Source organism: Ruania albidiflava DSM 18029 (assembly GCF_000421225.1).
In the GTDB taxonomy this organism is placed as follows: domain Bacteria; phylum Actinomycetota; class Actinomycetes; order Actinomycetales; family Beutenbergiaceae; genus Ruania; species Ruania albidiflava.
The window spans coordinates 1-57,005 of the sequence record NZ_ATWL01000019.1; the positions used below are offsets into that span (position 1 = coordinate 1).

48 protein-coding genes, 1 tRNA gene, 2 pseudogenes and 1 riboswitch (1 of these 52 running past the window's edge) are annotated in these 57,005 nt (G+C 70.7%); of the genes and pseudogenes, 29 read left to right on the forward strand and 22 right to left on the reverse strand.

The features are described from left to right. Positions 1 to 331, forward strand: a 331-nt coding sequence (locus K338_RS0116360; protein ID WP_022919241.1) for an ISL3 family transposase, incomplete at its 5' end; no start/stop codon positions are given. 14 nt (positions 332 to 345) lie between these two features. Here the strand turns inward: K338_RS0116360 and K338_RS0116365 are convergent. After that, a complete protein-coding gene (locus K338_RS0116365) occupies positions 346 to 1,329 on the reverse strand; it encodes a hypothetical protein (RefSeq protein ID WP_157612569.1) in 984 nt (327 codons plus the stop codon). Positions 1,330 to 1,941: 612 nt separating this feature from the next. Here K338_RS0116365 and K338_RS25290 point away from each other — a divergent pair. Beyond that, positions 1,942 to 2,085: pseudogene (locus K338_RS25290) on the forward strand (zinc finger domain-containing protein); the annotation flags it as partial. 52 nt (positions 2,086 to 2,137) lie between these two features. On the opposite strand, the gene K338_RS23430 reads toward K338_RS25290, so the two are convergent. Continuing rightward, the gene (locus K338_RS23430; RefSeq protein ID WP_022919245.1) at positions 2,138 to 3,262 is read right to left on the reverse strand and encodes a diaminopropionate ammonia-lyase; all 1,125 of its coding nucleotides are present in this window, start codon (positions 3,260 to 3,262) and stop codon (positions 2,138 to 2,140) included. Then, a complete protein-coding gene (locus tag K338_RS0116380) occupies positions 3,259 to 4,581 on the reverse strand; it encodes a M20 family metallo-hydrolase (RefSeq protein WP_022919246.1) in 1,323 nt (440 codons plus the stop codon). The genes K338_RS23430 and K338_RS0116380 overlap by 4 nt, the downstream gene beginning before the upstream one ends. A gap of 90 nt (positions 4,582 to 4,671) precedes the next feature. Between K338_RS0116380 and K338_RS0116385 the strand changes: the two genes are divergently transcribed. Beyond that, positions 4,672 to 5,574, forward strand: coding sequence for a LysR family transcriptional regulator (locus K338_RS0116385; RefSeq protein ID WP_022919247.1), 903 nt, complete (start codon positions 4,672 to 4,674; stop codon positions 5,572 to 5,574). Between the two features lie 119 nt (positions 5,575 to 5,693). Here the strand turns inward: K338_RS0116385 and K338_RS0116390 are convergent, their stop codons facing one another. Next, positions 5,694 to 6,794, reverse strand: coding sequence for a sugar kinase (locus tag K338_RS0116390; protein ID WP_022919248.1), 1,101 nt, complete (start codon positions 6,792 to 6,794; stop codon positions 5,694 to 5,696). A 17-nt stretch (positions 6,795 to 6,811) separates the two neighbouring features. Beyond that, on the reverse strand, positions 6,812 to 7,441 hold the full coding sequence (eda, locus tag K338_RS0116395) for a bifunctional 4-hydroxy-2-oxoglutarate aldolase/2-dehydro-3-deoxy-phosphogluconate aldolase (protein WP_022919249.1): 630 nt from the start codon (positions 7,439 to 7,441) through the stop codon (positions 6,812 to 6,814). 280 nt (positions 7,442 to 7,721) lie between these two features. Between eda and K338_RS0116400 the strand changes: the two genes are divergently transcribed. The 6 genes from K338_RS0116400 (at position 7,722) to K338_RS23440 (ending at position 15,982) form a co-directional block, all read left to right on the forward strand. After that, positions 7,722 to 8,702 (forward strand): LacI family DNA-binding transcriptional regulator, encoded by a 981-nt coding sequence (locus K338_RS0116400; RefSeq protein WP_022919250.1) that lies wholly within the window; start codon positions 7,722 to 7,724, stop codon positions 8,700 to 8,702. A gap of 56 nt (positions 8,703 to 8,758) precedes the next feature. Continuing rightward, positions 8,759 to 9,382: a response regulator gene (locus K338_RS0116405; RefSeq protein ID WP_051154939.1), complete on the forward strand. Its 624-nt coding sequence runs from the start codon at positions 8,759 to 8,761 to the stop codon at positions 9,380 to 9,382. Between the two features lie 51 nt (positions 9,383 to 9,433). Next, a complete protein-coding gene (locus K338_RS0116410; protein WP_022919252.1) occupies positions 9,434 to 10,795 on the forward strand; it encodes a M20/M25/M40 family metallo-hydrolase in 1,362 nt (453 codons plus the stop codon). A gap of 120 nt (positions 10,796 to 10,915) precedes the next feature. Beyond that, positions 10,916 to 13,780, forward strand: coding sequence for an AfsR/SARP family transcriptional regulator (locus tag K338_RS0116415; protein WP_022919253.1), 2,865 nt, complete (start codon positions 10,916 to 10,918; stop codon positions 13,778 to 13,780). Positions 13,781 to 13,871: 91 nt separating this feature from the next. Next, the gene (locus tag K338_RS23435; protein ID WP_022919254.1) at positions 13,872 to 15,383 is read left to right on the forward strand and encodes an APC family permease; all 1,512 of its coding nucleotides are present in this window, start codon (positions 13,872 to 13,874) and stop codon (positions 15,381 to 15,383) included. Beyond that, the gene (locus tag K338_RS23440) at positions 15,380 to 15,982 is read left to right on the forward strand and encodes a GNAT family N-acetyltransferase (RefSeq protein WP_022919255.1); all 603 of its coding nucleotides are present in this window, start codon (positions 15,380 to 15,382) and stop codon (positions 15,980 to 15,982) included. Before K338_RS23435 ends, K338_RS23440 begins: the two co-directional genes overlap by 4 nt. On the opposite strand, the gene K338_RS23445 is transcribed toward K338_RS23440, so the two are convergent. The 3 genes from K338_RS23445 to K338_RS0116445 form a co-directional block, all read right to left on the reverse strand. Then, positions 15,979 to 17,067 carry a LacI family DNA-binding transcriptional regulator gene (locus tag K338_RS23445; RefSeq protein WP_022919256.1) on the reverse strand — a complete coding sequence of 363 codons (1,089 nt, stop codon included), beginning with the start codon at positions 17,065 to 17,067 and terminating at the stop codon, positions 15,979 to 15,981. The genes K338_RS23440 and K338_RS23445 overlap by 4 nt on opposite strands. A 229-nt stretch (positions 17,068 to 17,296) precedes the next feature. Then, positions 17,297 to 18,781, reverse strand: a complete 1,485-nt coding sequence (locus K338_RS0116440; protein WP_022919258.1) for a sensor histidine kinase — start codon at positions 18,779 to 18,781, stop codon at positions 17,297 to 17,299. 10 nt (positions 18,782 to 18,791) lie between these two features. After that, positions 18,792 to 19,202 (reverse strand): hypothetical protein, encoded by a 411-nt coding sequence (locus K338_RS0116445; protein WP_022919259.1) that lies wholly within the window; start codon positions 19,200 to 19,202, stop codon positions 18,792 to 18,794. A gap of 551 nt (positions 19,203 to 19,753) precedes the next feature. Here K338_RS0116445 and K338_RS23450 point away from each other — a divergent pair. After that, on the forward strand, positions 19,754 to 22,708 hold the full coding sequence (locus tag K338_RS23450; protein ID WP_051154931.1) for an Rne/Rng family ribonuclease: 2,955 nt from the start codon (positions 19,754 to 19,756) through the stop codon (positions 22,706 to 22,708). A gap of 61 nt (positions 22,709 to 22,769) precedes the next feature. On the opposite strand, the gene K338_RS0116455 is transcribed toward K338_RS23450, so the two are convergent. Then, complete coding sequence (locus K338_RS0116455) at positions 22,770 to 24,770, reverse strand: hypothetical protein (RefSeq protein WP_027286951.1); 2,001 nt, start codon at positions 24,768 to 24,770, stop codon at positions 22,770 to 22,772. Between the two features lie 294 nt (positions 24,771 to 25,064). Between K338_RS0116455 and fdhA the strand changes: the two genes are divergently transcribed. From fdhA to K338_RS0116495, 8 genes are all read left to right on the forward strand, one after another. Further along, complete coding sequence (gene fdhA, locus K338_RS0116460) at positions 25,065 to 26,276, forward strand: formaldehyde dehydrogenase, glutathione-independent (RefSeq protein ID WP_022919260.1); 1,212 nt, start codon at positions 25,065 to 25,067, stop codon at positions 26,274 to 26,276. A gap of 272 nt (positions 26,277 to 26,548) precedes the next feature. Beyond that, positions 26,549 to 26,869 (forward strand): 50S ribosomal protein L21, encoded by a 321-nt coding sequence (rplU, locus tag K338_RS0116465; protein WP_022919261.1) that lies wholly within the window; start codon positions 26,549 to 26,551, stop codon positions 26,867 to 26,869. Between the two features lie 50 nt (positions 26,870 to 26,919). Then, positions 26,920 to 27,177, forward strand: coding sequence for a 50S ribosomal protein L27 (gene rpmA, locus K338_RS0116470; protein WP_022919262.1), 258 nt, complete (start codon positions 26,920 to 26,922; stop codon positions 27,175 to 27,177). A 136-nt stretch (positions 27,178 to 27,313) separates the two neighbouring features. Continuing rightward, positions 27,314 to 28,822: a GTPase ObgE gene (gene obgE, locus K338_RS0116475; protein ID WP_022919263.1), complete on the forward strand. Its 1,509-nt coding sequence runs from the start codon at positions 27,314 to 27,316 to the stop codon at positions 28,820 to 28,822. Then, the gene (proB, locus tag K338_RS0116480; RefSeq protein ID WP_022919264.1) at positions 28,819 to 29,991 is read left to right on the forward strand and encodes a glutamate 5-kinase; all 1,173 of its coding nucleotides are present in this window, start codon (positions 28,819 to 28,821) and stop codon (positions 29,989 to 29,991) included. Before obgE ends, proB begins: the two co-directional genes overlap by 4 nt. Positions 29,992 to 30,109: 118 nt before the next feature. Then, on the forward strand, positions 30,110 to 30,607 hold the full coding sequence (locus K338_RS0116485; protein WP_022919265.1) for a beta/alpha barrel domain-containing protein: 498 nt from the start codon (positions 30,110 to 30,112) through the stop codon (positions 30,605 to 30,607). Between the two features lie 12 nt (positions 30,608 to 30,619). After that, entirely contained in the window at positions 30,620 to 32,464 is a 1,845-nt protein-coding gene (locus K338_RS0116490) for a hypothetical protein (RefSeq protein ID WP_157612571.1), read from the forward strand. 24 nt (positions 32,465 to 32,488) lie between these two features. After that, entirely contained in the window at positions 32,489 to 34,009 is a 1,521-nt protein-coding gene (locus K338_RS0116495) for an asparagine synthase-related protein (protein WP_022919267.1), read from the forward strand. Positions 34,010 to 34,060: 51 nt separating this feature from the next. Here the strand turns inward: K338_RS0116495 and K338_RS0116500 are convergent, their stop codons facing one another. From K338_RS0116500 to K338_RS0116525, 6 genes are all read right to left on the reverse strand, one after another. After that, a complete protein-coding gene (locus tag K338_RS0116500; RefSeq protein WP_022919268.1) occupies positions 34,061 to 34,993 on the reverse strand; it encodes a glycine betaine ABC transporter substrate-binding protein in 933 nt (310 codons plus the stop codon). Positions 34,994 to 35,047: 54 nt separating this feature from the next. Next, complete coding sequence (locus tag K338_RS0116505) at positions 35,048 to 35,830, reverse strand: ABC transporter permease (RefSeq protein WP_022919269.1); 783 nt, start codon at positions 35,828 to 35,830, stop codon at positions 35,048 to 35,050. After that, positions 35,827 to 37,008: an ABC transporter ATP-binding protein gene (locus K338_RS23455; RefSeq protein WP_022919270.1), complete on the reverse strand. Its 1,182-nt coding sequence runs from the start codon at positions 37,006 to 37,008 to the stop codon at positions 35,827 to 35,829. The genes K338_RS0116505 and K338_RS23455 overlap by 4 nt, the downstream gene beginning before the upstream one ends. Continuing rightward, positions 37,008 to 37,652 carry an ABC transporter permease gene (locus K338_RS0116515; RefSeq protein ID WP_027286954.1) on the reverse strand — a complete coding sequence of 215 codons (645 nt, stop codon included), beginning with the start codon at positions 37,650 to 37,652 and terminating at the stop codon, positions 37,008 to 37,010. The genes K338_RS23455 and K338_RS0116515 overlap by 1 nt, the downstream gene beginning before the upstream one ends. A 108-nt stretch (positions 37,653 to 37,760) precedes the next feature. Then, complete coding sequence (glsA, locus tag K338_RS0116520) at positions 37,761 to 39,566, reverse strand: glutaminase A (protein ID WP_022919272.1); 1,806 nt, start codon at positions 39,564 to 39,566, stop codon at positions 37,761 to 37,763. An 85-nt stretch (positions 39,567 to 39,651) separates the two neighbouring features. After that, positions 39,652 to 40,194 (reverse strand): flavin reductase family protein, encoded by a 543-nt coding sequence (locus tag K338_RS0116525; protein ID WP_022919273.1) that lies wholly within the window; start codon positions 40,192 to 40,194, stop codon positions 39,652 to 39,654. A gap of 157 nt (positions 40,195 to 40,351) precedes the next feature. Continuing rightward, positions 40,352 to 40,467, forward strand: a riboswitch (SAM riboswitch). Between the two features lie 258 nt (positions 40,468 to 40,725). On the opposite strand from K338_RS0116525, the gene K338_RS0116530 reads away from it, so the two are divergent. The 3 genes from K338_RS0116530 to K338_RS25880 all read left to right on the forward strand — a co-directional run bounded on the left by K338_RS0116530 (position 40,726) and on the right by K338_RS25880 (position 43,424). Further along, positions 40,726 to 41,760 (forward strand): LLM class oxidoreductase, encoded by a 1,035-nt coding sequence (locus K338_RS0116530; RefSeq protein WP_022919274.1) that lies wholly within the window; start codon positions 40,726 to 40,728, stop codon positions 41,758 to 41,760. Positions 41,761 to 41,803: 43 nt separating this feature from the next. Next, a complete protein-coding gene (locus tag K338_RS0116535) occupies positions 41,804 to 43,117 on the forward strand; it encodes a glutamate-5-semialdehyde dehydrogenase (protein WP_022919275.1) in 1,314 nt (437 codons plus the stop codon). A 130-nt stretch (positions 43,118 to 43,247) separates the two neighbouring features. After that, positions 43,248 to 43,424, forward strand: a complete 177-nt coding sequence (locus tag K338_RS25880; protein WP_022919276.1) for a hypothetical protein — start codon at positions 43,248 to 43,250, stop codon at positions 43,422 to 43,424. 42 nt (positions 43,425 to 43,466) lie between these two features. Here K338_RS25880 and K338_RS0116545 read toward each other — a convergent pair whose 3' ends face one another. Beyond that, positions 43,467 to 44,696: a cytochrome P450 gene (locus K338_RS0116545; protein WP_022919277.1), complete on the reverse strand. Its 1,230-nt coding sequence runs from the start codon at positions 44,694 to 44,696 to the stop codon at positions 43,467 to 43,469. A gap of 127 nt (positions 44,697 to 44,823) precedes the next feature. On the opposite strand from K338_RS0116545, the gene K338_RS0116550 reads away from it, so the two are divergent. The 7 genes from K338_RS0116550 (at position 44,824) to K338_RS0116580 (ending at position 49,117) form a co-directional block, all read left to right on the forward strand. Further along, positions 44,824 to 45,549: an SGNH/GDSL hydrolase family protein gene (locus tag K338_RS0116550; RefSeq protein ID WP_022919278.1), complete on the forward strand. Its 726-nt coding sequence runs from the start codon at positions 44,824 to 44,826 to the stop codon at positions 45,547 to 45,549. 138 nt (positions 45,550 to 45,687) lie between these two features. After that, a complete protein-coding gene (locus tag K338_RS25885; protein WP_022919279.1) occupies positions 45,688 to 45,849 on the forward strand; it encodes a hypothetical protein in 162 nt (53 codons plus the stop codon). 64 nt (positions 45,850 to 45,913) lie between these two features. Next, positions 45,914 to 46,555, forward strand: coding sequence for a nicotinate-nucleotide adenylyltransferase (nadD, locus tag K338_RS23460; protein WP_051154947.1), 642 nt, complete (start codon positions 45,914 to 45,916; stop codon positions 46,553 to 46,555). Then, positions 46,552 to 47,931: a hypothetical protein gene (locus K338_RS0116565; RefSeq protein WP_157612575.1), complete on the forward strand. Its 1,380-nt coding sequence runs from the start codon at positions 46,552 to 46,554 to the stop codon at positions 47,929 to 47,931. The genes nadD and K338_RS0116565 overlap by 4 nt, the downstream gene beginning before the upstream one ends. A 29-nt stretch (positions 47,932 to 47,960) precedes the next feature. After that, entirely contained in the window at positions 47,961 to 48,368 is a 408-nt protein-coding gene (gene rsfS, locus K338_RS23465; protein ID WP_022919282.1) for a ribosome silencing factor, read from the forward strand. Continuing rightward, positions 48,365 to 49,012: a histidine phosphatase family protein gene (locus tag K338_RS0116575; RefSeq protein ID WP_022919283.1), complete on the forward strand. Its 648-nt coding sequence runs from the start codon at positions 48,365 to 48,367 to the stop codon at positions 49,010 to 49,012. The genes rsfS and K338_RS0116575 overlap by 4 nt, the downstream gene beginning before the upstream one ends. A 32-nt stretch (positions 49,013 to 49,044) precedes the next feature. Next, positions 49,045 to 49,117, forward strand: a tRNA-Ala gene (locus K338_RS0116580). A gap of 604 nt (positions 49,118 to 49,721) precedes the next feature. On the opposite strand, the pseudogene K338_RS26655 reads toward K338_RS0116580, so the two are convergent. From K338_RS26655 to K338_RS0116600, 4 genes and pseudogenes are all read right to left on the reverse strand, one after another. After that, positions 49,722 to 49,793: pseudogene (locus K338_RS26655) on the reverse strand (hypothetical protein); the annotation flags it as partial. A 441-nt stretch (positions 49,794 to 50,234) separates the two neighbouring features. After that, the gene (locus K338_RS0116590; RefSeq protein ID WP_040654235.1) at positions 50,235 to 50,816 is read right to left on the reverse strand and encodes a hypothetical protein; all 582 of its coding nucleotides are present in this window, start codon (positions 50,814 to 50,816) and stop codon (positions 50,235 to 50,237) included. Then, complete coding sequence (locus K338_RS0116595) at positions 50,806 to 51,459, reverse strand: TetR/AcrR family transcriptional regulator (RefSeq protein WP_022919285.1); 654 nt, start codon at positions 51,457 to 51,459, stop codon at positions 50,806 to 50,808. Before K338_RS0116595 ends, K338_RS0116590 begins: the two co-directional genes overlap by 11 nt. Positions 51,460 to 51,690: 231 nt before the next feature. After that, a complete protein-coding gene (locus tag K338_RS0116600; RefSeq protein WP_084481395.1) occupies positions 51,691 to 52,878 on the reverse strand; it encodes an acyltransferase family protein in 1,188 nt (395 codons plus the stop codon). 430 nt (positions 52,879 to 53,308) lie between these two features. Here K338_RS0116600 and K338_RS26025 point away from each other — a divergent pair, with 430 nt between their 5' ends. Further along, the gene (locus K338_RS26025) at positions 53,309 to 53,716 is read left to right on the forward strand and encodes a hypothetical protein (RefSeq protein ID WP_022919287.1); all 408 of its coding nucleotides are present in this window, start codon (positions 53,309 to 53,311) and stop codon (positions 53,714 to 53,716) included. Here the strand turns inward: K338_RS26025 and K338_RS23475 are convergent. Together K338_RS23475 and K338_RS23480 are read right to left on the reverse strand one after the other, a co-directional pair. Beyond that, positions 53,704 to 55,815: a glycoside hydrolase family 13 protein gene (locus K338_RS23475; protein WP_022919288.1), complete on the reverse strand. Its 2,112-nt coding sequence runs from the start codon at positions 55,813 to 55,815 to the stop codon at positions 53,704 to 53,706. The two genes, K338_RS26025 and K338_RS23475, sit on opposite strands and share 13 nt — an antisense overlap. Next, positions 55,808 to 57,005, reverse strand: the 3' portion of a protein-coding gene (locus K338_RS23480; RefSeq protein WP_211218253.1) for a glycoside-pentoside-hexuronide (GPH):cation symporter. It continues 254 nt past the right edge of the window; 1,198 of the gene's 1,452 nt are visible here — the last part of the coding sequence; its start codon lies off the right edge, out of view; the stop codon is at positions 55,808 to 55,810. The genes K338_RS23475 and K338_RS23480 overlap by 8 nt, the downstream gene beginning before the upstream one ends.

Here is a 57,005-nt window from a genome sequence, read left to right on the forward strand (position 1 = left end):
CCTGGTGTATCAGGACATCATCACCGCCTATCAGCACCCTGACCGGCGCACCGGCAAGAAGCTCATGGCCACCCTCATCGACAAGCTCCGCCGTGGGCTGCCCGACGGGCTGGAGGAGATCGCCCAGCTCGGGCGCACCCTGTGGCGCAAACGAGACCAGATCTTGGCGTTCTTCGACCACGAGGGAGCCTCGAATGGGCCTGTCGAGGCGATCAACGGACGACTGGAGCACCTGCGCGGGATCGCCCTCGGCTTTCGGAACTTCACCCACTACGTCCTGCGCTGCCTCCTACACTCTGGCCAGCTCGCCGCCCGCATCAACGCACTCTGAATCCGGAAGAGCCGTCATAGTCGGCGAAACCAGTCGGCGATCGACCTCCACCATGATCCGCGTGGCGTGGGCTGCTGGTTCTTCGGCGGCTGGGCGGTCAGGTTCGCGCTGTTCACAGCAAGGGCCTCGGGTACAGTTTCTTCGGGCGCGGGGCAGTCACCGTTCGATGTCCCGGTCGCTGGCGTGCTGGCGGCGAGCTCGGTCGATGTCGCTGATGCCTGCACAACGACAGGCGGCAGTGGGTGGTGCTGCTCTGCGGCTGAGTCACCGTCTGACTGGACCTTCCGGTCGATCGGCGGCTCCGATTGCTGCTCTGTGACCGGGGCTTTGCTCATGGCGCGTTGTTGTTCTTCCCGCGCTGCTTCAGCCCGGGCGAGGTCCTCGCACAGCACCCAGACGCGCTTTCGTGCCCTATGGCCGTTGTTCTTCGTCAGGACGACGGCGTGGGCCAGGACTCGCTTGCCGCCCAGGATCTCTGCGAGGACCGTTGCCAGTGAGAGTTCTTTGCGGATCAGTGCTCGGCGGTGGGGGTCGAACACTGCGATCGACCCGCTTGCGTAGAGGCGGGCCGTGCGCTCCTGCGAGGCGTCCTCCCACGGCCTCTGCAACTGACTGCGGTCGTCCTTGTTCCGAACGGCCACGTAGATGCCGCCATGCTCGAAGACTTCGTTGTTGAACGATTTGAGCGTGCGTGTCCGAGGCGCGTTAGGCGGCTGCCAGGGGAACATCCAGACCGTGCGCGCTGCCCCTGTCGACGAGCGCTGCGCCGTTCGCCCGCGGAAATCTGTGCTCCATCGCTGGTACTCGAGGACGAGGTTGTGCCCCGGCAGGAAGACGTCCGCGCGCGTCAGCGAGTGCTCCACCACTGCCTCGGCACCCAGGCTCTGCGCGATCTTGAACAGTCGGCCCTTCATCCACAGGTGCTCGTGACCTTCTGGCCCACCGCCTCCGACGAGATCGGATGGATCCTGTTCGACTTCTCTTCGCTCCAGGCGCATCTCTACCAGGTTGTGGGAGCAACCTCCGGAACGAACCGCGAGGAACCTCAGCCCGCTCCGGCTCATCCGCTTCGCCGTGAGCAGGGTGTCGCATGACTTGACTAGGCACTTCACTCGGATCGCGGGGTTCTTGTAAATCAGCTCCCAGTCCGCCTGGTCATTGACGCAGACCTCGACCGGTCCGGCTGCGCCGGTCGGATTCAGTACAAGCCCCCGGATCCGCACGCGCTGCGTCCGATGCGACGCATGCAGTCTCCGCTTGGCTGAGTCAGCAACGGGAGAGTCGCTGACGGCGGGCGGCTTTCGATCTGACGAGGATGGAACCATGTCCCATCCATACCGAGGCACACCGACATATGTCGCTGTTCAGGATCGTGTCAGGGCTGGGGCTCGAGGGCTAACCAGGAGGAGAGCCAGGCGCGCGTGGGCTGTCACGCAGCCCCTTCAACCAAACCCTCCTGCACGCTGAGGTCTGAGCCCGGACTTGGGACGTGTCGGTCGTGATCGACCTACCGCCCTTGGTGCCCAGCGGACGTCGGATCTCGCAAAAGTGCCTCTGAACAGGTCAAACACTGCACCCTCGACAGATCGGAGGGCAGATGTATCTATCGTGGGAAGTCGGGCTACTTCGACCGGTCGCTGAACGTCTACGGCCGGGAAGGCCTGCCGTGCCCGCGGTGCGGCACGCCGATCGTGCGGGAGTCGTTCATGAACCGTTCTGCGGCCTTCTGCCCCAGGTGCCAGCGGAGGCGTTGACTCGGCTGCTCACCCTGCGGTGACCGCTCTCGGGTGTGCTGCGGTCCCGCGATCACGGGACCTTCGGGTTCGCTGCCGTGCCCTCTGTGCTCAGCAGCACCACGACGGAGTCAGCTGTGAGGCCGAGGTCGTTCCGCTGTGAGGCGGCTGTGGCCGCGGCCCGCAGCGCCGCGAGGGTCGCTGCACCGCAGGGCCCGGAGTCGACCCCGAGGCTCGCCAGCTCGCGGGTGGCGCTCAGCGCTTGCTCATCGGTCACGACGGCGGAGGCGTCGAGCCCGTCGCGCAGCGTGGGCCAGGCGATCTCCGAGACCGTGCCGCAGTTCAGTCCGGTCATGATCGTGTTGCCGGTGTGCACAGGTTCGACGTGCCCGGCGTGGAGTGCCGTCGTCACCGAGGCGGCGCTGTCCGGTTCGCACGCCAGGATCGCGGGGCGGCGGGAGGAAGAGCGGTAGTGGTGCACGACCGCTTGCGCGAGCGATCCGACGCCCGCGGGTACGACGACCAGGCCCAGGTCCCACAGGCCGGCGGCGGCGAGCTGTTCGTCCACCTCCTGCACGAGGGTGGCGTACCCCGCCACGATCCATCGAGGAACCAGCTCGTAGCCTTCCCACGACGTGTCCTGGATGAGCATCGCCTCGCCTTCCGCCCGCTGGGCGGCGTGCTCGACGACGTCGTCGTAGGGCAGCTCGAGCTGGACCAGCTCTGCACCCTCGGACACGATCGCTGCGGTGGCGGCACTGGAGAGACCGTCCGGGACGTAGATCGTGGCGGGCAGGCCGAGAAGTGCGGCGATGTGCGCGACGGCTCGGCCATGGTTGCCGTCGGTCGCGGCCACCAGCCTCGGCCCCGAGCCGCCGAGCCGCTCCCGGAGCCGGTGCAGCGGCAGTGCGTCGACCTCCCCGAGCCGGGCGGACAGGGCACGGGCGATCGCATAGGACGCGCCGAGGACCTTGAAGGCCGGCAGGCCGAGACGGGAGGACTCGTCCTTGAGGAACACCGCGCGCACACCGAGTGCGTCGGCCACCGGAGGCAGCGGTGTCAGCGGTGTTGGTGCGTAGCCGGGCAGCGTGCGATGGAATGCCCGCGGCTGATCTCTCAGCGGCGCGGCCTGCCAGGAAGCAGCGGCTGGATTCGCATACCAGTCCGCCTGCTGGCCGCCGTCTCCTCGTGGTCTCATGCTGCTTCCTCAGCGAGCCGTAGCACGGTGTTGGCCAGCACGGTGACGCCCGCGGCGCAGTCCTCGGGGGTCGAGTACTCGCGCGGGCTGTGGCTGATGCCGTCGTGCTGGCCGCGCACGAACACCATCGCGGTCGGGGCGATCGCCGCGATCTCCTGGGCGTCGTGCCCGGCACCCGACATGAGCCGGACGTCCTGGAGGCCGAGATCGGCGGCGACGTCGGCGATCGTGTCCTGGACGCGCTCGTCGAACACCACCCGGTGGGTCTTCGCCATCCGCTCGGTCTCCACCCGCAGGCCGGCGGCAGGCTGAAGGCCGGGAAGGCCCGCCAGGAAGGCGGCGAGGTCACGCTCCGCCTCGGCCATCTGCTCGTCGTCGGGATTGCGCAGGTCGACGGTGAGCTCCGCACGGTCCGGCACGACGCTGGGCATGCCGGGGGAGGTGGCGATGTGCCCGACGGTCGCCCGCAGCCGCCCGTACCGCCCGGAGTCCACCATCTCGCGGACCTTGACGACGACCTGCGCTGCGGCGAGCCCGGCGTCGAGGCGCAGCTCGGTCGGCGTGGTGCCGGCGTGGGCGGCCCGCCCGCGCAGCGTGACCTTCTGCCAGGAGATCGCCTGCACACCCGTGACCACGCCGACCGCGCAGCCCTCGTGCAGCAGGACCGGTCCCTGTTCGATGTGGCACTCGACGTAGGCGTGGGGCGGGTCGAGGCGGACCGGACGATCCCCGCGGAATCCGACCCGGGCCAGCTCGTCGCCGAACCTGAGACCGGAGGCGTCGGTCAGGTCGTAGGCGTGGTCGAGGGTCAGCCGCCCAGCTGCGACCGCAGAGCCGAGCATGTCGGTGCCGAAGCGGACCCCCTCCTCCTCTGTCCAGGCGGTGATCAGCAGTGGGCGTCTGGTCGTGATGCCCTGCTCGTTCAGTGAGCGCACCATCTCCAGAGCGCCGAGCACACCGAGGCAGCCGTCGAACGCGCCCGCAGTGCCGACGGTGTCGATGTGCGAGCCGGCCATGACCGGCGCCAGGGTCGGGTCGGTCCCCTCGCGGCGGCCGTACATGGTGCCCATCTCGTCGACCGTGACCTCGAGCCCGGCGTCCGTCATCCACTCCAGCACCAGGCGGCGGCCCTCGGCATCAGCGTCGGTGAGGGACTGCCGATCCACCCCGACCAGGCCCGTCTCAGCGTCGTCGTACGCGCCGATCGTGGCCAGCTCCATCAGCGACGCCCACAGGCGGTCGCCATCGATGCGCAGCCGCGTGGCGGCAGGGGTCCCAGCGGGAACGGGCAGGTCGTCGCTGCGTCGGTGTGGAGTCACGAGTCAACAGTAGGCGCCGACCCCCTCGGTGATCGATACCATGGTTTCGATCAGTACAGATGCAGAAAATTCACGTGTAGGAGAAGGATGATGTATGACCTGCACCGCCTCCGCCTCCTGCGCGAGCTCAGCCACCGCGGCACTCTCGCCGCCGTCGCGCAGGCGCTGGGCTACAACCCTTCATCGATCTCGCACCAGCTCACAATCCTCGAGCGGGAGGTCGGAGCGCCGTTGCTGGAGCGTGCCGGACGACGGGTCCGACTCACCCCCGCGGCCATGACGCTCGTCGGCCACACCGAGCAGATTCTGCTCGAGCTCGAACGCGCCGAGGCCGCCATCGCCGCCAGTCGCTCCCAGATCGCGGGTACGGTGCACATCGCCACGTTCCAGACCGCGGCGCGCACCTTCGTCCTCGATGCGATCGACCGCCTCGCCGAGCACCACCCGGCACTCTGGGTCACCGTGACCCACGTCAACGCGGAGAATGCGATTCCCGCCCTGGTGGCACGCGACTTCGACCTCGTCCTGGCTGAGGAGTACCCGGGCGTGCCCGCCCCCTCCCGTCCGGGTGTCGAGGCGGCAACGATCGGGGACGACCCGCTCACGCTGGCGCTACCTGCCGGGTCCGGCGCCGCCGACCTGCCGGCCCTCGCCGACACGGACTGGATCATGGAGCCCGAAGGGACCCTGGCCAGGGCCTGGGCGGTCGATCTGTGCCGCTCCGCGGGGTTCGAGCCGCGGGTGAGCTACGAGTCCGCCGACGTCTATCTGCATCTCGCGCTCGCTGTCCGCGGCCGCGCCGCAGCCTTCCTGCCCAGGCTGGGTCTCGCGATCCCGGAGACCATTCGGGCGGTGCCGACACCTCACGCTCGTCGGATCACCGCCGCGATCCGGTCGGGAAGTGCGGTCAACCCCGCTCTCGCCGCCGTCCGGGAGCAGATCCTCGAGGCCGCTGCCAGCGCCCTGGACCCCGGCGCGCCCGGGAACGGCTGAGGAGGGCGACGAGACGCTCGGCCCATGTAGGTGGCACCGGGGACACGAACGCCCTCCGGCGCGGACACAGCGTGACCTCTGGCCGCGACGAAGGGCGTTCGTGGGTATGGGGGACCTGCTCAGCGGTCCACGCGGGCGCTACCGCCGCCGGCGAGCTTGACCACCTCGGCCTTGGTGACCATCGAGGTGTCACCCGGAGTGGTCATCGCCAGCGCACCGTGCGCGGCGCCGTACTCCACCGCAGTGGACAGCGGCTCACCGGAGAGCAGACCGAAGATCAGGCCGGAGGCGAAGGAGTCGCCGCCGCCCACCCGGTCCAGGATCTCCAGGTGCTCGCGGTGGGTGGCCTGGGCGAAGCCCTCGTCCTTGCTCCACGCGATGGCGCCCCAGTCGTTGTCCGAGGCGGTGTGCACGGTGCGCAGCGTGTTGCCGATCACCTGGAAGTTCGGGAAGGCTTCCGAGGCGGTGGCGATCATCGACTTGAAGCTGGCGATGTCCAGGTCGGAGAGGTTCTCGTCGACACCGGGTACCTCGAACCCGAGCGAGGCGGTGAAGTCCTCCTCGTTGCCGATCATCACGTCGATGTGCTCCGCGATGCGCTTGTTCACCTCCTGTGCCTTGGCCTGGCCACCGATCGACTTCCACAGGCTGGGCCGGTAGTTCAGGTCGTAGGAGACCACGGTGCCGTGCTTCTTGGCAGCGGTGACCGCCTCGATGAGCACCTCGGCGGTGGACTCGCTCAGGGCGGCGAAGATCCCTCCGGTGTGCAGCCAGCGCACGCCGAGCTCACCGAAGATGTGCTCGAAGTCGATGTCGCCGGGCTCGAGCTGGCTGGCAGCGGTGTGCCCGCGGTCGGAGACCCCGACCGCGCCCCGTACGCCGAAGCCGCGCTCGGTGAAGTTCAGTCCGTTGCGCACCTCGCGGCCGATACCGTCGAACTCGGCCCACTTGATCAGCGAGGTGTCCACGCCGCCGGTGAGGATGAAGTCCTCCACCAGGTGCCCCACCGGGTTGTCCGCCAGCGCGGTGACCACCCCGGCGCGCAGGCCGAAGGCACGGCGCAGCCCGCGGGCCACGTTGTACTCGCCGCCGCCCTCCCAGACCTTGAAGTTGCGGGTGGTGCGGATGCGGCCCTCACCGGGGTCCAGGCGGAGCATCACCTCGCCCAGGGAGACGATGTCGTAGCGGCACTCGGACGCCGGGCGGATGCTCAGGGTCATCGGGTTCCTCCTCGTTCTCAGGCCGCGACCAGCGCGACGGCCTCGGTGGTCAGGGTGGTGACGCGGTCAAAGTCGCCGGCGGCGATCGCATCCCGCGGCACCATCCAGCTGCCGCCGACGGCCAGCACGGAGGAGATCGCGGTGTACTCGGCCAGGTTCTTCGGGCCGATACCGCCGGTGGGTACGAACTTCACGCCACCGAACGGGCCGGCCAGCGCCTTGATCGCGGGCGCGCCGCCGGAGGTCTGCGCCGGGAAGAACTTCACTGCTTGCAGGCCGGCGGCCAGCGCTGCCTGGATCTCGGTGGCGGTCACCGTTCCGGGCAGCGGCAGCACACCTCGCTCGGTGCAGCGGCGTACGACCGCCTCGGAGAAGCCGGGGGAGACGATGTAGGAGGCGCCGGCATCCACGGCCGCATCCACCTGCTCGGCAGTCAGCACGGTACCTGCGCCCACGAGCATGTCGCCGCGAGCGGACATCGCCTTGATCGACTCCACCGCAGCGGCGGTGCGGAACGTGACCTCGGCGACCGGCAGCCCGCCGGCCACGAGCGCCTCTGCCAGCGGAGCGGCCTGCGCCGCGTCGTCCAGCACGACCACCGGCACCAGCCGGGCGGCTCCGATTCGTTCCAGCAGTTCCTGGGCCACTCTGGCCGTCCTCTCCGTGGTGCGCCTCGTCGAACCGCTCCACAAACGTTTACATCCAGTTGCTGAAGGTCGACGTTAGCATGGCTTCTTTGCTGTGAACAATGCGCCTGTAAACGTTTGTGTTCGGGTCGGTGCTCTGGCATCATCGCGACGACGGAGCCATCGGTCCAACCATCGACGTCACCCCGGCGCGGCCCACCTGGCCAGGCCGACGGGCGTGGGCAGGATCGGTTGCCGGGCCAGGATGCGGGCACACGCACCGAGGAGAACAGGAGGGGTGATGGTCACCACGATCCGTGACGTCGCCCGGGCCTGCGGTGTCTCGATCGCCACCGTCTCGCGCGCCCTGGCAGGATCGACCATCGTGGCCGCCGGTACCCGGGAACGGGTGCGCCAGGCCGCTGCGGAGCTCGGCTACCAGCCCAACCGGGCCGCCCGGCAGCTGGTCACCGGCCGCGGCCAGTCGATCGCCCTGGTGCTGCCCGACCTGCAGAACTCCTTCTACTCCTCGGTGGCCAAGGGCATGCAGCGACGGGTGCGGGCCGCAGGGTTGAGCGCGATGATCGCCGACACCGACGAGGACCCGGATGCCGAGCGCGAGGTGCTCGACCAGCTCTCTGCGGTCGTGGACCGGCTCATCCTCGCCTCCCCACGCGTGAGCGATGGTGACCTGACCGACCTGGCCCAGCGCTGCGCCGTCGTGCTGATCAACCGCGAGCTGCCCGGACTGGCGAGCGTGGTGGGCAACAACGCCGACGGCATCCGCCAGTCGGTCACCCACCTGCTCGCTCTCGGCCATCGCCGGATCGGTTATGCCGGCGGCCCCAGCACGTCCTGGTCCGACTCCCGCCGCCGCGCTGGGCTGGCCGCTCTCGCGCTGCCGGACGGGCAGGAGATCGTGGACCTGGGCGCCTTCCGCGCCTCCCAGGCTGGCGGGGTCGCTGCTGCGGACCTGGCGATCGCGGCCGGCGTGAGCGCGGTGGTCGCGTTCAACGACCAGCTGGCCCTGGGTGTGCTCGGCCGGCTCGCCGAACGCGGGGTAGCAGTGCCGGAGGCGATGTCCGTGGTGGGGTTCGACGACGTACCGGTCGCCCGGCTGCTCGCCCCGCCGCTGACCACGGTCGCCGTACCTACGATCGAGATCGGGGAGCGGGCTGCCGGTCTGCTCATCGACGCGGCGCCGCAGGACAGCCCACTGCCGCAGATCGTGCTGGAGGTCGAGCTGCAGGTCCGCCGCTCCAGCGCACCGCCGCCGGGCTAGGCCCGCAGACGAGCGTGCCCCATTAGGCTGGGGCTGTGCAGCAGCCGGTGCGAGTGATGATCGTAGACGACCACGAGATCGTCCGCCGTGGCATCGCCGAGGTGCTGGAGAGCCACGGCGACCTCACTGTCGTGGCGGAGGCGGGCACGGTGGCCGAGGCCACCCGGCGGATGACCCTGGTCCGGCCCGAGCTGCTGCTGGTCGACCTGCAGCTGCCGGACGGCACCGGGTTGGACGTGATCGCTGCGGCCGGCACCCAGGTGCCCGAAGCACGGTCCGTGGTGCTCACCTCCTTCGGTGATGATGACGCCGTGGCTGCTGCGCTGGAGGCCGGGGCGCACGCGTTCGTGCTCAAGTCCGTGCGCGGTGACGAGATCATCGACGCCGTCCGCAGCGTGGCTGCCGGCCGCACGCTGCTGCACCAGCGCCAGCTCGACCGGCGCCGGCGCAGCCTCGACGACCCGACAGCGGCGCTGACCGCCACCGAGCGGCGGGTGGTCGACCTGATCGGCGACGGCTGCTCCAACCGAGAGATCGCCGACCGGCTCGGCATGGCGGAGAAGACTGTGAAGAACCACGTGACCTCGCTGCTGGCGAAGATGGGGCTGCAGCGCCGCACCCAGGTGGCCGCCTGGGTGGCCGGGCACCGGGGTGGCCGCTGGCGTGCCCGCTCCGGATGAGCGCGCCCGCCCTGGCCGAGCAGACCCGATCGACGAAGGAGAACCCCAGACGTGCCCACCCGAGAGCAGCACCTACCCACCGCCGTCGAGAACCTCATGCCCCGGGCGCTGGCGGACCTGCGCGAGCTGGTCGCCCTGCGCTCGGTGCAGGACGCCACCGTGGAAGATCCGGACCAGTGCCGGCTGGCCGCCGAGTGGGTGCGGCAGGCGTTCGTGGACCTCGGCCTGACCGACAGCCAGCTGGTGCGCACCCCGGACGGCAGCGACGCCGTGATCGGCCGCTACCAGGGCCCGCAGGGGGCGCCCCGGGTGCTGCTGTACGCCCACTACGACGTGCAGCCCGCTCCGCCGGAAGGCTGGGTCAGCGACCCGTGGACGCTCACCGAACGCGACGGGCGCTACTACGGGCGCGGTGCCGCCGACTGCAAGGGCAGCATCGTCACCCACCTGACCGCGCTGCGCGCCCTGCTGGCCACCGGGGAGCTGCCGGTCTCCCTGACCGTGGTGATCGAGGGGTCGGAGGAGCAGGGCACCGCCGGGCTGGAGCAGTACGTGGCCGCCCACCCCGAGGAGTTCGACGCCGAGGCGATCCTGATCCAGGACACCGGCAACGTGCGCGTGGGCCAGCCGACCTTGACCGTGGCGCTGCGCGGGGTGGCCGATGTGGTGGTGGAGGTGGAGGCGCTGCGGGGTGAGCTGCACTCCGGGGCCTTCGGCGGCGCCGCTCCGGATGCCCTCGCTGCGCTGGTGGCGATGCTGGCCAGCCTGCGGGACGCCGAGGGCAACACCACCATCACCGGGCTGGAGGCCAGTGGCACCTGGGACGGTGCCGAGTACACCGAGGAGTCCTTCCGCAGCGACGCCGGCATGCTCGAGGGCACCCAGGTGCTCGGCTCCGGCACAGTGGCCGACATGCTCTGGGCTCGCCCGACCGTGACCATCTTGGGCATCGACGCCCCGCCGGTCACCGGCGCTGTGGCCGCCATCCAACCGCGGGCCGCCGCGAGGCTGAACCTACGTGTACCACCGGGCACCGACCCCGCACAGGCTGCCGAGGCGCTGCAGGCGCACCTGCAGCAGGCCGCCCCGTGGGGGGTGCGGGTGCGCACCGAGGTGCAGGGCCTGGGCGCCCCGTTCGGGGCCCGGACCGACACGACGGCGTTCGCCCAGCTGGCCGAGGCGCTCACCGAGGCATTCGGTACCGAGACCATCACGGCCGGCATGGGTGGGTCCATCCCGTTGACGGCGGCACTCGCCCAGGCGCAGCCGCGCGCCTCGATCGTGATGCTGGGCCTGTCCGACCCGGCCAGTGCGATGCACGCACCGAACGAGAGCGTGCACCCGGACGAGATCCGGCACACTGCCCTGGGGGTGGCGCTGTTCCTGCACCGGCTCGGACTCTCGACTATCTGAGCCCAGGCTGCTCCGGTACTCTGCCCAGCCAAGGGGGCACCGGTCGTCCGGTCAGCCGTGCGCCATAGGCCACGCTGGACCTGACGACCCGGTGATGGGTGTCGCGGCTGGGAGAGGGCGATGAGGTTCCGGGTGCTGGGTCCGGTGGCGCTGCGCGCGCCGGACTGGGTGGTGCCCGGTCCCGGTCTGCGCGGCACGCTGCTCGCTGCGCTGCTCGCGGCCCGCGGCGGCACGGTCAGCGCCGATGCGCTGGTGCAGGCGATGTGGGGCGAGAGCGCCGACGACGGTGCGCGCGCCCGGCTCCAGGTGCACGTGCACCGGATGCGCCGGCTGCTCGGCGACGACGACCTGCTGGTGCGGGAAGGGGCCGGCTACCGGCTGCTGCTGGCACCGGACGACCTGGACGCTGAGGTGTTCGACCGCCTCGCCGACCGGGCACTGGACCGGCAGAACAGCCCGGAGGAGCTGGCCGCAGCGGCCACGGAAGCACTCGCGCTCTGGCACGGGGAGGCCTTCGAGGGCGCAGCTGGCGACCTGGTAGACGCCGAGGCGATCCGGCTGGCCGACCGCCGCCGGGCCGTGCTGGAGGCGAAGTTCGCGGCGCGGCTGCAGCTCGGTGAGCACCGGGAGATCCTCGACGAGGTGCGCCGCGCAGCCGAGGCCGAACCCCTGCACGAGGGCCTGCAGGCGCAGCTGATGGCAACTCTGGCCGCGGCCGGCCGCCGCAGCGATGCGCTCGCCGCCTACCGCGCCACCCGGGAGCGACTGGTGGACGAGCTGGGCATCGACCCCGGCCCGCAGCTGCGCTCGCTGCACGAGTCGATCCTGCTGGGCAGCGAGGCCAGACCAGACCGCCCGCCGCGGCCGCACCAGCTACCGCCGGCACCGACTGCGCTCGTCGGGCGGCGGGAGCAGCTGCAGCTGCTCGACGAGCTTGTCCCCAGCGGTGCCTCCGGCGGCACGGTGGTGCTCACCGGTGCGCCAGGGATCGGCAAGACAGCACTCGCACTCACCTGGGCACATGCCCGCGCCGACCGTTACCCGGACGGGCAGCTGTACGTGGACCTACAGGGCTTCGGACCCGGAGAGCCGCTCCCGGTGGAGCAGGTGCTCACCGGGTTCCTGCGCACGTTCGACGCGCCCGCCGATGCCCACAGCTGGCCGCTGGCGGAGCAGACCCGGCTGCTGCGCAGTCTCGTGCACGGTCGCCGGTTGCTCGTGCTGCTGGACAATGCTGCCTCGGGCGAGCAGGTCCGACCGTTGCTGGCTGCCAGCGCTGGCTGCGCGGTGCTGGTCACCAGCCGGATCAGTCTCAGCGCCGTCACCCTGCACGACGGCGCCCGCCCGGTCGAGGTACCGCACCTGACCGAGCAGCAGGGCCGTGAGCTGCTGGCAGGTGCTGTGGGCTGCGACGCCGACGCGCAGGACCTGCAACCGTTGGTGGAGTGCTGTGCCGGTCTTCCGCTGGCGTTGGCGATCGTCGGGGAACGGGCGCGGTCTGCCCCGGGTGCCAGTCCCGCGGACCTGGTCGCCGAGATCGCCGCGACCGAGGACCGGCTGGACCGGTTCGACCTGGGGGAGGGGGACGGCAGCCTGCGCAGCATCCTCACCTGGTCCTACCAGTCACTGTCCGCCGAGGCGCAGCTGGTGTTCCGCAGCATCGGCGCCTTCCCGGGCCGGCACCCGGACGTGGGGGCACTGGCGGCCATCAGCGCGATGGACCACCGGTCGGCTTCTCGGGCGGTGGACGAGCTGGTTCGGGCGCACCTGGCGACCGCCGCCGATGTGGCTCTGCACCAGCACGACCTGCTCCGCGACCTGGCGGCCGAGCTGGCCCAGGAGCACGGTCCGCGCCTGGACGAACAAGCGGCCACACGTCTGGTCGCCTACTGGGCGGTACGAGCCGCCCAGGCGCGGCCGCGGTTCGTCGCGGAGCAGGCCAGCCCGATGACGGCCCCGGAGCTCGACCGCGTCGACGCGCCCGACTTCATCGACGACGAGCGGGCCCGCCGGTGGGCGCGCCGTCACCTACCGACGATGGTGGCCGCTGCCCGCCTGGTGCCGGAGCCGCCGTACCCGGCGTTCGATCGGGTGCTGCTGGTGCTCTCCCGGATGGTGATGGTGATCGCGTCTGCGATCGGCAGCCAGCATGTTGCGGCTGAGTTGTCGTGTGCGGCGCGGCAGGCAGCGGAACGCTCTGGTGACACCCTCGACGTGGTGCGGGCGGCCCTGCAGCACGCGAGTGCGATCGACGACGACGATACCGCGGTGGCCGCACTGCGCACCGCCATCGAGGCCGCTCGCAAGCACAGCTTGCCCGATCAGGCGGCGATCGGAACCGGCAACCTGGGCTTCCGCACCGCGCGCATGGGAGACACCGCATCGGCGCTGGTGCACTCCGAGGAAGCGGTCCGGCTCGCGCTGAGCGCGGGCTCGGAGCTGCAGGCCAACTTCTGGCGCTGCAACGCCGCCTCGCAGACGCTGACCCTCGGCGACCTCGCTGGAGCCGAGCGGTACGCGCGGCAGGCGCTCGCGGAGGGCCGGCGGCTGGGCAGCGACCGGGAGCTCACCGCCGCCAGCGCCGTCTGCGCCGAGGTAGCGCTACGCCGCGGGGACCTAGAGACGGCCGAGTCCTGGACCGAGCAGGCCGCGGAGCACGCCCGCGCCCGGGGGCTCACCTTCCGCGAGGCGGACACCGAAGTGCTCTTCGGTTCCATCGCCGCCCAGCGCCGCAACCTGGAGACGGCGAACGGCCACTTCCGGCGCGCGGTCACCCTGGCGAGCAGTGCGCAGCGGGCAGACGTCGTCGTCGAGGCCTACCTCGCCTGGGCAGAAGCGCTCGCCGCGCACGGCTCCCCAGACGCTCGGTCCTGCTTGGCCGAGGCAGGAGCAGCTGCCCAGCGGTCGATGCAACGGGGCCCGCTGCTGGCTGTGCGGGAGAAGACAGCAGACGTGGAGCGTCTGCTCGGCGCCCAGGCGTCCTGACCGCCGCGCCGTGCCACGCGCGGCGACACCGCCCCGGGCAAGAGCCACTCGTGCAAGAGCCATGAAAGTGGCCCCCGCCACGGTGGGCGCCATGACTGACATCGACACCCGTGCGCCCGCCACCCCCGTGCCGGAACGCTCGACGCTGGCCAAGGACCGGCTCGGGGTCAGTGCCGTGATGTGCTTCATCGCCACGGCGGCCACACCGCTGACCGTGGTCGCCGGTGTGGTCACCACCGGCTTCGCCACCACCGGGCTGATCGGCATCCCGGTCGCGTTCCTCGCCGTGGGCGCGCTGCTGCTGCTGTTCAGCGTGGGCTACGTGGCGATGGCGCGCCGGGTGCGCAACACCGGAGCCTTCTACGCCTACATCGCCCACCTGGCCCGGCCCCTGGGGGTCGGCGCCGCCTGGGTGGCGCTGATCGCCTACAACGCCCTGCAGGTGGGGCTCTACGGGCTGCTCGGCGCCACCGCTGCACCACTGCTGCAGCAGTGGCTCGGGCTGGACGTGCCCTGGTGGGCGGTCGCCGCCGTCTGCTGGCTGGTGGTGGCCCTGCTCGGCCTGCAGGCGGTGGACATCAACGGCACAGTGCTGGCGGTGCTGCTCGTCGCCGAGGTCGCGATCATCCTCGTGCTCAGCGTCTCCAACGTGCTCACCCCCGCCGGCGGGCAGGTCGACCTCGCCGCCTTGTCCCCGGGTGAGCTGGTGGGCCCAGGAGCCGGGGCGATCCTGGTGCTGGCAGTGCTCGGCTTCATCGGCTTCGAGGCGGCCACCGTGTACGCCGAGGAGAGCCGCAACCCGCGCCGGACGGTGCCGATCGCCACCTACGCCTCGGTGGTCGCCCTCGCCCTGCTGTACACGTTCGCCTCCTGGGCGATGACCGTCGCGGTCGGCACCGACCAGATCGTGGGGATCTCCCAGGCGCAGGAGACTGAGGTGATCTTCGGCCTCGCCGGCGCCCAGCTGGGCCCAGCGGTGGTGAACCTCACCCACGTGCTGCTGATCACCAGCATCGTCGCCGCGACCGTGTCCTTCCACAACACGGTCGCCCGGTACATGTTCTCCCTCGGCCGCGAAGGCGTGCTGCCCCGCGCCCTGGGGCGGACCTCGCCGCGGTCGTCATCGCCACGCGCCGCATCGTTGGTGCAGTCCGCCATCGGTGCTGCAGTCATCGCCGGCTATGCTCTCGGCGGCCTGGACCCGCTGGTCGAGCTGTTCTTCTACGCCGGGACCGCCGGCGGTCTGGGCGTGCTCATGCTGATCACCACCACGGCGATCGCGATCGTGGTCTACTTCACCCGCAACCCGCACGGGGAGAACCGCTGGCGGTCCCGGGTGGCGCCGGTGCTGGCCACCTGCCTGCTGCTCCTGGTGTGCACCGCAGGCATCGTGAACATGCCCGAGCTGCTGGGCACCCCAGCCGGGTCGGTGCTCCCGTGGGTGGTGCCCGGGGTCTACCTGGTGGCTGCGCTCGCCGGAGTGGCCTGGGGTCGGGAGCTGGCGGTGCGCCAACCGGAGGTGTACTCGCGCATCGGGCTCGGTGCGCAGACCGTGCCGCCCGACCCTGCGCGGGACACCGCACAGCAGGGCGCGGACCGATGAGCGCCCTGACCGACCTGGCGGTGGGCACCTCCGCAGCGGACCGGGTGGCCGCGGCCACCGACCTGATCACCACCGCGTTCCACTCCCTGGCGGTGAGCAAGTGGCTGGTGGCCGACCCGCACGAGCGCTGGGCCGCGCAGCACGCCCAGTTCCAGATCCTCGTCGAGCACGCCGCCGAGCACGGCACCATCTACCTCGACCGGGACCGCACGGCCACCGCCGTGTGGCTGGACTACACCCGACCAGTGCCTGAACCCTTCGACTACGACCGCCGGCTGCTGGAGGCGTGCGGTGAGCACGTGGCCCGGTTCGCCGCGCTGGACGTGGCGTTCGCCGAGCACCACCCGAGCACACCGCACCAGCACCTGGCGTTCATGGCCGTGCACCCGCGCCAGCAGCAACGAGGGCGGGGCAGTGCTCTGCTCGCCGACCACCACCAGCGGCTGGACGCTGCCGGTGTGCCTGCCTACCTGGAGGCGGCGAACCTGCGGGCTGCCCGGCTCTACGGCCGGTGGGGCTACCGGATCCTCGACCGCATCGACCTGCCCGGCGGTCCGTCGATGTGGCCGATGTGGCGCGACCCGGGCGCCCGGGTCTAGCTGCGGACGCCGTGCGGCCGTGGCGCAGTGCTCTCCCGCACCACCAGGTCGGTAGCCAGATCCACCCGCAGCGCCGGCGGCTGCTTGCCCTCGGCGAGCGTGAGCATCATCGACGTAGCAGTCTTGGCCATCGCCTGCAACGGTTGGTTCACCGTGGTCAGCCGAGGGGAGAACCAGTCCGCCAGCGGCAGGTTGTCGTAGCCGACCACGGACAGGTCGCGCGGTACGCTCAGGCCCAGCTCGCGGGCAGCACGCAGCACGCCGACAGCCTGCATGTCGGCGCCGGCGAAGATCGCCGTGGGCCGGTCCGGTCGGGAGAGCAGCTCCATCGCGTGCTCGTACCCACCGGCGATGTAGAAGTCACCCCAGCGGATCAGGTCCGGGTCGTAGCCCAGCCCGGCACGCTCGTGCGCGCTGCGGAAACCATCCACGCGGGCGCGGGAGCAGAGCACGTCCTTGGGCCCGGAGATCACTGCGATGCGTCGGTGCCCGAGCTCGATCAGGTGCCGGGTGGCGGCCATGCCGCCGTCCCAGTTGGTCGAGCCGACGGCGGGCACCCCGGCAGGAGGCTCCCCGTCGGTGTCCAGGGCGACGAACGGGATAGCGCGCGACTCCAGCTGTTCTCGCTGGTTCGAGGTGAGGGTAGACATCACCAGGATGACACCCAGCGGCCGCCGGGCCAGCACACCGTCCAACCACTGCTGCCCGGGCCGGTGCTTACCCTCTGAGGCGGTCAGCACCACGCTGGCGCCGAGGTCGGCCAGAGTGGTCTCCACGCCACGGACGATCTCCAGCGCCCACTCCGACTCCATCTCGTGGAACACCAGGTCCACCAGCGGGGGACCGGAGGGCGAAGGCCCGCGGGACCGGCGCTTGTACTGGTGCCGGGCCATCACCTCCTCGACCCGGGCGCGGGTCGCGCGAGCCACGTCAGAGCGTCCGTTCAGCACCTTGGAGACGGTCGGCACCGACACACCAGCCTCGGCGGCGATGGCCGCGATCGTGACGCGCCGGGGAGGGCGGGACGGTGTGGCGGCGTCAGCCGGCTGTTCCGGCCCACCGCCGGGTACCGATGGTGTGCTCATCGCTGCCTCACGACTTCCAGGAGCATGGTCTCGCAACTTTCGAGGTCGAACGTCAGGGGGAGCATCTCTCGCCCGCTGGTGGACATGCGGCAGAGTGCTCGGGTCAGGTACAGCCCGACGGTGACCGTCAGACCGCATGTTCATGCTGACCGTATCGAAACTATCGTACCGGCGACACTGCACCGGACCGATGGGGAGCGACGTCATGGGCGTCGGGCAGCCTGCCGGGTCAGCTGCGGTACGCCGTCCAGAGCAGCTCGCTGCCGCGCCCGTCCGGTCCCGGCCCGAGCGTGCAGGTGCCGCCGTGGGCCTCGGCCCGAGCGGTGAGGTTCGCCAGCCCGGAGCGTCGGCTGCGGGTGCCCTCGGGCCCCGTGCCGTCATCACGGACCTGCACCGTGAGCTGCTCACCGGTCACGTGCACGCACACGTCGACGGCGGTCGCACCCGCGTGCCGGGCCGCGTTGGCGAATCCTTCGCGGACCACGGCCACGACGTCGTCGGTGAGCTCTGCGCCGAGACGTTCTTCCAGGTCGGGGTCGTCGGCCAGGGGCCCCTCGACCCGCAGCGTAGGGGCGAACCGAAGCCCGATCCGGGCCAGCGACTGCTCCCGTTCCAGCCGGACCCGCAGGGGAGAGTCCTGGCCGTCGGTGCGCAGCGTGCGCACGATCGACCGGATCTGCACGACCGCCTCGTCCACCCCGGCCAGTGCGCTCTCGAAGGCTGCCTGGGCTGCCGGGTCCGCTGTGGCCTGTGCGGCCGAACGCAGCTGCAGCTCCGTGGCGAACAGCTGCTGGATGGCCAGGTCGTGCAGGTCGCGGGCGATCCGGCCACGCTCGGCGAGCAGGGCGGCCAGGTCCTCGGCCTGCCGGGACTCGGCGAGGGTGAGCGCGAGCGCCGCCTGCCGGGCGATCGACTCGGCGATCGCCAGCTCGTTCTCGGTGAACTCCGGGGCGTCCTTGTGCCGCAGCAGGATGAACACCCCCAGGCTGCGGCCCGCGGCCACCAGCGGTGCGTACAGCGAGGGGCCGTACCGACCGAACTCCGGCACGCGGAGCGTGCGCGCCCGGGCGAAAGAGTCCACGATGATGCCGTGCTGCTCGGCCAGCACCGACATGGCGCGGCCGGCCGGGGGCATCACGATCCCGATCAGGTCACCGACCGGGTCGCCGTCGGCGAACTCGATCACCCAGTCCTCGCCCACCCCGGGCAGCACGATCACCGCCGTGTCCGCCCGGGCCACCTGCCGCACCCGGGCGGCGATCAGCGCCAGGGACTCCTCCACATCGGTGCCGGAGAGCAGGTCGGTGGTGATCTCCTGACCCACGGCCAACCAGCGTTCCCGGGTGCGGGCGGCGTCGTAGAGCCGGGCATTCTGCACCGCGATCGCGGCTGCACCGGCCAGCAGCCGCACCTGGTGGGTCTCCTCGGCGGTGAACGGGCGGTCCCGGCCGGCCAGGGACAGCGTGCCGTAGCTGCCCTCCTGCCCGCGTACCGGGACCTCCAGGCCCACCCCGCCGGGCCGGTCCCGCCCTGGTGCCTGGTTGCCGTCGGTATCGACGAACGTCTCCACCTCACCAGAGGGCTCCAGCACGGCGATGGCCGCATAGTCGGCGCCGGTCAGCTCGACCGCGGCGTCGACGAGGCTGCGCAGCATGTCCCGGGTGTCCAGGTGCGAGGTGACTGCCAGCACCGCATCGAGTACCGGCGAGCTCATCGAGGGAGCCTCAGCGGTGCGACCGGCGCTCGGCCAACCACACGTCCAGTCCAGCGTTCGCCTCCGTGCGCCAGGTCAGGACCTCCCGCGCCCAGCGGGGGTAGAGCCAGCGGGGGACCGGCAGGAACGCCAGGATGAAGTACACGCCGGGCAGAGCCAGCAGGATGATGATCAGGAAACCGCCGATCGCCGTCGCCGTCGGCGAGTCCAGCGCCGCCATCAGCGCGATGCTGAGCATGATCAGACCGAACGTGGGTGCCCCCAGCAGGACGCACCGCTCCAGCATCCAGTCGCCGCGGAGGTTGAGCGGCATCCAGAACCGGGCCGCCTTCGAGCGCCCGCGCCGTGCCCAGATCGTCCCACCGAGCAGCGCCAGCCCGACAGCCGCCACGAGCAGGGAGGGCAGGTGTCCGGAAAGCATGGCACCAGTCTGCCAGCGGGCCCGCAGAGCCGGTGCAGGCACGCTGCTGGTCGGACGCGAGGTTGCGCACGGGAACCGTCCTTCGAGAGTGCTGTCGTCCCACCGTAGGCCGCGCCGCGGAGGTGTTTTCCGGGACGTAGGTCCCACTCTCGACGGCGGTACCCGCCGTGGTGCTGCCCCGCAGCGGGCGGGGGTGCGCCGGCCAGCGCCGGGGCGGCGCGCCGCTGGCTTGCCGGTGCAGACGGCCCCGCTGTGCGATACTGCTACCGGTGACCGGCGCGTCCGTACCTGCCGGTATCACCCAGCGACATCAGCAAAGGTAGTTGGGGTTGCGGAACACGCGCCGCCGAGAGGCTCGGCGCGGTCCGGGACCGACCACCCGGCGAACGGGCCCACATGGTTCGTGATGACGCTGGCAGAGGGTCGACGCGAGCACTCGCGAGGCCGGAGCACAACGACTTTGTGAACATCAGGCCCACCAAGGGTCACGAGACTGCCTCCGAGCACCAGGTGGGTATGGCTGGGGCACGGTGGCACCCGGGAGCATCCCCGTGTCAGAAGAACAGAACACCGAATCCACCGACGCAGCGCAGGAAGCCCAGGCGCAGGAGCCGCAGGCCGCGCAGCAGCGCAAGCCCCGCCGGGCCCGGCGGGCCACCGCTCCGGTGACCGCCCCGGCACCGGTGGAGCAGGAGGAGCCGGCTAGCAGTGCGGGGGGCGCGCCGGCACCGGTGGAGACCGAACCGGTGGCCGCCACCGAGCCGGCACCGGTGGAGACGCCGGTCAAGGAAGCCGCCGCATCGGCGCGCCCCGCGCGCAGGCGCCGCACCACCAGCCCCCGCCGGGCCACCAGTGCCACCGTCGCCGAGGCGGACGCTGCCCGGAGGGAGGACGCCGAGGAAGGCACGGCCCAGGAGGAGCAGCGGCACCAGGTCGAGGAGGAGACCACCGAGCCGGCGGGCTCGGACGCGACCTCATCGGCCAGGGCGCCGAAGCGGTCCCGCCGCAGCACGCAGAAGACCGAGCTGGCGGAGGCGTCGCCCACTCTGGATGTCTTCGCCGCCTTCGGTGTGCAGCCGGGTACTGAGGAGGAGCCCGAGGAACCTGCCGACGAGGTGCAGATCGACATCGACCTTCCCGACCGGGACTCGACCGATCCCGACGGTCACGCAGAGGACGAGGAGGACAGCGACGAGGACGAGACCGCCGAGGAGGACAGCTCGCCCCGTCTCCCGGCCACCGCACTGCTGTTCCAGGCCCCGGAGATCGCCGGGTCCCGCCGTCGCCCTCCGACAGCAGAACCCGACAGCGAGACCGCCGAGAGCTTGGCTGAGCAGGATGCGGACCACGTCGAGGACGAGGCCTCCAGCGGTGTCTCCAGCGATGACTCGGGGCAGTCCGGCGGAGGCAAGCGCCGGCGCCGCCGAGGCGGCCGCGGCCGCCGGAAGGGGTCCGGTGGCTCGAGCAACGCGGACACCGGCACCGAGAGCGGTCGGTCGGAGGAGAAGCCAGGCACCGACGACTCGTCGAGCAGCGAGTCGGGCAGCAACGACGCAGACGACGGCAAGAAGTCGTCCACACCGGGGGAGTCCGGACCGGACAACGCTGGCGGAACGGACAACAACGGCAACAACAACGGCAACGGGAACGGTTCTGGCGAGTCCGGGGGAAGCTCGCGGCGTCGGCGCCGCCGTCGCGGTGGCCGCTCCCGAGGGGACAACGGCGGCTCCGGTGACGAGGTCACCGCGCTGAAGGGTTCGACGCGGCTGGAGGCCAAGCGGCAGCGTCGCAAGGAGGGGCGGAACGCTACCCGGCGCCGGTCCATCATCACGGAGGCCGAGTTCCTCGCCCGCCGGGAGTCGGTGGAGCGGAAGATGGTGGTGCGCTCCATGGAGGGCCGCACCCAGATCGCCGTGCTCGAGGACGACGTGCTCGTCGAGCACTATGTCGCGCGCAAGTCCCAGACCTCGATGGTCGGCAACGTCTACCTCGGCCGGGTGCAGAACGTGCTGCCCTCGATGGAGGCCGCGTTCGTGGACCTCGGCAAGGGGCGCAACGCCGTCCTGTACGCCGGCGAGGTGAACTGGGACGCCGCCGGCCTGGAGGGGCAGCCGCGCCGCATCGAGGAGGCGCTGCACTCCGGAGACTCGATCCTGGTGCAGGTCACCAAGGACCCGATCGGGCACAAGGGTGCCCGCCTCACCGCGCAGGTCACCCTCGCCGGCCGGTACCTGGTGCTGGTGCCCTCTGGTGCGATGACCGGGATCTCCCGCAAGCTGCCGGACACCGAGCGGGCGCGCCTGAAGAAGCTTCTCAAGGAGATCGTCCCGGACGGGCAGGGTGTCATCGTGCGCACCGCCGCCGAGGGCGCGAGCGAGGAGGAGCTGCGCCGGGACGTGCAGCGGCTGTCCAAGCAGTGGGACGACATCCAGACCAAGGTGAACCGCAAGTCCACCAGCGCTCCCACGCTGCTCAAGGGTGAGCCGGAGCTGGCCACCCGGGTGGTGCGGGACGTCTTCAGCGAGGACTTCACCTCCTTGACCGTTTCCGGTGTGGAGGCCTGGCGGACGATCTCCGGCTACATCCAGACCGTCGCGCCCGACCTGACCGAACGGATCCACCAGTGGACCGAGGAGAAGGACGTCTTCGCTGCCTACCGGATCGACGAGCAGCTTGCCAAGGCCTTGGACCGCAAGGTCTTCCTGCCCTCCGGCGGTTCCCTGGTGATCGACCGGACCGAGGCGATGACCGTCGTCGACGTGAACACCGGTAAGTTCACCGGCTCCGGCGGCACGTTGGAGGAGACCGTCACCCGCAACAACCTGGAAGCTGCTGAGGAGATCGTCCGCCAGCTGAGGTTGCGGGACATCGGTGGCATCATCGTCATCGACTTCATCGACATGGTGCTCGAGGCGAACCGGGACCTGGTGCTGCGACGGCTCACCGAGTGCCTGGGCCGGGACCGCACCCGCCACCAGGTGGCGGAGGTGACGTCCCTCGGCCTGGTGCAGATGACCCGCAAACGGGTCGGTCAGGGCCTGGTGGAAGCGTTCAGCGAGCCCTGCGAGCACTGCCACGGACGCGGGCTCATCGTGCACCCCGAACCGGTGGAGTCGCGCTCCGGCGGGGCCGACGCTGGCGGCTCCGACGGCTCCCGTTCTCGTCGGCGGAAGAACAAGAGCGAACAGAACAAGCCGGCACCGGTCGAGCCGGAGGTCGATGACGCGCAGCGGGAGCAGGTGAAGGCGACCCTGGCCACCATCGCTGCTGCGGCCGCGCACGCCCACGGCAGTGCCGAGGAGGCGAAGACCGCAGTGGGTGCGGCCGACGCCAAGGACGCTGCGGGCGCGAAGGACGAGAATGTGACGGCGACCGCAGACCCGACCGAGACGGCCGGCAGCACGAGCGGCGGTGACGCCACGAGTGCCGGCAGTGCGGACGCAGGGCAGGCATCCTCCGGGACCGACGAGACGGCCGGGGACCAGGCGAGCACCGGTACGCGCTGACCTCTCGGCGGCTCGGTGCGTGCCCGCACCGGCCCCCGCCGCCTGTGCTGAGTGCCTCCGGTCAGGTGGTGCGGGACAGCAGCCGCTGCCACAGGGAGCGCGCCGCTGCCGGCACCACCGCCACTGCGGCCAGCACCAGCAGCGCGAGCGTGGCCAAGGGGTTGCCTGCCAGTGTGAACGGAACCACGGTCAGGCACCAGAACATGAGGATCACCATCCCGCGGGTCGGCGGGCCGCTGTGCACCCGCTGCGCCTGCGGGGTGCGGTCGTCGAAGACGTCCGCGCCGCCCTCCAGTCGCTCAGCCTGAGCATCTGCCACGGTCAGCCCCGCGGCCTCGGCAAAACCGGCGAGCGGGGCGAGGTCCCCACCGGGTGCCCACTGCTCGATCGGCAGCACGAACTGCCATCGCCCACCCTGGTCGACCAGTGCGACCGCCCACGGCTGCCCGCCGTCGAGGAGACGATGCACCGCCACGATGCCCAGGTGCGGATCCCACGGACCTGCGGCCCACGCCAGGTGGCCATACGGTCCGCGCACACCGATGTCCGTGCCGTCGAACAGCAGGGCCGCGCGGCCGGCGAAGCGGCGGGTCCCGCCCGGGTAGCGGCCGGGTCGGTACACCGCTGTCATCGGTCGCCGACTGCGGTCCCGCAGGTGCACCCAGGCCCACCAGAGCCACGGTTCGCTCACCGCCACCGCGGACCACAGCAGGCACAGCTGCGCCCACAGGGTCCCGCTGAACAGGTACGCACTGCCCAGCCCGCCGATCCAGATGGCCGCTGGAGCGGCCGACCGCACCACCGAGTTGATCGGAGAGGCGGGTCCGGTGTCCTTGCGCCAGAACTTCATCCGCTGCAACCTGCGGTTGTACGCGGCGGCAGGCTTGGTGGCACCGCCCCGGTAGGGCTGGTGGTGCGGCCCCGGCCGCAGCAGGCGCACCAGCTCGCGTGGCTGGTAGCCAGGAGTACCCGGAGGTGTGGGGCTGGCTGCCCGCAGGGTGCCGGTCAGGGCAGGGTGGATCGGTGGGTGCATCACACCCCGGCGGACCGGAACACCGAGCACTGCGGCCCCGTCCACGATGCCCGTTGCCTGCAGGCCCCACACGAGCCGGTCCCGGGCCGCCTGCGGGTGGTCCCCCGGGGTGGTGGCCACCTGCTGGCCGACCTGCAGCCAGGGTTGGTTGAGCCAGTCCGCCACGGCGATGGCGCCAAGGCTGTAGCCGTCTGCATCGCACAGGTGCACAGCGCCCAGCTCGTCCTGCAGTGGCAGCTGCGCATACCGTTCTGCCACGTCATAGCCACTCAGCACCGCCCGCGGAGAGGGTGGCGCGACGTGCATCAGCGCGGCGACCGGTCGGTCTGCTCCGATGACGACCGTGGCCTCGGCCGTGGTGATCTCTACCCGACCTGGCACGAAGAGCAGGCGGGCGAGGTGCGCCCAGCGTGCCTGCGGGTGGGCGCGGGGCCCGCTGCGCAGCTCCACCCGGGCAGAGGAGCCAGCAGGGGCAGGCATCGCGGGTCGCTCGAAGTCCCACACCGCAGCGGTGAACATCGACACCACCGCCTCGGTCCGCGCGGCGAACTCCGCCACCGCCGCCGCCAGCATCACCCGCCGCAGGCCGGTGCCGAAGGTGGCCTGTCCCTGGGCAAGGGCGTCGACTGCGCCGGTCAGGTGCGCAAGCAGCGGCGTGATCGCGCCTTCGAAGCCGTAGACCGCCTCGTCGGCGAGGCGGACCGGCTCCGAGCCCACCCAGACGTCCTCCAGCATCGGCGCCTCCGCCCAGGAGGGCACCGTGGTCGAGGCCAGCACAGCGGCCTCCTGCACCGACAAGGTCCAGGTGCGCAGCACCGATGCGGCGTACCAGGCGGCTCGGCGTGCCGGGTGGAACTGCTCGGCCAGCTGCTGCTGGTCGCCGGGCAGCAGCTCCAACAGCTCGTTGATCGCCCGGTGCGCAGCCTCCGCCCGAGCGCTCGCCTGCGCGAACGGGTCGCCCGGCTGGGCCAGCAGCATGAGCGTGGCCGTGGTCGGGTACTGGGGCGGTGCAGGCCGGGACGAGGACATCGAGCCCCACGCTAGCGGCCCGCCACAGCCTCCAGCGGCAGGCACGATGGGGAGTTGAGTCCGATGCAGCACCGGCCGGGACGCGTGCGCCGCACCAGTTGTTGACCCCACCTCCCGATGCTAGCGTCGAAGAACCATACCCGTCCCGCCGCGGCGGGACGCCAAGGCATCGATCGTGCGGACTGTCACGGTCGAGCGACGTTTGCCCAGCCGCCTCGGTCCGCCGTCACTGCGGGTCGAGTCCGGCTCGGAACTGGCCCGCGCCCTCACAAAGATGATGAAGGAGCAGAACAAATGCCAGGTAACAGGGCAGTCGCATACAAGGGCCCGCACCAGGTCGAGGTGCAGGACATCCCCTATCCGGAGTTCGAGCTGAAGGACGGTCCGGGTGTCAACCCGGCCAACGTCGGACGCAAGGTCCCGCACGGGGTGATCCTGAAGACGGTCGCGACCAACATCTGCGGGTCGGACCAGCACATGGTCCGTGGGCGGACCACCGCACCGGTGGACCTCGTCCTCGGTCACGAGATCACCGGTGAGGTGATCGAGCTCGGGTCGGACGTGGAGACGCTAGAGGTCGGTGACATCGTCTCGGTGCCGTTCAACATCGCCTGCGGGCGGTGCAAGAACTGCAAGGAGCGCAAGACCGGCGTGTGCCTGAACGTCAACCCGGACGGGTACGGCAGCGCCTACGGGTACGTGGACATGGGCGGCTGGGTCGGCGGACAGGCCGAGTACGTGCTGGTGCCGTACGCGGACTTCAACGCGCTGAAGTTCCCCGACAAGGACCAGGCGCTGGAGAAGATGCTGGACCTGACCATGCTCTCGGACATCTTCCCCACCGGGTTCCACGGCTGCGTCAGCGCCGGGGTGGGCGTCGGGTCCACTGTGTACATCGCCGGTGCCGGACCGGTCGGGCTGGCCGCTGCGACCAGCGCCTTCCTGCTCGGTGCCGCAGTGGTGATCGTCGGCGACATGAACGCCAAGCGGTTGGAGAAGGCGGCCGCCTTCGGCTGCGAGACCATCGACCTGACCAAGGGTGAGCCGGGCGAGCAGATCGAGCAGATCCTTGGCGTGCCCGAGGTGGAGTGCGCGGTCGACGCGGTCGGCTTCGAGGCTCGCGGGCACGGCGGCGACGCCGGTACGGAGAAGCCGGCCACCGTGCTGAACTCGTTGATGGACATCACCGGATCCGGCGGGTCGCTGGGCATCATCGGCCTGTACGTGACCGGTGACCCGGGTGCCAGCGACGAGGCGGCGAAGAAGGGTTCGCTGTCCCTGAGCCTGGGCACCGGCTGGGCCAAGTCGTTGGCGTTCGTCACCGGTCAGTGCCCGGTGATGAAGTACCACCGCGGGCTGATGAACGCGATCCTGCACGACCGGGTGAACATCGCGAAGAACGTGAACGCCACGGTGATCGGCCTGGACGAGGCGCCGCAGGGCTATGCCGACTTCGACTCCGGGACGGCGGTGAAGTACGTGCTCGACCCGAACGGGTACCTCTGAGCACTGCGAACCACGCGCGGTGGCTGACTAGGGCAGCCGCCGCGCGTCCAGGCGTTCCTCGCTGACCGTCGGTCACCGCCCGTCTCGGCGCCGAAGGAGAGCCAGGTCACGCTGTGGTGGTTTGCCCCACATGCCCACACTCGCGTAATCTTGGACGGCGGTGCCTCAGTAGCACCGTTACCCGTGCGCGCTCCAGGGCGCGGCCGCATGTCTGCGGCCGCCGCCGTCTCGATGTGAGCGACCGGGTGCCCAGACCGATGCGAGCGACAGAGATGAGCAAGAACGTGGTGTACGCGATCGTCAAGGCCGGCGGCCGTCAGGAGAAGGTGTCCGTCGGCGACATCGTCGTCGTGGACCGGGTCTCCACCGACGCCGGTGACTCCGTCCAGCTCGAGCCCGTTCTGCTGGTCGACGGCGACACGGTGACCTCCGAGGCCGATGCGCTGGCGAAGGTGTCCGTGACCGCCGAGGTGGTGCGGGACGAGAAGGGGCCGAAGATCTCCATCGTCAAGTACAAGAACAAGACCGGCTACCGCAAGCGGCAGGGTCACCGCCAGCAGCTGACCCGGCTGAAGGTCACCGCCATCGGCTGAGGTCACCGGCACCTCGGCATCCAGCTTCTACAGACGAAAGGGCCACCACCATGGCAACGAAGAAGGGCGCCAGCTCATCCAAGAACGGGCGCGACTCCAACGCGCAGCGGCTCGGTGTCAAGCGCTTCGGCGGCGAGACCGTGAAGGCCGGCGAGATCCTCGTCCGCCAGCGGGGCACCCACTTCCACCCGGGTAGCAACGTGGGCCGCGGCGGGGACGACACCCTGTTCGCGCTCGAGGCCGGATCGGTGCAGTTCGGCAACCGGCGCGGCCGCCGGATCGTGGACGTCGTCCTGGCCGACGCCTGATCCCACAGACCTCCGGCGGGGGCGCAGCGGCGAACGTCGCTGGGCCCCCGCCGTCTTTTTCTCAGGGTGGCCACCGCGTCGGCCGCAGCACACCAGCGGCTGGCGGGGCGCACACCCCAGCGGAGGGAACCAAGGAATGACCAGCTTCGTCGACCGGGTCGTCCTGCACGCGCGGGGCGGGGACGGCGGCAACGGTTGTGCCTCCGTGCGGCGGGAGAAGTTCAAGCCCCTGGGCGGGCCGGACGGAGCCAACGGCGGCTCCGGTGGGGACGTGGTGCTGGTCGTCGACCCGCAGACCACCACGCTGCTGGACTATCATCACGCCCCGCACCGGCGGGCCACCAGCGGCACCCAGGGGATGGGGGACATGCGCACCGGCCGCAACGGCGACGACCTGGAGCTGTTGGTCCCGGACGGCACCGTGGTCAAGGACACCCATGGCACCGTGCTGGCCGACCTGGTCGGTGCCGGCACCTCCTTCGTGGCCGCCGAGGGTGGCCGCGGCGGTCTGGGCAACGCTGCGCTGGCCTCTCCGCGGCGCAAGGCCCCCGGGTTCGCGCTGCTCGGTGAGCCCGGCCAGGAACGGGACCTGGTGCTGGAGCTGAAGACGGTCGCGGACGTGGCCCTGGTGGGCTACCCGAGTGCGGGGAAGTCGTCGCTCATCGCCGCACTTTCCGCGGCGCGGCCGAAGATCGCCGACTACCCGTTCACCACGCTGGTACCCAACCTCGGAGTGGTGCAGGCCGGCTCGGCACGGTTCACCGTGGCGGACGTGCCCGGTCTGATCCCCGGCGCCAGCGAAGGTCGGGGCCTGGGTCTGGAGTTCCTCCGGCACATCGAACGCTGCGCGGTGATCGTGCACGTGCTCGACTGCGCCACCCTGGAACCCGGTCGGGACCCGATCAGCGACCTGGAGGTGATCCAGGCCGAGCTGGCCGCCTATGCCGACGCGCTGGCGGACACCGGGATCGCCGGGGGGCGGCTGCCGCTGACGCAGCGCCCCCAGCTGGTGGCGCTGAACAAGATCGACGTGCCCGAGGCGCGCGACCTGGCCGAGCTGGTCCGACCCGAGCTGGAGCAGCGCGGGCTGCGGGTATTCGAGATCTCGACGGCGGCCCACGAGGGGCTCCGGCCGCTCACCTTCGCGCTGGCCGAGCTGGTCACAGCGGCTCGCGCCGCCGAACCGGCCCCGGAGCCGACCCGGATCGTGATCCGCCCAGCAGCCGTGGACGACGCCGGGTTCACCATCACCAGGCGACAGACCGACCACGTCTACTACCTGGTGCGTGGTGACAAGCCGGAACGGTGGGTGCGGCAGACCGACTTCGCCAACGACGAGGCAGTCGGCTACCTGGCCGACCGGCTGGCCCGGCTCGGTGTGGAGGAAGGGCTGTTCGCCGCCGGTGCGCAGGCTGGCGACGAGGTGGTGATCGGCGACGGCCCGGACGGGGTGGTCTTCGACTGGGAGCCGACGATGACCACCGGTGCTGAGCACCTGGTCGGACCCCGTGGCAGCGACGCGCGCCTGGAGGACCGCAGCCGACCCACCCGGGCGGAGAAACGGGAGCAGTTCCACCAGCGGATGGACGCCAAGGCCGCAGCCCGGCAGGAGCTGTGGGCAGAGGACGAGGACCGGCGGTCGTGACGCCGGCGCTGCAGGACCGCGCTGCGCTCACCGACCCCGCACGCGCCCACCGGCTGGTGGTCAAGGTCGGGTCGTCCTCGCTCACCGATGCCGCCGGACGGCTGGACGTGGTCAAGCTCACCCGGCTGGTGGACGTGCTTGCCCGCCGGATCGAGGCAGGCAGCCAGGTGACGCTGGTCTCCTCTGGTGCGATCGCCTCCGCGCTGACCGTGCTCGGCCTGTCCGGCCGGCCACGCGAGCTGTCCATGGCGCAGGCGGCCGCCTCGGTGGGGCAAGGGTTGCTGATGGCGCACTACACCCGCGCGTTCGCCACCCACAAGCTGCACGTGGGACAGGTGCTGCTCACGGTGGAGGACGTGATCCGGCGCAGCCACTACCGGAACGCTCAGAGCGCGCTGAACCGTCTCCTCGACCTCGGTGTGGTGCCGGTGGTGAACGAGAACGACACCGTCGCCACCCATGAGATCCGGTTCGGGGACAACGACCGGCTCGCCGCCCTCGTCTCGCACCTGACCCGCGCGGACGTGCTGCTGCTGCTCACCGACGTGGACGCCCTCTACGACGGCCCACCATCACGGCCGGGCAGCGCCCGGGTACCGCTGGTGACCGGGCCGGAGGACCTGGACGGACTGGAGATCACCGCTCCCGGCTCGCGCGTGGGCACCGGGGGGATGGTCACCAAGGTGGAGGCCGCCCGGATCGCCACGGGTTCGGGCATCCCGGTGCTGCTGACCAGCGCGGAGAACGCTGCCGCAGCTCTGCAGGGCGCGGATGTGGGCACCTGGTTCGCGCCGACCGGGCGTCGGATCCGCACCCGGCGGCTGTGGCTCGCGCACGCAGCACACACCCGCGGCCAGGTGATCCTGGACGATGGTGCGGTGCGGGCAATCACCGTGGGAAAGAAGTCGCTGCTGGCGGCCGGGGTGACCGGGGTGCACGGCGAGTTCGAGGTGGGCGACCCGGTGGACCTGGTGGACACCCGAGGGGTGGTCGTGGCCCGCGGGCTGGTGGCCTACTCCGCGGACGAGCTCCCCACCCGCATGGGCCGGACCTCGGCCCAGCTGCGGGAGAGCTTCGGCGACGGCAACGACCGGGAGGTGGTGCACCGTGACGACCTGGTCGCCGTGCACCAGCCCCGCCAGCAGATGGGGACCTCTCCCTCTCCGTGATCCGCCGCCGAGGTGGCAGGATGGCGACCGTGCGAACGCTGCGGCCGACCCGGCCGGGCGGTACTGGACTGCTCGTGCGAAGGGGAGGCGGATGAGGGCGAGGCGCCCACACGCAGGTATGTCGAAGGCCGAGGTGCGCCTCGCGGTCACCGGTCACCGCGCCTTCGACGACGCCGCAGCTGAGCACATCCGGTCCCGGGTGGTGCTGCTGCTGGAGACGCTGTCCGCCGCCGGTCCGGTGCGGGTGGTCACCAACCTCGCCGAGGGAGCAGACCAGCTGGTCGCGGAGGCAGCCGTGCAGCGCCGCCTCCCGCTGGAGGTGATCGTCCCAGCGGCCGGGTACGCCGAGAGCCTGCCGGAGCCGGACCAGCGTCGCTTCACCGAGCTGCGCACCGCGGCTGCGTCGGTGCGCACCCTCGACCACCCTGCGCCCTCGCCCGCTGCCTACCGTGCAGCCGGTCTGGCGATGCTGGCCGAGGCCGACCTGCTGCTGGCGATCTGGGACGGCGGTGCGGTCCGCGGCACCGGGGGTTCCGCCGAGGTCGTAGCACACGCCCGCGAGCTCGGCCTGCCGGTCGAGGTGATCTGGCCCCCCGGCTACGCCCGGCCGGCCTGACCAAGGGGGATGATGAGGCGAGCCCTGACCCGGGTGGGGCTGTTGCTGCTGGTGAGCTGCGCCGTCGTGCTGGGCAGCACGCTGCCCGTTGCAGCAGACGAGACGCCGCCGTGGAGCCCCGGGGACGAGTGGGGCACGGCCACCTCCACCGAGCTCTCCCAGTGGGGGCGTTCGGATGCCTGCGATGTGGGCCAGGAGTGGGTCTGGACCGGCCCGGGAGGTCAGATCACCTGGAGCACAGTACGCTGCGACGGGGCGAGCACCGCCCGGGGCGCGGCGCTGTGGCAGCAGCCGGACGGTCACACCCTGCCCGAGGCCAGCGTCCTGGCCGGCGGCGAGGAGCAGGTGTGGTGGCTGCCGGCATCGGACCAGCTGGTCCGGCGCTGGGTGCAGGATCTCGAGGCGGAGAACGACGCTGTCTTCGTGGAGGTCAGCAGCACCTGTTCCCGCGATGACCCGCGAGCGTGTGCGCAGGAGACGGCATGGGTGGCCCAAGGGGTCGCCGCCGCGATGGACGGCGAGGTGGAACGGGTCGAGTACGGGCTGGTGGATGCGATCGTCATGGCACTGGTCGGCCCGTCCCTGCTCTGGGCCGTGCTCGTGCTCCCGTGGCGGAGCATCACCGCACTGCTGCGGCCGCGGTACCTGATGACGGCGGACCCGCCCCGGGTGCAGGACCTCACCCGGCAGGTGTTGCTGGCCCGCACCGGGCGCGCGGTACGCAAGGTGGTGTGGACGCTGGCCGGCTCCTTCCTGGTGCTGGTGCTGGCGCTCGCCGTCGAAGGGGACGACGGTGCCATGGGCGCTGCGGTGATCTTCGGAGTGCCGGCCATCGCGCTGCTGGCCCTCACCTACCGGTTCGCACCACCGCACCCGGTGGAACGCGGGCGCAGGGTGTCCTTGGCGGACACCGGCGCCCGTGGTGTGCTCGGCGTGGCCCTGACCACGATCGCCTACGGACTGCTGCCGGTGCTGCTGCTGGTCTACCTGCTCGTCGCCGTGTACGGCTCGTTCGTGCCGGGCTGGCCGGTGACCTCCGCAGCCGGGCTGGCCGGGCGCCCGGAGCCGCTGGTGGGCCAGTTCTACACCCTGGCCATGCACCTGGGACGCAACCCGTTGTCGGCCTTGTTCGTGCTGCTCGTTCCCGGTCTGCTGGTGCTGTTCGCCCTCGACCTGCTCGGGCAACGGCTCCGTGCCGCCGGGATGGCGCAGGTGCTCGCCCACGACCGGCGACCGCACTACCTGTACCTGCGCAGCTTCGACGAGGACACGCTGCGCATGCCGGGTCTGCTCCGCCGGCGCGGGCTGATCGGTGGGCTCACCGTGCTGCGCCGGGTGCGGTTCGAGGAGGTGCTGGTGCGTCAGCTGTCCATGACCGGTCCGGTGATCGCGATCGCCCCACCCGGCACCCGGCTGCCCCCCATCGGTGCAGCGCGGGCCAGCTTCAGCAACGAGGAGTGGCAGCAGCACGTGGAGCGCTACGCCCGCACCGCCCGCGCAGTGGTGCTCTCGGCCACCCCGCGTGAGGTGCGCGCCGGGTTCGGCTGGGAGATCGACCTGGTCGCCCATCGGATCGGGCACCGCAGGGTGATGGTGGTGCTGGGGCCGTGGTCCCGGACGCAGCTGGCCAGCAGGTGGCGGCAGTTCTGCCAGGCGGTGGCGCACCTACCGTTGTTCGCCCCGATGGCGCTGCCGTGGGTGCCGCCCGGGGTGCAGGTGCTCGCGCACAGCGACCGGCAGGGCTGGCGCGCCTGGGGAGCACGTGGACGGACCGACTGGACCTACACGATGGCCGTGGACCAGGCCACCCGGGAGTACCTGCCGGACTGGTCCGGACCGACCGGGCTACCGTGGTGAGCACACGCGGACGAGTGAGGAGACATGTCGGCGATCGTTGCAGCGCACGGCCCCTTCGATGAGCGGCTCGGGCACCGGATGCTGGCGCGGATGGCGCACCGTGGCCCGGACGGGTGTGGCGGGCGGCAGGTGGGACCGTCCTGGGTGGGTGCTCGCTACCTGGCGATCACCGATCCGCAGACCGGTGCCCAACCGCTGTCCGGCAGCAGGCGGGACATCGCCCTGGTCGGCGACGGCGAGATCTACAACCACCGGCGCATCCGGGCCAGGCTGGGCAGCGACCGGTTCGCCACCGGATCGGACCTGGAGGCCGCCCTGCAGCTCTACAAGGACGAGGGCGTGGCTGCGTTCGAGGAGCTGTGGGGGACGTTCGCGCTAGTTGTGGCCGGGGCGGACGGATCCTTCGCCGCCGCTCGGGACGTGCTGGGTATCGCGCCGTTGTACTGGGCCCGGCGCGGCGAGACCACCCTGTTCGCCTCGGAGCTGAAGGCCTTCGACGAGGACTGGCGGCCGCTGGTGGAACCCTTCCCGCCCGGGCACTCCTGGACACCGGCGGACGGGCTGGTGGCAGGTCCGGCGTTTCCCGGGAGCGCCCCGGTGCTGCTGAAGAGTCGTGCGCCGGGGGAGGCACCGCCGTCGTGGGTGTTCGACGCGATCCGGGAGACGTTGGTGCGGGCGGTGCAACGCAACCTGGACGCCACAGTGCCGGTAGGTGTGCTGCTCTCCGGAGGAGTGGACTCCAGCATCGTCGCCGCGATCGCCGCACGGTTGGCGGCCCGCCAGGGAGAACAGCTGCCGACCTTTGCTGTCGGTCTGGAGGGCAGCCGTGACCTGGCGGCAGCCCGCACGGTGGCCGAGCACGTGGGCACCGACCACCACGAGCTGGTGTACACCGCCGAGGACGCGATCAGGCTCGTGCCACAGATCATCGGTGAGCTGGAGTCCTTCGACCCCACGCTGGTGCACAGCGCGGTACCGCACCACCTGGTCGCTTCGTTGGCGGCCGAGCACGTGCGGGTGGTGCTCGCCGGTGAGGGTGCCGACGAGCTGTTCGCCGGCTACAGCCACTACGGGCGGCACGACACCGGGGAGGCGTTGCACGAGGACCTGCTGGCCACCTTGGAGGGGATGCACATCGGCGGCCTGCAGCGGGTGGACCGGGTCGCTGCAGCGCACGGGATCGAGCCCCGGCTGCCGTTCCTCGACCTGGACTTCGTGGAGCTGGCCCTGGCCCTGCCGCCCGGGTGGAAGCTGCTGGAAGAGGACCGGCCGGCGAAGTGGTTGCTCCGGCAGGCCTTCGACGGCTGGCTCCCGGAGGAGGTGCTCTGGCGGCGCAAGGAACAGTTCGGTGAGGGCACCGGTATGAACACTGTGCTGCGGGACCACTTCGAGCAGCAGGTCACCGCCCAGGACCTGGCCGCTGCGGCGCCGTCCCTCGAGCCGCCGCTGCGCACTCGGGAGGAGCTGGCCTACTTCCAGGTCTTCGTGGCCGCACTGCCCGGCATCGACCCGCAGCGCACTGTCGGTCGGTTCGTCGAGGCGTGACCGCGGCGCGCTCGCTCGCAGTGGAGCGCCGCGCCGCGGCCGATGGTCGCATCAGTCGAGCAGACCCTGCTCGTCGAGCCACTCCTCGGCGACATCGCGGGGCTGCTCCCCGTCGTTGTCCACACGGCCGTTCAGGTCCGTGATCACCTCGCCGGTGAGTGCCTCGCTGATCGGCGCCATGATGTCGGCGATCTCGGGGTACTCCTCCAGCGTCTCCTCGCGCAGCGTCACCGCCGCGGCGTACTCCACGAAGAAGCCCTGGTCGTCCTCGAGCACGGTCAGGTCGTTGGAGACGATGCGCGCGTCGGTGGAGAACACCTCCCCGAACTGGCACTCCTGGCCGACCTGGGTGTAGATCAGGTTGAGGTCGAGCTCGACCACCGAGGTGAACTCGAAGTCGTAGGCCTCCTGCAAGCCGGGCAGACCATCGTCCCGGTTGATGAACTCGCTGGCCGCGCACACCACGCCCTGGTCCGGGTTGGCCGTGATGAACTCCGCCATCTCGGTGGAGTTCGTCAGGCCGTTCTGCTCGGCGAAGTCGGTCTTGGTGGCGATCCGGTAGGTGTTCTCGAAGTTCGCTGGCTGCAACCAGGCGATCCCGTTCTCCGCATCCTCCTCGGCGACGGCGGAGTACAGGTCCTCCGGGACGTCTTCGGTGGTGTGCCCGAGGATGTTCACCCAGCCGGTCCCGGTGTAGTCCCAGTAGATGTCGATCTCACCGGACTCCAACGCTTCGCGGACCGTGGCGCTGCCGGCCAGACCGGTCTGGTCGGTGACCTCGGCCCCGGCGTTCTCCAGTGCGAGCGCGGTGATCTGGCCCAGGACGATGGACTCGGTGAATTCCTTGGAGCCGACCGTGAGCTGCGCACCGGCCAACGGGCCGTCGGAGCTGCCGCCGCCGTCGTCACCGCCGCAGCCGGCGAGCCCCAGGAGCAGGGCGAGTCCGCCGGCGGTCAGTGCAGTACGGGTTGATGTTCTAGTCATCGGTGTCTCCTCGTGGTGGGCGGGTGATGGGTGGGACCCGGGGACCGGCCGATCTCACAGGCCCCTGGGGCGCAGCAGCGCCTCGGCGATCCCGGCGAGATAGTCGATGGTCAGGGCGAGCACCGCGGTCAGCACAGCACCCACCAGCTGGACGGTGAACCGGTTCGTGGACAGCCCGGCGACGATGACGTCGCCGAGCCCACCGGCGTTGATGTAGGTCACCAGCGTGGCGGTGCCGACGTTGATCACCAGGGCGGTGCGGATCCCGGCGAGGACCACCGGGACCGCGAGGGGCAGCTCGAGGCGCCGGAGCACGGTCAGTCTGGACATGCCCATCCCTCGACCCGCTTCCAGCACGGCCGGATCCACCTGCTCCAGCCCCACCATGGTGTTCAGCAGGACTGGCACGATCGCGTAGAGCACCAGCCCCACGATCGCGGCTTGGAACCCGAGGAACAGGAATGCGACCGCCAGCAGCACCAGGATCGCGATGGTCGGCACCGCCTGGCCCAGGGTGAGCAGCGTGATCAGGAACGGCTGGATGCGACGGGCGAACGGCCGGGTGAGGACGATGCCCAACGGGACGGCGACGAGCAGGGTGAGCACCGTCGAGACGGCGGTCAGCTGCACGTGCTGCCAGAGCGCCGTGCTCAGCCGACCGACGCTCAGTGCTCGCGCCTCGATCGAGTCGAGCTCCTTGGTCGCCACATAGACATAGAGGGCGAGGCACACAGCGGCCAGCACCGCCGGCATCACCAGGTAACCGCCGAGAGAGTGCCGGGTCTTCGCCTCACCGGACTGGGCGACGAGGATCCGGGACGGCGCGTCGATGCTCATGTCTGCTCCTGCAGCCCGGCGCGGGCCTGGCTGACTGCGCTGGCGCGCATGTCTCTGATGGCGTCGGTGATCTGGTCGATGTCGACCACCCCGAGGAACTCACCGTCGTCATCGACCACGATGGTGACGCTGAACCGGGCCGTGATCAGCTCGTTCAGCGCGTCGCTGAGGGTGGCTCGCGGTTCGACGGCCGGGTTGGTCGCCAGACCGACCTGGTCCAGCGGCCGGCCCGCGGCCCGGTGCAGGTCGTCCGCACCGACCCAGCGCACCGGCCGACCGCCGGCGTCCAGCACCAGCAGCGCGCTCTCCGGGACGGAGCGCAGCTGTGCCAGCGCGGTGTCGGCATCGGTGCTGGCGGACACGGTGGGCCAGTCGCGCAGCTCGATGTCCGCCACGTGGGTGAGGTTCAGCCGCTTCAGCGAGGCACCCCGGCCGATGAAGTCGGAGACGAAGTCGTTCGCCGGGGCGGTGAGGATCTGCTCCGGGGTGTCGTACTGGGCGATCCGGGAGCCCTCCTGCAGGATCGCGATCCGGTCACCGAGCTTGATCGCCTCGTCGATGTCGTGGGTGACGAACACGATGGTCTTGCGCACCTCGTTCTGCAGCCGGAGCAGCTCGTTCTGCAGGCGGTCCCGGGTGATCGGGTCGATCGCCCCGAAGGGTTCGTCCATCAGCAGCACGGCCGGGTCAGCACCGAGCGCCCGGGCGACCCCGATCCGTTGCTGCTGCCCGCCGGAGAGCTGTTTCGGGTAGCGGCCACGGTACTCCTCGGGTGCCATGCCGACCATGGTGAGCAGCTCGTCCACCCGTGCCGCGATGCGTGGCTTGTCCCAGCCCAGCAGCTTGGGCACGGTGGCGATGTTCTCCCCGATGGTCATGTGCGGGAAGAGCCCGATCTGCTGGATGACGTACCCGATCCGACGGCGCAGCTGGTCGGCATCGGTACCGGTGACGTCCTCGCCGTCGAGCAGGATGCGTCCGTCGGTCGGTTCGATGATCCGGTTGATCATCTTCATCGTGGTGGTCTTGCCGCAGCCGGACGGACCGACCAGCACCACCACCTCGCCGCGGCGGATGTCCAGGTCGAGGGCGTCGACGGCGTTGCTCTGCTGGCCGGGGTAGCGCTTGGTGAGTCCTTCCAGGCGGATCATCACGTCGTCGTTGGTGGCAGTACTCATCATCGGACTCCTCGTGAGGTCGTCAGGTGCCGGACGGCGTAGAACACCAGGTCGTAGACGATCGCCAGGATGATCACACCGAGGGTGCCGGCGAGCACCAGGTTCACCGCCACCGGTGTCCCGACCCGGTGCAGACCGGTGAAGATGAGCTCGCCGTAGCCGGGGCCGTTGACGATGTACCCGATCGCCGCGATGCCCAGCAGCACCAGCGTGGTCACCCGGATCCCGGTGATGATCACCGGCCAGGCCAACGGCAGCTCGATCCGCAGCAGCCGCTGCCAGCGGGTCAGGCCCATGCCTCGGGCGGACTCCACCACCGCCGGGTCGACGCTGTTCAGACCAGCAACGGTGTTGCGCACGATCGGCATCAACCCGTACATCGTCAGGGCCACCACTACCGGGGTCCAGCCCAGCCCGAACACACCGAGCAGCAGGATGAACAGGGCGAAGGAGGGAACGGTCAGCATCGCGCCGGTGGCGGCGAGGACCAGCTCCCGGGGGCGTTGCCGCTGGTAGGTGAGCACACCGAGGGTCACGCCGATCACGGCGGCGAGGAGGACGGAGATCCCGACCACGGCAGCGTGCTCCAGGCCGAGCTCGACCATGTCATCGCTGCGTTTGGCCAGAAACTCCAGAAAGTCCACCACGCCTCCCGTTTGTGCAGGTGATCAGTCTCTTCCACCATAGGCCAGACCGGTGGTCGCCCAGCCGGAACTGACCGTGCCGCGGTGGGCACGGTCGCCGGGTGGGGACTACTCCTCTCGTTGCCCGGCAGCAGCCTGAGCATAGTGCTGCGACTGGGCGTGCGCGTGCCGAGCCAGCGCCCGCCAGAGCTGCACGGCCAGCTCCGGGTCGGAGTGCTCCAGGTCGTCGATGGCCTGCGCATCCAGCAGCATCACCTCGACCGGCCCGGCGGCCTTGGCGGTCGTGGTCTGCCGGTCCTGGTCGCCCAGGGCGAGATCTCCGACCACCATCCCGGCGGTGAGCGTGGTGACCGGCACCCGGTGCCCGCTCGCGTCCGTACCGATGGTCACGATCCGCCCGGAGAGGATGAAGTAGATCCCGCCGAACCGTTGCCCCACCCGGCGGACCACCTCTCCGTCGGAGTAGCTGCGTCGCTGCATCCGGGTCGCCAGTGCGGCGGCGGCACCCTCGTCCAGCAGGTCCAGCACCGGCGAGTCGACCACCGGCACGAGCCCTGGGCGTGGCCGGAACCCATGCTCGGCCAGCAGCCAGTTCTCGCACCAGGCGACCGCCCGGTCGCGCGTCTCCAGGTTCGGCACCGGTGCGTCGGTGAACGCCTCGGCGATGGACTCGTCCGGGTCCACGAGCACCAGATGGCGTTGGTCGCCGGTGAGCTCGACCCCCAACGCCCCGAGCATCCGCAGGGCCACCTCGCTGACCTCGTCCACCCGTCGTGCGTCGAGCACCACCACCTGGATCTCGGCACTGAGCCGGCTCACCTCCCGCACCACCGACTCGGTGCCGGCGAAGAACAGGTCTCCGGAAAGCTCGATGACCAGCACCCGGTGCCCGTAGGTGACCAAGATCTCGTGTGCTTCCGTGCTGCGTCGGATGGTCGAGGGGGCTCGGTCGATGGTGTAACGGGCGCGGATGGCGGACCGCCCCATGCGCGCGGCCCGGACGAAGTGCATCTCCATGTCCCGGGAGATGCGCCGGCAGGTGGCCACACCGCGCACGCTGTTGCCGTGCGGGTCCAGGGGAGGGGAGTAGACCGCCAGACCGGCCTGGCCGGGAAGGACCGCGACGATCCCGCCGCCGACCCCGGACTTCGCGGGCATGCCGACGTTGCTCACCCAGTCGCCGGCGTCGTCGTACATCCCGGAGGTCATCATCACCGACAGCACCCGTTCTACCGCCTCCAGCGGCAGCACCTCGGTGCCGGTGACCGGGTTGGTGCCGCCGTTGGCCAGCGTGGCGGCGATCATCGCCAGGTCCCGGCAGGTGACCTGCACGGCGCACTGCCGCAGGTAGTTCTCCAGCACAGTGGTCGGGTCGGTCTCGATGATCCCCACCGAGCTGAGCAGGTAGGCGAGGGCATGGTTGCGGTCGCTGTGCCGCAGCTCAGCCTGCAGCACCCGAGCGCTGCGGCGCAGCGTCCGGCCCGCGAAGGCTGCGTAGGTCTCGTCGATCCGCTGGATCGCTGACCTGCCGCCGGACCCCTTGATCATGGACACCACGGCCAGGGCACCTGCGTTGATCATCGCGTTCGCCGGCCGTCCGGTGAGCGGATCCAGGGAGATCTCGTTGAACGGGTCGCCGGAGGGCTCCAGGTCGACCTTCGCGTCCACCCGTGCCGTGCCGGCGTCGCTGAGCGCCAGACCGTAGGTGAGGGGTTTGGAGATCGACTGCAGCGCGAACTCCTTGGCCGTGGTGCCCACGGTGTAGACGTAGCCGTCCACTGTGGCCAGGGCGATCCCGAAGTCGTCCGGGTCGATCCGGGCACGTCGCGGCCGGACCGGGTACGGCAGCCCGTCCCGGAGCTGGGCGATGTCCGCGTGCAGCTCCTCCAGGTAGGCGACGATGGGCGACTTCATGGACCGAGCCTAGTCAGCGCCGCCACCGCTGTGGGGTCGCTCGTGCTCCCGGGCCGCGCAGCGGCTGCGCCCGCGTGGGCTGGATTCAGAGTCGGGAGTGCTGGCCGAGCCCGTGGTAGGTGCGGTCGTGGTAGACCAGCGGGGCGCTGGTGCGGGCGATCTGTGCCTCGAGGGCATGCAGGGTCACCAGGTGGCTCTCCCCGGTCGGCACGTGCTGCGCCACCCGGGACCGCACCCACGCTGCCGCCTCGGTCAGCAACGGTTCGCCGGTTGGCAGCCTCCGGTGCTCGACCCCGGCGAACCGGTCGGTGCCGCGCCGGGCGAAGCGGGCGGACAGGTGCGCCGAAGGAGCGTCCAGGAAGTTCACCAGCACGGTCTGCGCCTGCTGCAGCGTCTGCCAGGTGGAGGAGGAGGCGGCGATCGCGAACGCCAGCATCGGGGGAGCAGCAGAGACGGAGATCACCGAGGTCGCGGTGAAGCCCATCGGGCCTTCCGGGCCAGCGAAGGTGATGACGGCCACACCGGCCGGGTGCTGCCGGAAGAGCTGTTTGAACCCGATGGTGTCCAGGCCGTCGGCACCCTCGGCCGAGGATGCCGCCAGCTGCTGTAGAAGATCCGTCTCGCGCATAGTGCTCACCCCGCTCACGGTAACCCGGGGCAGCGGGCTGCTGTTCCCGTGCCGGCTGGTCTCACTTGGTGAGCGGGCCCGGGTGGGGAGGGCGAGGCTGCGACCGCTGCAGCGTTGGTTGACACGTCATGCAACTTCTTCCTAGGCTGTCCGCGTAGGTCTTGAGCGTCAGTCTTGTGGCCCCGGCCGGCTGACCGGCAACCCTCCAGATGCGGTGGGGTGCCCCGGGTGACGACCTGGTCTCGTCCGTACCGGCCGAGGCAAGCGCAGCACCGCGATCGCGGTGACGAGTAGAAGGAACAAGACAGCAGCGATGAACCAGGTCCGGCAGTACGTGCCCGTCTCGAGCACCGCCACCTGCGTCATGTGCTGTTGTTCCATGTCGGCCTGAGCCGCCCTCACCCGATGCCTCGGGCGTCCCGCCCCTCGGCATCACCCCTGGCTCGTGCGTGGCACAGAGCCGACGGAGTGACACCGTCGGCGTGCCTCAGCCGGGTCGGGCCTTCCGCTCCTCACCTCAAAGGAACAGCCATGACCTTCACGCGCTCGCACACCACTGCCGCCACCAGCGCAGCATCCGCCCCGCCAGCACCTGCCCCGCAGGCACGTCCGGCCGGTCGCGTCGGGCTGCGCACCTCGCTGGTCGCCCTCGACCTGTCCGGCGCCGGTGCGCCTCGGGAGTGGCGCCGTGGCGCCGACCCGGACGCGGAGTCCTTCATCATGGGGCGCCTGGCCGGTCTGGCATCGCTGGCGGACCAGGGCGGGGTGGACCTGATCACCCTGGACGAGACCTTCCACGCAGCCGGCCAGCGCCGCCGCGACGACTGGCTCGACGGCGCGGTCGCCGCCTCCCGGCTGTCCCGGCACACCACCACAGCCACCCTGGTGACTGCGGTGCCGCTCGGCCGGACCCGCCCCCACCACGTGGCCGGAGCCCTGGGTAGCGTGCACCGCGCCAGCGCCGGCCGAGCCGGGTGGCAGCTGGAGACCGACGTTGCCGTGGCCCCTCGGGCCGTGGACGCAGTGATCAGCTCCTGGGGCTCCCAGGCTGCCCGCCCGCAGATCGTGGTCCCGGTGCGCAACGCCGTCGACGGCGAGCTGGCGGCCGCCCGGGCCGACGTCGCCCGGCTGTCCGTGGCCACCTTCGAGGAGGCGCACGCCGCGCGGGCGGCGATCCGGCAGGCCGCCGCGGACTGGGGCCGGGACCCCGACGACGTGCAGGTGCTGGTGGACGTGCAGGCTGTGATCTCTGCAGACCGACCCAGCGCACGCGCCCGGTGGGACCTGCTCACCTCGCTGGAGACGCAGCCGCGTGCCGTGCCGCTGCGCTCGCTGGGTACGGCCGCGGACCTGGCGGACCTGTGGGGGTCGTGGGTGCACCGTGGCGGTGCGGACGGGTTCACCCTGGTCCCCGCCTCCGTACCCACCGACGTGCTGGCCCTGGTGCAGGAGGTCATCCCGGCGCTGGTGGAGCGCGGGCTGCGCAAGCCGCGGCAGGCGAAGGTGGACCGGTTCACCGGGCACAGCACCAGCCGCGCTCGCAGAACCGCCCGGGCGCGGAGGTGAGACGCCCCGGCTGGCGTCGACCCAGGCGGCCTATCCTGGTGCCATGAGCGTGCAGACCGACCAGCAGCCCGCCGTCGACCCGACAGCGGACGAGCGTGCCCAGGCCGGCGTGACCGAGCTGGCGGTGCGGGCCCGCACCGCGGCGCGGGCGCTGCGCAGTGCCACCACGGCCACCAAGGATGCCGCCCTGCACGGCATCGCCGACGCGCTGGTCGCCGCTGCGGCGGAGATCACCGCGGCGAACGCCCTCGACGTGCAGCGCGAGTCCGCCGCCGGGATGAGCCCGGGCCTGGTGGACCGGCTCCGCCTGGACGAGGCCCGGATCCGCGGTATCGCCGACGCTGTCCGTGAGCTGGCTGCCCTGCCGGACCCGGTTGGCGAGGTGGTCCGCGGACAGACCCTCCCGAACGGGCTCACCGTGCGCCAGACCCGCGTGCCGATGGGCGTGGTCGGGATGATCTACGAGGCCCGCCCGAACGTGACCGTGGATGCCGCCGGGCTGGCGCTGAAGAGTGGCAACGCCGTCCTGCTGCGCGGCGGGTCTGCTGCTGAGGAGTCCAACGCCGTGATCGTGCGCGTGCTCCGGGAGGCGCTGGCCGCTGCCGGTCTGCCGGCTGATGCGGTCGCGTCCGTGGACGCCTACGGCCGGGCCGGGGCCCGCGCCCTGATGCGCGCCCGCGGGCTGGTGGACGTGCTCGTTCCCCGCGGCGGCACCGGGCTGATCCAGACCGTGGTGCGCGAGTCGGTGGTGCCGGTGATCGAGACCGGGGTGGGCAACTGCCACCTGTACGTGGACGCCAGCGCCGACCTGGCCCAGGCGCTGCCCATCGTGATCAACGCCAAGACCCAGCGGGTCGGGGTGTGCAACACGATCGAGACTCTGCTGGTGCACCAGGACGTCGCCGCTGAGTTCCTCCCCTCGGCGCTGTCGGCGCTGGCCACTGCCGGGGTACACATCCACGGGGACGAGACCGCCGCCGCGCATGTTCCTGCCGACGGCCAGTTCTCCCCGGCCACCGAGGAGGACTGGGGCGCCGAGTACCTCAGCCTGGACCTGGCGGTGCGGGTGGTGCCGGACCTGGACGCCGCCCTGGAGCACATCCGCACCTGGTCCTCCGGGCACACCGAGGCGATCTGCACCACCGACGTCCGGTCCGTGCAGCGCTTCACCACCGAGCTGGACTCGGCGGCACTGATGGTGAACGCCTCTACCCGGTTCACCGACGGCGGCCAGCTCGGCCTCGGTGCCGAGCTGGGCATCTCCACCCAGAAGCTGCACGCCCGCGGCCCGATGGGGCTGGCCGAGCTGACCACCACCACCTGGATCGTGCAGGGCGACGGGCACATCCGCCCCTGACCACCAACCGGGTCGTCATGCCAGGAGTGCGCCACAGCGTACCCATGGCATGACGACCCGAGGTCTGGGGGTGGCGTGGGCCGGTGTGCAGTGGGATCCTGGGGGCATCGCAGGAGAAGGAGGTCGCCAGATGTCTGCACCACTCACGGACGACCCGCGCGAGCAGATCGAGATCGGGGTGCTGCTGCCCAACGGACGGCTCGCCCCGCGCACCTTCGCCACCCGTGCCGAGGCCGAGGCCTGGGCCCACCCGGACGAGGGTGAGCAGGTGGTGGAGTTCAGCGCGCTCTGCGACTGCGAGATGTGACCGGGGGTGCGAGGACCGGCCAGGTGGCGCGCGTCCCGACCCTCAGCGCAGCAGCAGCGGCGCCGACTCGTACCCACCTACGGGCGGGCGGCCCCGGCGCCGCGTGCGTGCCGTGTCCGGCAGGATCGCCTCGGTGACCGCGAGCACGGCCCGAAGCAGCGCCCGCAGCTCCATCGTGGCCAGCTCCCGGCCCGGGCACACGTGCCGCCCGATGCCGTAGACCAGGTTGTGCGCAGCGTTGCCGTCGGGGTCGAACTCGTCCGGGTCGCCGAAGGCGTCCGGGTCCCGGTTCGCCGCCGTCCAGTTCAGGAACACCCGCTCCCCAGGGCCGATCGGCCGACCACCGACGACCGTGTGCCTGGTCGTCACCCGCCGGTTGGCGGTGAACGGGGAGTCGATCCGCAGCACCTCGTCGATGATCGCGTCCAGCTCGGTGTCGCTGACACCGGACCGTACCCGTAGCTGCAGGTCCCGGTGGTCGGCGAGGTAGGTGAGCAGCACGCCGGTGCACAGCGCCATCGACCCCAGGTCCCCGCCGGTCCAGTTCCGCAGGATCGAGGTGATCTCGGCGTCGGTGAGCTCCCGACCCAGGCTCCGGTCCCGGATCAGCTCGGTGGTCACGTCCAGCGGCGCCGCATCGCCCAGCTCTCGGCGGGCGGTCACCACCGAGGTGATGATCCGGTCGAACCGCTGCGCCACGGCGGCCATCCGCTCCCGGTCCAACGCCCGGGAGGCGGCGTGGTTCTCCGCCACCCAGGAGACCAGCTCGTCCTGCAGCTCGGCCGGCCAACCCAGCCAGGCGCTCTGTGCCTGGACCGCGAACGTCGATCCCAGCTCGACGGCGTCGATAGGCCCGGGCACGTGCAGTCCCGCGGCTATCCGCGTTGCCACAGTGGTGATCGTCGGGGCCAGGGCCACCATCTGCTGATGGTCCAGGTAGGAGTCGATCAGCCTCCGGAACCGGGTGTGCTCTGCCCCGTCCATGCCGTTGGGCACCTGCAGGTGCGCGGAGACTGCGCTGGAGAACGTGTCATCGTCTAGTGCTGCCGCTCGTACGTCCGCGTGCTTGAAGAACGTCCACGCCCCGGACGAGCCCATCGCGACCGGGCAGCTGCGCCGCATCTGGTCATACGCTCGTCGCGGGTCGACCTGCACCTGGGTGCCACGCGGATCCCAGTCCGGGTGCACAGTCGGCATCGCCGGATCCGGACGGGGCCGGCCGTAGCGTGGGTCGGTGCGGGCGAGGTCGTCCCGTGGTTCGTGTTCCGTCATGACCTCATCGTGCCGTGGGCGGCCCGCGCTGCGCTGCATGCTCCCGGCTGCGAGGCTGTGAGGTGCATGACAGCCGGACGGCGGCCCGTCGCCGCAGGCACGGCCGCACCAGGAGGGAGGACTGCTGATGGCACGAGCACGAGGCCGCCGCCAGCGGCTGCGGGCCCGGGTGGCCGTGCTGCTGGGGCTGCTGCTGGTGCTCACCGCGTGCCCCGCGCCGCCCAGCGAAGACGGTGCCAGCTCTCCGAGCCGCAACGAGGGGTCCGCAGGCGGACCCACCGGGGACGGTGCGGGTCCCGGCAGGCAACAGCTGACCATCGCGGTGGTGGGTGACTCGATCACCGTGGGCTCCGACCCCACCTTCGCCCCTGGCCAGGTGAGCGAGGACTCGTGGGTGCGCTACGCCGTCGGCGACCCGGTCGAGCTGACCGGCGGCTGGGCGCGCTGGGGTGCGACCACAGCGGAGATGGCCGCAGCGGTCGAACCGGTGCCCGCCGACGTGCTGGTGATCATGGCCGGCACCAACGACCTGGCAGCTGGGACACCCACCGCACAGGTGGCGCAGAACCTGGAGGACATCGTCGCCACCGTCGGTGCCCAGGACGTGCTGCTGTGCGCGGTACCGCCGCTGGATGCTCGCCCGGACGTGGTGCCGCCGTTCAACGAGTTCCTGGAGCGCACTGCCGAGGACCGCGGCTGGGCGTGGGTCGACCCGGCTGCGGAGATCCGCAGCGAGGGACACTTCGCACCCGGGATGAGCGTCGACGGGGTGCACCCCACCCAGGCCGGTGCCACACAGCTCGGCGTCCACGTGCGCAGTGAGCTGCTCAGTGGCTTCGGTCACTCCGGATGACCAGATGTCGGCAGATGAGCGTGCCCGCGGACGAGCGACGGTGTGAACATGCGACACTAAGGGGGTGCAGCGCCCGAGGAGTGGTTTCCACCGCCCTGCGGGCCGGACAACCATGAAGGACAGGAGAGGACGACCCCGATGAGCAGTTCCGTGCTGGCCCTCGCGGCCGAGACCGGCGAGCACGCCGCGCAGGGGCTTTCGCCGATCGGTTTCGGTGTGGTGACGTTCGCGATCCTGGTGTCGTTGCTGCTGGCGACGCTGGCGTTGCGGAGCATTGGTACGCGGCACCGCAAGCGTTGAGATGGCGGGGAGACGGACTCGGCTCCGTGGGTCACCGGCTCGTAGCACTCCCGTCGGGTGAATGATGATCAGTTCTGAGCGCACCCCCACACGGGTGGGGATCATGGGCGGCACGTTCGATCCGATCCACCACGGCCACCTGGTTGCCGCGAGCGAGGTGGCGGACGAGTTCGACCTGGACGAGGTCGTGTTCGTGCCGACCGGTGCCCAGCCGTTCAAGCTGGACCGGCCGGTGACCCTCGCCGAGCACCGCTACCTCATGGCGGTGATCGCGACGGCCTCCAACCCGCGCTTCGGGGTGTCCCGGGTGGACATCGACCGGCCCGGGGTGACGTACACGATCGACACTCTGCGCGACCTGAAGGCCGAGTACCCGGCTGCCGAGCTGTTCTTCATCACTGGGGCGGACGCCCTCGGGCAGATCCTGTCCTGGAAGGACGTGGACGAGCTCTGGCAGCTGGCGCACTTCGTCGGCGTGACCCGACCGGGGCACCGGCTGGACACGGACAAGCTGCCCAGCCGGGACTACTCGTTGCACGAGATCCCGGCGATGGCCATCTCCTCCACGGACTGCCGGGAGCGGGTGCGGGCCGGTAAGCCGGTCTGGTACCTGGTGCCCGACGGGGTGGTGCAGTACATCGGCAAGCACGGCCTGTACAAGGATCCGGCCACGTTCCACCGAGGGGCGGAGGGGGTGACCGCGTGACTGACCAGCCATCGCCGCGACCGATGGGGGAGCGGCGTCGTCGGCGGGAGGCGGAGCGCCGCCGCGCCCAGGAGACCGGCGAAGGGCTTACCCCGCCGATGACCCGCCGCGAGCGCCGCGCCCTGGAGGAGGCGCTGGCCAGTGGTGCTCTCGAGCTGACCCCAGACGGACAGTACGCACCCACCGGGGAACTGCCGGTGGCCACCACCGGGCAGCACGCGCTCTCCGGCACGGAGACCGCCGCCTCCGCGGAGAGCACCGATACGGAGCAGCCGCACAGCGAGCAGGCTGGACCAGCCCAGGAAGCACTGTCGCCGGGAGAGCCGGAACCGGCGGCCTCGGAGGTGGAGACCACGGCGGCCTCGCCGGATCCGCCGCAGCGGCAGAGCTGGCGGGACACTGCGCAGGAGGTGGAGGCGCTGCATCCACCGCCCACGATGGCGCCCACGGCGGACGGCGGAGGTTCCGGTGATCGAGCTGGGTCACCGGCATCGGCCGGTACCGGTGAGCAGCAGGTGGTACCGGGCCAGGTCTCCCGCCGGTCCTTGCGGCAGCGGCGGCAGGACTCCAGCCCGAGCGTGCCGGAACAGCCCAGCGAACGTACGGCCACCGGCCGGCGACCGGTGATCCGCCCGCCGGCCAGCGCGCTCGGCACCCGTTCGGTAGACGGGGTGACCGGTGAGCTGACCGCGATCCAGCGCGCCATCCGGGACATCAACGCCGCCCCGGACGAACCGACTACCGACTCGGTGCTGCACCCGGTGGACACCGGCTCGCCGGCGCCGGCGACCAGCCCGGAGGCGGGCAGCAGCCCCGAAGCGGGCAGCAGCCCGGTGGTGGCCGGCAGCACAGAGGAGCCGAGCACGGCGACGACCGAGACCTCGCCGGCGTCTGTGAGCCCAGCAGAGGCCCTGCCCGCAGCCGCCGGTACGACCGAGGCGTCGCCCGCAGCGGCGAGCCCGACAGCGGACTCGCCTGCGGAGGAGGATGTCGACGACTCCTTCGACATGAGCCCCCGTTGGCCCAGCGTCGCGGCCGTCGCCGAACAGACCGCAGCAGCCCCGCCGCAAGCGCCGGAGGACAGCCAGCAGTCAGGACCGGCACCGGAGGCTGATCGCAGTGTCGGCTCTGCCGGGTCCCCGGTCAAGGTCGACGAGCCCGGCACGGACCTGTCCCCGGAAGACGATGAGGGGCTCGACGAGACAGACGAGGACGACGAGCGGCACACACCTCGGTTGCTGCAGGCGCTCTACTGGTTGGTGCTCGTGCTCGCCGGGGTGGTGCTCGGGCTGTTGGTGTGGCGGATGGCGACCGGAGACTTGTTCGGCGACGGTGACGCGCTGGCCGCCGCGAGCTGGATGGTGCTGCGTCAGTAGACTGCTGCTGAGCGACCCCGAGGAGACCTGTGCCCGCCGATGACCGTTCCCGACACCTCGCTGTGGTGGCGGCGCGTGCCGCCGCTGACCTGAAGGCCCGGGAGGTGATCGCCCTGGACGTCTCCGAGCGGCTGGTGCTCACCGACGTCTTCGTGGTGACCTCCGGATCTACGGAACGGCAGGTGCGGTCGATCGTGGACGCCGTCGAGGAAGCGATGCACCACGAGGGCGTCAAGGCGGTGCGCCGCGAAGGGGTCGCCGAAGGGCGCTGGGCGCTGCTGGACTACGGCGACGTGGTGGTGCACGTGCAGCACGACGAGGACCGCGTGTTCTACGCACTGGAACGCCTCTGGAAGGACTGTCCCGTCGTCGAGCTGCCCGAGGACGCCCGCGGCGGCCCGGGTGAGGCAGGCGACGAGAACGCAGCCGACTCATGACCGCCGCCACTGTGCTGCTGTGGCGGCACGGCCAGACCGACTACAACTCCGGCGGTCGGCTCCAGGGTCAGGTGGACATCCCGCTGAACGAGATCGGTCGGGCACAGGCCGAAGCCGCAGCCGAGGTGCTCGCCCGGGTGCAGCCGGCGCAGATCCTCAGCTCCGACCTGACTCGCGCCCACGCCACGGCACAGGCCCTCGCCGGACGCACCGGGGTGGAGGTCGGCGTGGACGAGCGTCTCCGGGAGCGCGGGTTCGGGCAGTGGGAAGGACTGACCCACCCGGAGATCGCCGAACGTTGGCCGGAGCAGTTCGTGGAATGGGAGAACGGCCGGCACCCGGAGGGGGTCGGGGCCGAGACCCGCGGCCAGACCGGTCGCAGGATCGCCGAGGCGGTGGCCGAGGCGGCCGCCGCCATGGACGGTGGTGTGTTGGTGGTCACGTCCCACGGGGCTGCGATCAGCTCCGGCATCACCACCCTGCTCGGCCTCGATGCCGAGGTCTGGCGCGGAATCACGGGGCTTGGCAACTGCCACTGGTCGGTGCTGCGCCCCAACGACGGGTCGCAGCCGGCGTGGCGGGTGGCCGCCCACAACGTCGGCCTCGAGGGTCCTGATTTCACACGTGGGCCCGGCATCCGCTAACCTGTATCCGGCCCGCCAGGGCAACCCGACTTGGGGCTATGGCGCAGTTGGTAGCGCGCTTCCATGGCATGGAAGAGGTCGGGGGTTCGAATCCCCCTAGCTCCACGTAAGTTGAGAAAATCGAAACCTGCCCCGCCTGAGTGCGGGGCAGGTTGGTTTCTGCGGTCACCGGCTCGGGGACGTCGGTGTTGACGTGGGCGAGGACGCTGGCGGCGGGCTCGGCAGGGACGACGCTGATGTCCTCGCCCTCATCGATGACGATGCGGTCGAACAGTGCCCGGTTGAGCATGCGGCGTTCAGCGGGTTCGCATCGGTTGTAGAGATCGCCGAGGTCGGTGAGCAGGTCAAGGAGCTCGTCGAGACCGTTCCGGGCGCCGGTATAGGTGGCCGTCATGGTGTCAAGGCGTCTGGTGATCTGGTCGAGGCTGGTGCGGATGCGTTCCTGCTCGCTCTTGAGCAGGTCCAGAGGGATCGCGTCGGCGTAGTGGGCCTGGACGAGCTTGAGTCGTTCTGCTTCGAGCTTGTCCTTCTGGGCTTCGAGGAGCTTGCGTTCGTCGTCGCTGGTGGCTTGGAGCTGGTCGAACACCCGGTGCAGCACGCCGTGTACCCGTTCGGCTTCGTTCTTGGTGAGGCCGTTGGTGTTGTAGGTGGCTTGGATGCGCTGCTCGATCCGCTCTGCGAGGATCGCGGAGCGGGTGCAGGGGGTGCGCTTGCGGCGTCGTCCGGAGCAGGTGAAGTACTCGTACCGGTCTCCGTTCTTGTCGCGGGGCCGTTCGATCATGAACTTCGCGCCGCAGGAGCAGTACAGGGAGCCTTCGGCACGTCGTTCTCCCGCACCACGGCCAGAGTGGTGACGGTGATCGATCCCTCAAGCTCACTCCCACATAACGTGTTCGCCCCGAGTGGCACCACGTCACCGGTCGTGGCCGGCTGCTCACCGAATTCACTGAACAGGATCGCCGAACCGTGCCGAACGAAGATGAGCTTCACGCAGTCATAGGCAACCGGCCCCACCGAATGTCGGATCGAGCGGGTGCGGGCCAGGACTGGCAGAAACCGCTCGCGGTCAGGGCCGTTTACCATCCGCACCGGTCGCCCTGATCTGCAGAGCGAGCACTGTCTCGACGTTGTCCGACGCCCTCTGCGTCGAGTACAGAGTCCACGCCGCCGATATCATCGTCTTTGAAGCGCCGTGAATGAGTGTTCCGACCCATCGAGCCGATCAGTCGTCGAGCAGGGGGTTGTACTTCATGCTCAGGCTGCGTTCGAGCCCGGCGGCTCCGGCCAGGAAGATGAGCGCCAGGTTCACCCAGCCCGATAGCGTCAGTGCCGGGACCTCGAACGACGGCAGTCCGATGAGCGGCGTCAGGTTCCCGGCGAGGTTGACCAGCTGGGGAAGCTCGATCCCGAGCACGGCCAGTAGGACGACGAGCGAGACCCAGCCGACGACTCGGCTCGCGGTAGGGTGAGCGTGACCGATCCGCGCCCGCCATGCCTCAGCCGTTCCGTCGGCCGGCGGAAGCTGCACCGTGTCGCCGCCTCCGCCATGTCGCAGGCGGACGTACTTCATGCCGACCTGAGCGACCGCAGCCTCGATCCGCGCGCCACCGCCGATGTGGAACGTGGCACGCCGGCGAGCGGTGTCGACCAGTCGCCCGTCCTGGTAGAGGCGGATGCGCTCGTCCAGGTCGAGGTAGTGTGCGTCCACGACGTAGGTCGACCCGTTGTGCTCGGTCTCGAACCGGCCCCGCACGAGCCCCTCGGCTCGCCGCAGCGGCCGCAGCACCGCGGGGTCATGTGTCATGGCCAGCCTCCGTGCCGTTCGCCGTGTTCTTGCCGAGCCCGCAGGCCAGCGCCGCGTCTAGGACCCGGTGGGCCTCGTCGGACCCGAGATGGCCGTGTAGGACCTCACTCGCGAGCCCTCCGGCCGTCGCAAGCAATCCATCAGAGAGCGTCTCCGGAGACGTGGCGCCGGATGCTTCCAGCTCAGAACCCGACCCGCGCAAAACGAGCGCAACCTGATCGATCAGCAGCCTGCGCAGCTCTGCGTGGCCATCCAGCAGAGCCCGCCCCAGCGCCGGCTCGGTGAGCGCCAAGGCCTCAAACATCGTGACCACACGGAGGTCTCTGAAGTCCTCCGGACTACGCGGGATCATCGTGCGCAGAATCGCCGCGACCACCTTCGCGGGACTCGGCTCGACTGCCGCGAGCGTCGCCTCCACACGAGAACGCGCCCTATCCTGCACAGCATCGAAGCAGGCCCGCACCAGGCTGGCGCGGTCGGTGAAGTAGTGCTGGACCCGTCCCGGGGACACGTCCGCGGCAGCGGCGACCCGCCGGAACGTCAGCGACTCGACGCCCCCCTGCTCGACCGCCGTGCCCGCTGCGTCGACGATCGCTTGCCGGACCGCATCGTGATCGCGTCCACGTCCTCGCGCCACAACCATCTCCCATCCTCCAACAATGCGATACGAGCGTACCGAAATAGGTGCACGGTGTCCACGCCCTCGGGCAGGCGTGTGAAGGTAGCAGGGTCGACATCAGCGCTCTACGACTACTTGGCGATTGCGCAACCGCGGGAACGACCGGCCGCCAGGAGCCGTGTAAGGGCTTGGCCACGGCCGACCTTTGCGACCCTGTCGCGAAGGACGCTGGCCATGGAGGAGTCGTGAAGGCTGTCACATGATCTTCTTGACTCCGGGGATCGTGCGCACGGTGGCAGCGAGCAGCCAGCAGGCCGGTACTGCCAGGAGAAGCAGGACGCCGAACTTCGCGATCGCCGGAGCTGTGACGTCCCGGAGCATCAGCGCAAGGCCGACCAGGATCGCGGGATGAATGACGTAGACGGTGAACGCGTTCGCCGTCAAGAGCCGCCGGATCGGTCCGGTGCCCGGTGCGAGTCGTCTGACCAATACCAGAACTACCACACTGAGCCCAGGGCCGAGCGCGGCCGTGAGGACTCCTGCCACGATCGCAGAGGTACGAGGGTCCGGCGACATCATCCCAGGCGCGAGCACTGCAAGCGTGAGCGCGGACAGGACTGCGCTCATCGCGGCGACTGAGGCGGGTACACGTTCTAGCCACCGATGCCGGGACGCGAGCGCACCAGCGGCAAACATCAACGCGTACTGCGGAAGGAAGGACGGCGTCGGCAAGCCCACGACCGGCCAATGAGTGCCGTCGGGAACGATGAGCCGCCAGACCGCCCCCGTTGCGGCCATGACGGCCATGAGCGCGAGGAGCTGGCCGACGGCAATTCCGGGGCGAAGTTCGGATGCGGTGTCCCGGCCAGGCCAAGGGGTTCCGCGTGCGGCGCGGTAGGCGGCGTAGGTCAACGAGAGTGCCAGCAGCACTTCGAGGAACCAGGCCGGTCCCGCATCGATGGTGCGCAGGTAGTGCAGAGCGTAGGGCGGTCGGTCCGAGTCGAGTAGCCAGGAGTGGAAGTTGGCAAGCGGGCGCACGATCAGCACAAAGCCGAGCAGCGGGAGGCCAAGACGGATGAGCCGATCCCGGGCGAATACGCGCGGCCCGTGTCGGTCGACCGACGCAGGAACGAAGTATCCCGAGATCAGGAAGAACAGGCCCATGAACCAGGTCTGGTTCAGCACAACCAGCACGTCCAGTGCATAGGCCGACGAATCCTGCGGGGGCTCGTTGTAGAACCAGACGGGGATGTTCCCGTAGGTGACCGCGCAGTGGTGCGCGATGACGAGGATGGTCACTGCCACCCGGACCGTGTCGATCCACGGTAGTCGCGGACGGGCACGGGCCTCGGCCCGGTGCAGCCCCCGCAAGTTCGGTTGAGACTCTCTATGCATCAGATCGGCGTCCTGTCTGTGCTCTCGTGCGGTGAATGGTCGCGACATGGTCGAGACAGTAATACGATACAGCCGTATCGGTTAGTGGTGTAAGCTCGATGAGTCTGGCCTTGGCGGTGACTGACCTCAGAGCGCTTCCCGCCCGGGAGGAGGCCTGGAGGCCCGGTGGAAGCGTTCGGAGGGCGTGTGGGCGATCGCGAGATGGGGCAAACGTTCTTCCTCCCCGTCCACCCGGTCTCCACCTTTGCCTCCTTCGGCCGGATGTTCACCGGTCTCGGGCGGGAGTCCCTCGGCTGGCTGCTGATCGACGACGCCGGTCAGGCCGCGCCTCAGTACGCGGCGGGAGCCATCTGGCGTGCGCAGCGTGTGCTGGCGGTCGGCGACCCGCTCCAGCCCGTGGCCACCATCCTGCAGAAGGCGCAACGGGACATCGCGCGCCTACCGGCTCTCCGCCACGTGGATCCCGCCGCTGTCCGCGGTGCAGACGCTCGCCGACCGGGTCTCGGCGTTCGGTACCTTGTTGGACCAGGGAGAGGAACGCACCTGGGTGGGCGCACCACTGACCGTGCACCGGCGGTGCGACGAACCGATGTTCTCGCTGTGCAACCAGATCGCCTACAACGGCATCATGGTCAACGGTGTGCACCGGGACGCCGACGGCCCAGCAGATCACGATCCGTTCCACGAGCGTTCCGGACCGGTGATCGCCCCGAGCCACTGGGCGGATGAACCGGTGCACACCCGCGGGACCCATCGGCGCCTGTACGTGGTCGGTGACCATGCCGCTGGGGCGAAGCACAACTACTTCCACCAGCTCGCCCTCACCCTCACGCCGCCATCCAGCTGGCGGACCGCCGATCCTGACCTGCGCTCTCAGCCGCGGTGACCACCGCCCCGCGCACTGGCGGCATGTCCATTGCCTGGCGTCACCCGCGCCACCCGGCACTCGTACGGGGTCAGCGTGGCCCGCAGAGGCCCGCCGGGGGAACCGAGCACCGTCTCGGCCTCCGGCACCCCGCGCGGGCGGCGGATGGTCCGGCTGGTCAGGTTCACCTCGATCAACCAGTCGGCCGAGCCGCCGACGGCGGTGCGGAGCCACCCGAAGTAGGTCCGGGACCGGGGCGCCAGGGCCCGGAAGGCGCCCCGGGTCAGCGCCGGCTCCGCCCGGCGCAGCGCGATCAGGTCCCGGTAGTAGGTCAGCACCGAGTCCGGGTCGTCGGTCTGCTCGGCCACGGTGAACCCCCGTGAGTCCTCCCGGCCGGTCTGCCACGGTGTGCCGGCGGTGAAGCCCGTCGTCAGGCCCGGCTCCCAGCGCATCGGCACCCGGGCATGGTCCCGGGCACCGGGCAGCACCTGGGCGAGTGCGACCGCCTCGCTCAGCCCGGTCTCGCACAGCTCCGCATACCGGTTGCGCGACTCCACGTCCTGCAGGTCACCTACCGAGGTGAACTCCTGGTTGACGGCGCCGATCTCCTGGCCCTGGAACAGGAACGGGGTCCCGGGGAGGGTGAGCTGGATGGTCGCCAGCACCTTCGCCGCCGCTGCCCGTAGCTCCGGGTCGCGATCCTTGGCGCCGAGCACCTTGGACAGCATCCGCGGGTTGTCGTGGTTGTCGTAGAACAGCGCGATCGCATCACCAGGCCCGGTGCGCGCCAGGTAGTCCAGGTAGAAGCCCTTCAGGTAGGCCAGGTCGTAGCGGTAGTCGTCCCAGCGCACCTTCCCCGGCCCGTCCAGCACGTCGAAGTTGAACACCAGGTCCAGCTCAGCCCGGCTGCGGTTGCTCAGCAGCCGGGACATCTCCACCCCCACCCCGGGTGTCTCACCGACCATCACCCCGGCCTCATCGGGCGGCAGCGGGCCGCCGAGCGTGCCATCTGCGAAGCGCTCGCGGGCGGTGGACGCCGGTGGCGGGTCGTCGCTCCTGCGGGTGAAGCCGGCCTGGCGCAGCTCGGCCAGATAGGCGTGCAGGTGCGGACCGAAGAAGTAGTGCTCGATCCCCGGGAAGCCCATCAGGCGCCCGATCGCCTCGTTCCCGTCGGGCAGCCCGGACCGTTTGGAGATGTAGTTGATCACGTCCAGACGGAAGCCGTCGATCCCGCGGCCCCGCCACCAGCGCACGATCTCGGCAACCTCGGCCCGCACCTGCGGGTTCTCCCAGTTCAGGTCCATCTGCCCCGGCGCGAACAGGTGCAGCGCCCACCGCCGTGCCTCCGGCACCCAGCGCCAGGCACTACCGCCGAAGAACGAGGTCCAGTTGTTCGGCGGTGGACCGCTACCGTCCTCCCCGGGTGCTCCGGGCACCAGGTGGTAGTAGTCCCCGTACGGGCCGTCCGGGTCGGCCACAGCGGCGCGGAACCACTCGTGCTCGGCGGAGGTGTGGTTGACCACCAAGTCCAAGATGATGCGCATGCCCCGCTCGTGGCAGCCGGCCACCAGCTCGTCCAGGTCCGCCAACGTGCCCATCTCGGCCATCACCGCGCGGTAGTCGCGCACGTCGTAGCCCATGTCCTCGTTCGGGGAGTCGAAGATGGGGGAGAGCCACACACAGTCCACGCCCAGGTCGGCCAGATGGTCCAGCCGGGAGGTGATCCCACGCAGGTCCCCGATGCCGTCGGCGTCGGAGTCCGCGAACGAGCGCGGGTACACCTGGTAGAACACCGCCTCGCGCCACCACTCCGCCCCGGCGAGGACCACACCGCCCGGTGCGGCTGCGCCGTCCGGAGCATGCTGGGCGGGTGCACCGACCTGGTCCAGGCGTGCTGCGCCGTCGTCGTGATCGGCGAGCACGGTGACCAGCGAGCTGACGAAACCGTCCCCGAGCACGGGGCGCGCCAGCCGCGCCACCGTGCCCAGGCGCAGGTTCGCCACCACCGGGTTGCGCACCCAGCCCCGGGACCGGCCCAGCTGCAGCAGCACCTTGTCGATCGCATCCCGGCCGACCGGATGGGCGTAGACCTCCTTGAGCCGGCTGCGCGCATCAACCATCCTCGCCGCCCCGGCTCGGCATCGGACGGGGATCGATGGCACCCTCCGGCTGAGCGCCCAGGGCCGCCTCCCGATCACGCAGGTCCGCGACGATGCCGGCATAGGTCGCCTCGTCCAGGCGATACGTGCGCGCCAGCACCAGCCAGCTGAGCGCCACCAGCAGCATCGGCAGCACCATCATCGCCACCTTCAGCACCGCGATACCGCCGTCGGTCACCTCCGCCGGCGTCTGCGCCTCGTTGATCCCGGAGACGATCAGCGTCAGCCCCACCGCTCCGGCGGCCAACGCGCTGGCGGCCTTGTAGATGAACGGCTGTAGGGAGAAGGTCACCGACTCGTTGCGCCGGCCCAGCTTCCACTGCCCGTACTCCACCGAGTCGGCGATGAACATCATCATCAGCAGCTGGATGAACGCCTGCCCGGCGAACAGCAGCACCCCGGCCACACCGATCACCACCATCGAGGAGCCCGCCACCAGGAACACTGCATACCCGGCCACGCAGGACAACGTCGCCAACAGGTGCACCCGCCGCCGGGCCAGGCGCTTGGACACCAGCGGGAACGCCAGCAGCCCACCGATCTGGGTGACGCCGAGGATCGCGGCGAACACCGGGTACATGCCCGCGTCGCCGTAGGCGTAGGTGAAGTAGTACAGGCCCAGGCTGGTGGTGATCGTGTACCCGGTCATGAACACCACCATCGCCACGGTGACCCAGAGCAGCTGGTCGTTGCCCACGATCACCCGCAGCAGCTCCCGCAGCGGCGTCTGCTCGGTGCTCGTGGCCACCTGCTGCCGGGTGGCCACCAGCGTGATCGCCTGGAAGGCCAGCATCAGCACTGCCACTGCCAGAGCGAGGACGAACCAGGCCCGCTGCGCCGAGCCCAGTGCGCTGGTGAGCGCCTCGGTCACCGGGACCAGCGCCACCACCACGGTGAACACCCCCACGTTCGCGCACAGCCGCGCTACCACACCGATCCGTTCCCGCTCGCCCTGCTGCCGGGATAGCGAGGGCAGCATCCCGTAGTAGGAGATGTCGTTGATCGTGTAGGCGACCTCCCAGAGCAGGTACACGCCGACGAACACCACCACGAACACCGGCCCGCTCACACCCCAGTCGGAGAACATCAGCAGTGTCGCCCCCGCCCAGGCGAGCGCGCCTCCGGCGATCCATGGCTTGAACTTGCCCCAC

What these genes read in the sequence shown, in the direction of transcription:
- K338_RS0116365 (WP_157612569.1), bottom strand. Translation starts at nt 1,329, where the DNA reads ATGCGCCTGGAGCGAAGAGAAGTCGAACAGGATCCATCCGATCTCGTC.
- K338_RS23430 (WP_022919245.1), bottom strand. Translation starts at nt 3,262, where the DNA reads ATGAGACCACGAGGAGACGGCGGCCAGCAGGCGGACTGGTATGCGAAT.
- K338_RS0116385 (WP_022919247.1), top strand. Translation starts at nt 4,672, where the DNA reads ATGTATGACCTGCACCGCCTCCGCCTCCTGCGCGAGCTCAGCCACCGC.
- K338_RS0116390 (WP_022919248.1), bottom strand. Translation starts at nt 6,794, where the DNA reads ATGACCCTGAGCATCCGCCCGGCGTCCGAGTGCCGCTACGACATCGTC.
- K338_RS0116400 (WP_022919250.1), top strand. Translation starts at nt 7,722, where the DNA reads ATGGTCACCACGATCCGTGACGTCGCCCGGGCCTGCGGTGTCTCGATC.
- K338_RS0116405 (WP_051154939.1), top strand. Translation starts at nt 8,759, where the DNA reads ATGATCGTAGACGACCACGAGATCGTCCGCCGTGGCATCGCCGAGGTG.
- K338_RS0116415 (WP_022919253.1), top strand. Translation starts at nt 10,916, where the DNA reads ATGAGGTTCCGGGTGCTGGGTCCGGTGGCGCTGCGCGCGCCGGACTGG.
- K338_RS23435 (WP_022919254.1), top strand. Translation starts at nt 13,872, where the DNA reads ATGACTGACATCGACACCCGTGCGCCCGCCACCCCCGTGCCGGAACGC.
- K338_RS23440 (WP_022919255.1), top strand. Translation starts at nt 15,380, where the DNA reads ATGAGCGCCCTGACCGACCTGGCGGTGGGCACCTCCGCAGCGGACCGG.
- K338_RS23445 (WP_022919256.1), bottom strand. Translation starts at nt 17,067, where the DNA reads ATGAGCACACCATCGGTACCCGGCGGTGGGCCGGAACAGCCGGCTGAC.
- K338_RS0116440 (WP_022919258.1), bottom strand. Translation starts at nt 18,781, where the DNA reads ATGAGCTCGCCGGTACTCGATGCGGTGCTGGCAGTCACCTCGCACCTG.
- K338_RS0116445 (WP_022919259.1), bottom strand. Translation starts at nt 19,202, where the DNA reads ATGCTTTCCGGACACCTGCCCTCCCTGCTCGTGGCGGCTGTCGGGCTG.
- K338_RS0116455 (WP_027286951.1), bottom strand. Translation starts at nt 24,770, where the DNA reads ATGTCCTCGTCCCGGCCTGCACCGCCCCAGTACCCGACCACGGCCACG.
- fdhA (WP_022919260.1), top strand. Translation starts at nt 25,065, where the DNA reads ATGCCAGGTAACAGGGCAGTCGCATACAAGGGCCCGCACCAGGTCGAG.
- rplU (WP_022919261.1), top strand. Translation starts at nt 26,549, where the DNA reads ATGAGCAAGAACGTGGTGTACGCGATCGTCAAGGCCGGCGGCCGTCAG.
- rpmA (WP_022919262.1), top strand. Translation starts at nt 26,920, where the DNA reads ATGGCAACGAAGAAGGGCGCCAGCTCATCCAAGAACGGGCGCGACTCC.
- obgE (WP_022919263.1), top strand. Translation starts at nt 27,314, where the DNA reads ATGACCAGCTTCGTCGACCGGGTCGTCCTGCACGCGCGGGGCGGGGAC.
- K338_RS0116485 (WP_022919265.1), top strand. Translation starts at nt 30,110, where the DNA reads ATGTCGAAGGCCGAGGTGCGCCTCGCGGTCACCGGTCACCGCGCCTTC.
- K338_RS0116490 (WP_157612571.1), top strand. Translation starts at nt 30,620, where the DNA reads ATGAGGCGAGCCCTGACCCGGGTGGGGCTGTTGCTGCTGGTGAGCTGC.
- K338_RS0116495 (WP_022919267.1), top strand. Translation starts at nt 32,489, where the DNA reads ATGTCGGCGATCGTTGCAGCGCACGGCCCCTTCGATGAGCGGCTCGGG.
- K338_RS0116500 (WP_022919268.1), bottom strand. Translation starts at nt 34,993, where the DNA reads ATGACTAGAACATCAACCCGTACTGCACTGACCGCCGGCGGACTCGCC.
- K338_RS0116505 (WP_022919269.1), bottom strand. Translation starts at nt 35,830, where the DNA reads ATGAGCATCGACGCGCCGTCCCGGATCCTCGTCGCCCAGTCCGGTGAG.
- K338_RS23455 (WP_022919270.1), bottom strand. Translation starts at nt 37,008, where the DNA reads ATGAGTACTGCCACCAACGACGACGTGATGATCCGCCTGGAAGGACTC.
- glsA (WP_022919272.1), bottom strand. Translation starts at nt 39,566, where the DNA reads ATGAAGTCGCCCATCGTCGCCTACCTGGAGGAGCTGCACGCGGACATC.
- K338_RS0116525 (WP_022919273.1), bottom strand. Translation starts at nt 40,194, where the DNA reads ATGCGCGAGACGGATCTTCTACAGCAGCTGGCGGCATCCTCGGCCGAG.
- K338_RS0116530 (WP_022919274.1), top strand. Translation starts at nt 40,726, where the DNA reads ATGACCTTCACGCGCTCGCACACCACTGCCGCCACCAGCGCAGCATCC.
- K338_RS0116535 (WP_022919275.1), top strand. Translation starts at nt 41,804, where the DNA reads ATGAGCGTGCAGACCGACCAGCAGCCCGCCGTCGACCCGACAGCGGAC.
- K338_RS25880 (WP_022919276.1), top strand. Translation starts at nt 43,248, where the DNA reads ATGTCTGCACCACTCACGGACGACCCGCGCGAGCAGATCGAGATCGGG.
- K338_RS0116545 (WP_022919277.1), bottom strand. Translation starts at nt 44,696, where the DNA reads ATGACGGAACACGAACCACGGGACGACCTCGCCCGCACCGACCCACGC.
- K338_RS0116550 (WP_022919278.1), top strand. Translation starts at nt 44,824, where the DNA reads ATGGCACGAGCACGAGGCCGCCGCCAGCGGCTGCGGGCCCGGGTGGCC.
- K338_RS25885 (WP_022919279.1), top strand. Translation starts at nt 45,688, where the DNA reads ATGAGCAGTTCCGTGCTGGCCCTCGCGGCCGAGACCGGCGAGCACGCC.
- nadD (WP_051154947.1), top strand. Translation starts at nt 45,914, where the DNA reads ATGATCAGTTCTGAGCGCACCCCCACACGGGTGGGGATCATGGGCGGC.
- K338_RS0116575 (WP_022919283.1), top strand. Translation starts at nt 48,365, where the DNA reads ATGACCGCCGCCACTGTGCTGCTGTGGCGGCACGGCCAGACCGACTAC.
- K338_RS0116590 (WP_040654235.1), bottom strand. Translation starts at nt 50,816, where the DNA reads ATGACACATGACCCCGCGGTGCTGCGGCCGCTGCGGCGAGCCGAGGGG.
- K338_RS0116595 (WP_022919285.1), bottom strand. Translation starts at nt 51,459, where the DNA reads ATGGTTGTGGCGCGAGGACGTGGACGCGATCACGATGCGGTCCGGCAA.
- K338_RS0116600 (WP_084481395.1), bottom strand. Translation starts at nt 52,878, where the DNA reads ATGTCGCGACCATTCACCGCACGAGAGCACAGACAGGACGCCGATCTG.
- K338_RS23475 (WP_022919288.1), bottom strand. Translation starts at nt 55,815, where the DNA reads ATGGTTGATGCGCGCAGCCGGCTCAAGGAGGTCTACGCCCATCCGGTC.